Annotated in this window: 58 protein-coding genes (2 of these 58 running past the window's edge); 45 read left to right on the top strand and 13 right to left on the bottom strand. The window is 63.9% G+C overall.

The features are described 5' to 3' along the window. The 3 genes from ispG to AB4Y77_RS18335 all read left to right on the top strand — a co-directional run. Window positions 1-695, top strand: the 3' portion of a protein-coding gene (gene ispG / locus AB4Y77_RS18345; RefSeq protein WP_024820317.1) for a flavodoxin-dependent (E)-4-hydroxy-3-methylbut-2-enyl-diphosphate synthase. 472 nt of this gene lie to the left of the window's left edge; the window shows 695 of its 1,167 coding nt (coding positions 473-1,167); the start codon falls outside the window, past its left edge; the stop codon is at window positions 693-695. Then, window positions 658-1,536, top strand: coding sequence for a GNAT family N-acetyltransferase (locus AB4Y77_RS18340; protein ID WP_311214288.1), 879 nt, complete (start codon window positions 658-660; stop codon window positions 1,534-1,536). Before ispG ends, AB4Y77_RS18340 begins: the two co-directional genes overlap by 38 nt. Before the next feature lie 74 nt (window positions 1,537-1,610). Beyond that, window positions 1,611-2,342, top strand: a complete 732-nt coding sequence (locus AB4Y77_RS18335) for a hypothetical protein (RefSeq protein ID WP_442014908.1) — start codon at window positions 1,611-1,613, stop codon at window positions 2,340-2,342. Window positions 2,343-2,424: 82 nt separating this feature from the next. On the opposite strand, the gene AB4Y77_RS18330 is transcribed toward AB4Y77_RS18335, so the two are convergent. Continuing rightward, a complete protein-coding gene (locus AB4Y77_RS18330) occupies window positions 2,425-3,168 on the bottom strand; it encodes an ABC transporter permease (protein WP_311214204.1) in 744 nt (247 codons plus the stop codon). An 8-nt stretch (window positions 3,169-3,176) separates the two neighbouring features. Beyond that, window positions 3,177-3,926 carry an ABC transporter ATP-binding protein gene (locus tag AB4Y77_RS18325; RefSeq protein WP_442014907.1) on the bottom strand — a complete coding sequence of 250 codons (750 nt, stop codon included), beginning with the start codon at window positions 3,924-3,926 and terminating at the stop codon, window positions 3,177-3,179. 466 nt (window positions 3,927-4,392) lie between these two features. On the opposite strand from AB4Y77_RS18325, the gene AB4Y77_RS18320 reads away from it, so the two are divergent. Together AB4Y77_RS18320 and AB4Y77_RS18315 are read left to right on the top strand one after the other, a co-directional pair. Next, a complete protein-coding gene (locus tag AB4Y77_RS18320) occupies window positions 4,393-6,204 on the top strand; it encodes a proline--tRNA ligase (RefSeq protein ID WP_442014906.1) in 1,812 nt (603 codons plus the stop codon). Beyond that, window positions 6,201-6,998 (top strand): sulfite exporter TauE/SafE family protein, encoded by a 798-nt coding sequence (locus AB4Y77_RS18315; RefSeq protein ID WP_311214207.1) that lies wholly within the window; start codon window positions 6,201-6,203, stop codon window positions 6,996-6,998. Before AB4Y77_RS18320 ends, AB4Y77_RS18315 begins: the two co-directional genes overlap by 4 nt. Before the next feature lie 14 nt (window positions 6,999-7,012). Here the strand turns inward: AB4Y77_RS18315 and AB4Y77_RS18310 are convergent, their stop codons facing one another. Genes AB4Y77_RS18310 through AB4Y77_RS18295 form a run of 4 tightly spaced genes read right to left on the bottom strand, consistent with a single transcriptional unit; the run spans window position 7,013 to window position 10,763 of the window. After that, window positions 7,013-7,789: an aspartate dehydrogenase domain-containing protein gene (locus tag AB4Y77_RS18310; protein ID WP_442014905.1), complete on the bottom strand. Its 777-nt coding sequence runs from the start codon at window positions 7,787-7,789 to the stop codon at window positions 7,013-7,015. A 3-nt stretch (window positions 7,790-7,792) separates the two neighbouring features. Next, window positions 7,793-8,800: an aminoglycoside phosphotransferase family protein gene (locus AB4Y77_RS18305; protein WP_442014925.1), complete on the bottom strand. Its 1,008-nt coding sequence runs from the start codon at window positions 8,798-8,800 to the stop codon at window positions 7,793-7,795. 49 nt (window positions 8,801-8,849) lie between these two features. After that, window positions 8,850-9,578 (bottom strand): VIT1/CCC1 transporter family protein, encoded by a 729-nt coding sequence (locus AB4Y77_RS18300; RefSeq protein ID WP_311214210.1) that lies wholly within the window; start codon window positions 9,576-9,578, stop codon window positions 8,850-8,852. Between the two features lie 51 nt (window positions 9,579-9,629). Beyond that, complete coding sequence (locus AB4Y77_RS18295) at window positions 9,630-10,763, bottom strand: DUF4439 domain-containing protein (RefSeq protein WP_311214211.1); 1,134 nt, start codon at window positions 10,761-10,763, stop codon at window positions 9,630-9,632. A gap of 105 nt (window positions 10,764-10,868) precedes the next feature. Between AB4Y77_RS18295 and rimP the strand changes: the two genes are divergently transcribed. Continuing rightward, window positions 10,869-11,480 (top strand): ribosome maturation factor RimP, encoded by a 612-nt coding sequence (gene rimP, locus AB4Y77_RS18290; RefSeq protein ID WP_311214212.1) that lies wholly within the window; start codon window positions 10,869-10,871, stop codon window positions 11,478-11,480. Then, a complete protein-coding gene (nusA, locus tag AB4Y77_RS18285) occupies window positions 11,480-12,460 on the top strand; it encodes a transcription termination factor NusA (protein WP_089594374.1) in 981 nt (326 codons plus the stop codon). The genes rimP and nusA overlap by 1 nt, the downstream gene beginning before the upstream one ends. A gap of 100 nt (window positions 12,461-12,560) precedes the next feature. Here nusA and AB4Y77_RS18280 read toward each other — a convergent pair whose 3' ends face one another. Next, window positions 12,561-12,824, bottom strand: coding sequence for a hypothetical protein (locus tag AB4Y77_RS18280; protein WP_311214292.1), 264 nt, complete (start codon window positions 12,822-12,824; stop codon window positions 12,561-12,563). On the opposite strand from AB4Y77_RS18280, the gene AB4Y77_RS18275 reads away from it, so the two are divergent. From AB4Y77_RS18275 to AB4Y77_RS18260, 4 genes are all read left to right on the top strand, one after another. Beyond that, window positions 12,744-12,998, top strand: a complete 255-nt coding sequence (locus AB4Y77_RS18275; protein ID WP_311214289.1) for a YlxR family protein — start codon at window positions 12,744-12,746, stop codon at window positions 12,996-12,998. The genes AB4Y77_RS18280 and AB4Y77_RS18275 overlap by 81 nt on opposite strands. Window positions 12,999-13,150: 152 nt before the next feature. After that, window positions 13,151-16,021: a translation initiation factor IF-2 gene (infB, locus tag AB4Y77_RS18270; protein WP_311214213.1), complete on the top strand. Its 2,871-nt coding sequence runs from the start codon at window positions 13,151-13,153 to the stop codon at window positions 16,019-16,021. Window positions 16,022-16,098: 77 nt separating this feature from the next. Then, window positions 16,099-16,602, top strand: a complete 504-nt coding sequence (gene rbfA, locus AB4Y77_RS18265) for a 30S ribosome-binding factor RbfA (protein ID WP_089594377.1) — start codon at window positions 16,099-16,101, stop codon at window positions 16,600-16,602. Window positions 16,603-16,686: 84 nt separating this feature from the next. After that, window positions 16,687-17,169: a nucleoside deaminase gene (locus AB4Y77_RS18260; RefSeq protein ID WP_442014904.1), complete on the top strand. Its 483-nt coding sequence runs from the start codon at window positions 16,687-16,689 to the stop codon at window positions 17,167-17,169. A 63-nt stretch (window positions 17,170-17,232) separates the two neighbouring features. On the opposite strand, the gene AB4Y77_RS18255 is transcribed toward AB4Y77_RS18260, so the two are convergent. Beyond that, window positions 17,233-18,387, bottom strand: coding sequence for a pyridoxal phosphate-dependent aminotransferase (locus AB4Y77_RS18255; RefSeq protein WP_442014903.1), 1,155 nt, complete (start codon window positions 18,385-18,387; stop codon window positions 17,233-17,235). Between the two features lie 34 nt (window positions 18,388-18,421). Between AB4Y77_RS18255 and truB the strand changes: the two genes are divergently transcribed. The 8 genes from truB to AB4Y77_RS18215 all read left to right on the top strand — a co-directional run bounded on the left by truB (window position 18,422) and on the right by AB4Y77_RS18215 (window position 26,121). After that, complete coding sequence (gene truB / locus AB4Y77_RS18250) at window positions 18,422-19,351, top strand: tRNA pseudouridine(55) synthase TruB (RefSeq protein WP_442014902.1); 930 nt, start codon at window positions 18,422-18,424, stop codon at window positions 19,349-19,351. Between the two features lie 2 nt (window positions 19,352-19,353). Next, entirely contained in the window at window positions 19,354-19,707 is a 354-nt protein-coding gene (locus tag AB4Y77_RS18245) for a hypothetical protein (protein ID WP_311214217.1), read from the top strand. A gap of 2 nt (window positions 19,708-19,709) precedes the next feature. Further along, window positions 19,710-20,156 (top strand): hypothetical protein, encoded by a 447-nt coding sequence (locus AB4Y77_RS18240; RefSeq protein ID WP_311214218.1) that lies wholly within the window; start codon window positions 19,710-19,712, stop codon window positions 20,154-20,156. An 88-nt stretch (window positions 20,157-20,244) separates the two neighbouring features. Beyond that, window positions 20,245-21,228 (top strand): bifunctional riboflavin kinase/FAD synthetase, encoded by a 984-nt coding sequence (locus AB4Y77_RS18235; RefSeq protein WP_442014901.1) that lies wholly within the window; start codon window positions 20,245-20,247, stop codon window positions 21,226-21,228. 159 nt (window positions 21,229-21,387) lie between these two features. Further along, window positions 21,388-21,657: a 30S ribosomal protein S15 gene (gene rpsO, locus AB4Y77_RS18230; protein WP_089594382.1), complete on the top strand. Its 270-nt coding sequence runs from the start codon at window positions 21,388-21,390 to the stop codon at window positions 21,655-21,657. 238 nt (window positions 21,658-21,895) lie between these two features. Further along, window positions 21,896-24,148, top strand: coding sequence for a polyribonucleotide nucleotidyltransferase (locus AB4Y77_RS18225; protein ID WP_311214220.1), 2,253 nt, complete (start codon window positions 21,896-21,898; stop codon window positions 24,146-24,148). 89 nt (window positions 24,149-24,237) lie between these two features. Next, entirely contained in the window at window positions 24,238-25,581 is a 1,344-nt protein-coding gene (locus AB4Y77_RS18220) for a M16 family metallopeptidase (RefSeq protein WP_442014900.1), read from the top strand. A gap of 78 nt (window positions 25,582-25,659) precedes the next feature. Further along, a complete protein-coding gene (locus tag AB4Y77_RS18215; protein WP_442014899.1) occupies window positions 25,660-26,121 on the top strand; it encodes a DUF1579 family protein in 462 nt (153 codons plus the stop codon). A 3-nt stretch (window positions 26,122-26,124) separates the two neighbouring features. Here AB4Y77_RS18215 and AB4Y77_RS18210 read toward each other — a convergent pair whose 3' ends face one another. Beyond that, window positions 26,125-26,391, bottom strand: a complete 267-nt coding sequence (locus tag AB4Y77_RS18210; protein WP_311214223.1) for a MoaD/ThiS family protein — start codon at window positions 26,389-26,391, stop codon at window positions 26,125-26,127. A 4-nt stretch (window positions 26,392-26,395) separates the two neighbouring features. Then, the gene (gene moaA / locus AB4Y77_RS18205; protein ID WP_311214224.1) at window positions 26,396-27,535 is read right to left on the bottom strand and encodes a GTP 3',8-cyclase MoaA; all 1,140 of its coding nucleotides are present in this window, start codon (window positions 27,533-27,535) and stop codon (window positions 26,396-26,398) included. Window positions 27,536-27,669: 134 nt separating this feature from the next. Here moaA and AB4Y77_RS18200 point away from each other — a divergent pair, with 134 nt between their 5' ends. Genes AB4Y77_RS18200 through AB4Y77_RS18160 form a run of 9 tightly spaced genes read left to right on the top strand, consistent with a single transcriptional unit; the run spans window position 27,670 to window position 35,360 of the window. Beyond that, the gene (locus AB4Y77_RS18200) at window positions 27,670-28,437 is read left to right on the top strand and encodes a response regulator transcription factor (protein ID WP_442014898.1); all 768 of its coding nucleotides are present in this window, start codon (window positions 27,670-27,672) and stop codon (window positions 28,435-28,437) included. Further along, entirely contained in the window at window positions 28,424-29,704 is a 1,281-nt protein-coding gene (locus AB4Y77_RS18195; RefSeq protein ID WP_442014897.1) for a sensor histidine kinase, read from the top strand. The genes AB4Y77_RS18200 and AB4Y77_RS18195 overlap by 14 nt, the downstream gene beginning before the upstream one ends. Then, a complete protein-coding gene (locus tag AB4Y77_RS18190; protein WP_442014896.1) occupies window positions 29,701-31,308 on the top strand; it encodes a molybdopterin-dependent oxidoreductase in 1,608 nt (535 codons plus the stop codon). The genes AB4Y77_RS18195 and AB4Y77_RS18190 overlap by 4 nt, the downstream gene beginning before the upstream one ends. A gap of 59 nt (window positions 31,309-31,367) precedes the next feature. After that, window positions 31,368-32,594 (top strand): molybdopterin molybdotransferase MoeA, encoded by a 1,227-nt coding sequence (locus AB4Y77_RS18185; protein ID WP_442014895.1) that lies wholly within the window; start codon window positions 31,368-31,370, stop codon window positions 32,592-32,594. Beyond that, the gene (moaC, locus tag AB4Y77_RS18180; protein ID WP_311214229.1) at window positions 32,582-33,118 is read left to right on the top strand and encodes a cyclic pyranopterin monophosphate synthase MoaC; all 537 of its coding nucleotides are present in this window, start codon (window positions 32,582-32,584) and stop codon (window positions 33,116-33,118) included. The genes AB4Y77_RS18185 and moaC overlap by 13 nt, the downstream gene beginning before the upstream one ends. After that, window positions 33,115-33,612: a MogA/MoaB family molybdenum cofactor biosynthesis protein gene (locus AB4Y77_RS18175; RefSeq protein ID WP_311214230.1), complete on the top strand. Its 498-nt coding sequence runs from the start codon at window positions 33,115-33,117 to the stop codon at window positions 33,610-33,612. The genes moaC and AB4Y77_RS18175 overlap by 4 nt, the downstream gene beginning before the upstream one ends. Next, complete coding sequence (locus tag AB4Y77_RS18170) at window positions 33,602-34,057, top strand: molybdenum cofactor biosynthesis protein MoaE (RefSeq protein ID WP_311214231.1); 456 nt, start codon at window positions 33,602-33,604, stop codon at window positions 34,055-34,057. Before AB4Y77_RS18175 ends, AB4Y77_RS18170 begins: the two co-directional genes overlap by 11 nt. Window positions 34,058-34,108: 51 nt before the next feature. After that, the gene (gene dapB / locus AB4Y77_RS18165; RefSeq protein WP_311214232.1) at window positions 34,109-34,867 is read left to right on the top strand and encodes a 4-hydroxy-tetrahydrodipicolinate reductase; all 759 of its coding nucleotides are present in this window, start codon (window positions 34,109-34,111) and stop codon (window positions 34,865-34,867) included. 4 nt (window positions 34,868-34,871) lie between these two features. Beyond that, window positions 34,872-35,360: a hypothetical protein gene (locus AB4Y77_RS18160; RefSeq protein WP_311214233.1), complete on the top strand. Its 489-nt coding sequence runs from the start codon at window positions 34,872-34,874 to the stop codon at window positions 35,358-35,360. Here the strand turns inward: AB4Y77_RS18160 and AB4Y77_RS18155 are convergent. Further along, complete coding sequence (locus AB4Y77_RS18155) at window positions 35,336-36,571, bottom strand: heparan-alpha-glucosaminide N-acetyltransferase domain-containing protein (RefSeq protein WP_311214234.1); 1,236 nt, start codon at window positions 36,569-36,571, stop codon at window positions 35,336-35,338. The genes AB4Y77_RS18160 and AB4Y77_RS18155 overlap by 25 nt on opposite strands. 55 nt (window positions 36,572-36,626) lie before the next feature. Between AB4Y77_RS18155 and AB4Y77_RS18150 the strand changes: the two genes are divergently transcribed. From AB4Y77_RS18150 to AB4Y77_RS18110, 9 genes are all read left to right on the top strand, one after another. Further along, window positions 36,627-37,616, top strand: coding sequence for a GDSL-type esterase/lipase family protein (locus AB4Y77_RS18150; RefSeq protein ID WP_311214235.1), 990 nt, complete (start codon window positions 36,627-36,629; stop codon window positions 37,614-37,616). Between the two features lie 114 nt (window positions 37,617-37,730). Then, entirely contained in the window at window positions 37,731-38,066 is a 336-nt protein-coding gene (locus AB4Y77_RS18145; protein WP_442014894.1) for a hypothetical protein, read from the top strand. Between the two features lie 113 nt (window positions 38,067-38,179). Beyond that, the gene (locus tag AB4Y77_RS18140) at window positions 38,180-39,145 is read left to right on the top strand and encodes a carbon-nitrogen hydrolase family protein (protein ID WP_442014924.1); all 966 of its coding nucleotides are present in this window, start codon (window positions 38,180-38,182) and stop codon (window positions 39,143-39,145) included. Window positions 39,146-39,203: 58 nt separating this feature from the next. After that, on the top strand, window positions 39,204-40,115 hold the full coding sequence (dapA, locus tag AB4Y77_RS18135) for a 4-hydroxy-tetrahydrodipicolinate synthase (protein WP_311214237.1): 912 nt from the start codon (window positions 39,204-39,206) through the stop codon (window positions 40,113-40,115). 27 nt (window positions 40,116-40,142) lie between these two features. Further along, window positions 40,143-41,834 carry a ribonuclease J gene (locus AB4Y77_RS18130; RefSeq protein WP_311214238.1) on the top strand — a complete coding sequence of 564 codons (1,692 nt, stop codon included), beginning with the start codon at window positions 40,143-40,145 and terminating at the stop codon, window positions 41,832-41,834. 12 nt (window positions 41,835-41,846) lie between these two features. Further along, entirely contained in the window at window positions 41,847-44,771 is a 2,925-nt protein-coding gene (locus tag AB4Y77_RS18125; protein ID WP_442014893.1) for a DNA translocase FtsK, read from the top strand. Between the two features lie 38 nt (window positions 44,772-44,809). Then, entirely contained in the window at window positions 44,810-45,412 is a 603-nt protein-coding gene (gene pgsA / locus AB4Y77_RS18120; protein WP_442014892.1) for a CDP-diacylglycerol--glycerol-3-phosphate 3-phosphatidyltransferase, read from the top strand. After that, complete coding sequence (locus AB4Y77_RS18115; RefSeq protein ID WP_442014891.1) at window positions 45,409-45,921, top strand: CinA family protein; 513 nt, start codon at window positions 45,409-45,411, stop codon at window positions 45,919-45,921. The genes pgsA and AB4Y77_RS18115 overlap by 4 nt, the downstream gene beginning before the upstream one ends. Before the next feature lie 137 nt (window positions 45,922-46,058). Then, entirely contained in the window at window positions 46,059-46,493 is a 435-nt protein-coding gene (locus AB4Y77_RS18110) for a helix-turn-helix domain-containing protein (RefSeq protein WP_014921288.1), read from the top strand. Window positions 46,494-46,591: 98 nt separating this feature from the next. Here AB4Y77_RS18110 and AB4Y77_RS18105 read toward each other — a convergent pair whose 3' ends face one another. Continuing rightward, window positions 46,592-47,143 carry a MarR family winged helix-turn-helix transcriptional regulator gene (locus tag AB4Y77_RS18105; RefSeq protein ID WP_442014890.1) on the bottom strand — a complete coding sequence of 184 codons (552 nt, stop codon included), beginning with the start codon at window positions 47,141-47,143 and terminating at the stop codon, window positions 46,592-46,594. Between the two features lie 41 nt (window positions 47,144-47,184). Here AB4Y77_RS18105 and AB4Y77_RS18100 point away from each other — a divergent pair, with 41 nt between their 5' ends. The 6 genes from AB4Y77_RS18100 (at window position 47,185) to dapF (ending at window position 52,708) form a co-directional block, all read left to right on the top strand. Next, complete coding sequence (locus AB4Y77_RS18100) at window positions 47,185-47,409, top strand: DUF3046 domain-containing protein (protein WP_159707309.1); 225 nt, start codon at window positions 47,185-47,187, stop codon at window positions 47,407-47,409. A gap of 247 nt (window positions 47,410-47,656) precedes the next feature. Continuing rightward, a complete protein-coding gene (recA, locus tag AB4Y77_RS18095) occupies window positions 47,657-48,697 on the top strand; it encodes a recombinase RecA (protein WP_089594401.1) in 1,041 nt (346 codons plus the stop codon). Window positions 48,698-48,755: 58 nt separating this feature from the next. Next, window positions 48,756-49,229 carry a regulatory protein RecX gene (locus AB4Y77_RS18090; RefSeq protein WP_442014923.1) on the top strand — a complete coding sequence of 158 codons (474 nt, stop codon included), beginning with the start codon at window positions 48,756-48,758 and terminating at the stop codon, window positions 49,227-49,229. Beyond that, window positions 49,229-50,758 (top strand): tRNA (N6-isopentenyl adenosine(37)-C2)-methylthiotransferase MiaB, encoded by a 1,530-nt coding sequence (gene miaB, locus AB4Y77_RS18085; RefSeq protein WP_442014889.1) that lies wholly within the window; start codon window positions 49,229-49,231, stop codon window positions 50,756-50,758. The genes AB4Y77_RS18090 and miaB overlap by 1 nt, the downstream gene beginning before the upstream one ends. Before the next feature lie 17 nt (window positions 50,759-50,775). Further along, on the top strand, window positions 50,776-51,702 hold the full coding sequence (miaA, locus tag AB4Y77_RS18080; RefSeq protein ID WP_442014888.1) for a tRNA (adenosine(37)-N6)-dimethylallyltransferase MiaA: 927 nt from the start codon (window positions 50,776-50,778) through the stop codon (window positions 51,700-51,702). 37 nt (window positions 51,703-51,739) lie between these two features. Continuing rightward, window positions 51,740-52,708: a diaminopimelate epimerase gene (dapF, locus tag AB4Y77_RS18075; RefSeq protein ID WP_442014887.1), complete on the top strand. Its 969-nt coding sequence runs from the start codon at window positions 51,740-51,742 to the stop codon at window positions 52,706-52,708. Here the strand turns inward: dapF and AB4Y77_RS18070 are convergent. Next, window positions 52,689-53,303 carry a class I SAM-dependent methyltransferase gene (locus AB4Y77_RS18070; protein ID WP_442014886.1) on the bottom strand — a complete coding sequence of 205 codons (615 nt, stop codon included), beginning with the start codon at window positions 53,301-53,303 and terminating at the stop codon, window positions 52,689-52,691. The genes dapF and AB4Y77_RS18070 overlap by 20 nt on opposite strands. A 520-nt stretch (window positions 53,304-53,823) precedes the next feature. On the opposite strand from AB4Y77_RS18070, the gene hflX reads away from it, so the two are divergent. Then, window positions 53,824-55,386 (top strand): GTPase HflX, encoded by a 1,563-nt coding sequence (gene hflX, locus AB4Y77_RS18065; RefSeq protein WP_442014885.1) that lies wholly within the window; start codon window positions 53,824-53,826, stop codon window positions 55,384-55,386. After that, window positions 55,379-56,244, top strand: the 5' end (the start) of a protein-coding gene (locus AB4Y77_RS18060) for an ATP-dependent DNA helicase (protein ID WP_442014884.1). 1,195 nt of this gene lie beyond the right edge of the window; only the first 866 of its 2,061 coding nucleotides appear in the window; the start codon lies at window positions 55,379-55,381; the stop codon falls past the right edge of the window. The genes hflX and AB4Y77_RS18060 overlap by 8 nt, the downstream gene beginning before the upstream one ends.

The following is a 56,244-nucleotide window of genomic DNA, read 5'->3' as shown; positions in this document are numbered from 1 at the left end:
AAAAGTACGGCAAGGCAACACCGGAAGCCTTGGTGGAGTCCGCTGTGTGGGAAGCGTCCCTGTTCGAGGAACACGGCTTCCATGACTTCAAGATCTCCGTCAAGCACAACGACCCCGTCATCATGGTGGCCGCGTACGAAATGCTGGCCGAGCAGGGCGACTGGCCCTTGCACCTCGGTGTGACCGAGGCCGGGCCCGCGTTCCAAGGCACCATCAAGTCCGCTACCGCCTTCGGCGCCCTCTTGTCCCGCGGTATCGGAGATACCATCCGGGTTTCCCTCTCGGCGCCGCCGGTGGAGGAAATCAAGGTGGGCAACCAGATCCTGCAGTCGCTGAACCTGCGCCCCCGCAAGCTGGAAATCGTCTCCTGCCCGTCCTGTGGCCGTGCGCAGGTTGATGTGTACACGCTGGCGGAGCAGGTAACGGCCGGCCTGGAAGGCATGGAGATTCCCCTGCGCGTCGCCGTCATGGGTTGCGTCGTCAACGGACCCGGTGAGGCCCGCGAAGCAGACCTCGGCGTGGCCTCCGGAAACGGCAAGGGCCAGATTTTCGTGAAGGGCGAAGTCATCAAGACTGTGCCTGAGAGTGAAATTGTTGAGACACTGATCGAAGAGGCCATGCGCATCGCCGAAGAGATGGGGGAGGCCGATGGCGAAGATGCTGTCAAGGGTAGCCCCGTGGTTAGCGTCTCGTAACGAGAACGGCTTGGGAGTCAGGGTGCTCGGCAAAGCCGACACCCTGGCTCTGCGCGCGCTGGCAAGCGAAGACGCGGTGGCCAACGTTTTTATCCTGGCCCATTTGGACAGCACGGGAACGGCTGCGCCCACCAGCGGTGGTGCCAGTATTTTCGGTGTGTTCCACGATCAAACGCTCCTCGGTGCCTGCTGGGCCGGGGCCAACCTTGTCCCTGTGCAACTGGATCCCGCCTTGGCCGGGTATGCAGCCACGGCGGCCCATCAAACAGGACGCCGCTACGCTTCCATTTTTGGCCCCGCCGACACCGTCCTGGCCCTCTATTCGCGTTTTGAACAACTGGGCCATGCCGCCCACGAGATCCGGTCCCGCCAACCCCTCCTGACCATCTCCGGAGGACCGGCCATCGGCGCCAATCCAGCCCTGACTTTCGGTGCCATGGAGGACTTCGACCGCATCCTTCCGGCCTGCGCAGCCATGTTCGAGGAAGAAGTTGGTTATTCTCCCTTCCTCGGAGGCCAGGAGTTCTACAGCAGGCGGGTGGCCGGCCTGATCCGGCAGGGGCACTCCTTGGTCCACATTGACGCCGGAGGCACGGTGGTCTTCAAAGCTGAACTCGGTGCCGTCACGGCGGACGTGACCCAGGTCCAGGGTGTGTGGATGAATCCGGAACTCCGGGGACGCGGCCAGAGCGCCGGCTACATGGCCGCCGTCGTGAATCTCTCAAAGACCTTTGCCCCGGTGACGAGCCTGTATGTCAACGACTACAACGCCAAAGCCCGCGCCACCTACGAGCGTGTGGGCTTCGAGCAAGTGGGCACGTTCGCGACGGTCCTTTTTTAGGCTCCTGCCGGAAACTTGTAGTCTTGTCCCGGTTGGCGGACGCCAGCCATCACTCGAACTTCCTTGGGGAACAAATGAAGAAGAATGCGCTGCGCGGTTTTGCCGTGTCAGGACTGTTGGTCATGGGCCTCACCGCGTGTGGCGGTGCCGGTACCTCTACGGATGCTGCATCAGCTCCTGCCAGTGAGACGCCGGCACCTGCGCCCGCCCAGGCAAAGCAGTACACCACCCAGGAACTCACGGACCTGGTGAAGCAGATCAAGGCTGCCGACGGAACGGCGCTGATGGTTTCCTCCGTCGACGACCTCGCCGGCCAGCAGGACCCACTCAAGGAGCTGCTGGGCTCCATGAACATTGAGCCGGCCGAGTGCAAGGACCTGGCCATGGCCGGCGCTTCGCAGCCGATCGAGGGCGCCACCGGCGCCAGCGGTGCAAAAATCGACGCCGCTTCCGGCGTCATTTCCAGTGTGACCCTGGCATCCGGCGTCTCCAAGGACGTGCTGGAGAACAACGTCAAGAGCAACGAAGACCAGATCACCACGTGCGCGAACATGACGATGTCCATGGCCGGCACCACCATGACCATGAAGACGGAAAAGTTCGACGGCATCGGTTCCGTACCCGGGACACTGGGCATCAAGACCACCATGACCCTCCCGGACGGCCAGACTCAGTCCACCCTGATGGCCGCTGCCATTAAGGACGGCGTCCTCATTTCCGCCACAGCCTCGGGCAAGAACGCCGAGAACGGCGGCGCAGCAGCTGCCGGGGCCCTCATGGACCAGGCCGCAGCGCTGATTAAGTAGCACCGGTCAGCAGCACCCAACTGTTTAGCAGCACAGGCCGTTTTTGGGTTCACTACGGCCTGTGCTGCTGGCTGCGGCAGGCTCAACGCGTCTGCCGGCGTAAAGTCAACGAGGCCAAGACAAGGACACCCACCACGATCCCGCCCATCACGGCGGCGTCCTGCCACATCGCTGCCGTGGCTTCTGCATTCCCGGCAATTTCCTTCAGTGCCTCCACGGAAAATGTCAACGGCAAAGCACCGGCGATGCCACTCAGGGCGTCGTTCATGTCCTGCCGGGCCACGAACAAGCCGCACAGCAGGATCTGTGGGACGACAACCACGGGCATGAACTGCACGGCCTGGAACTCGGTGCGGGCAAAGGCCGAGCACAGCAGGCCGAGGGCAACGCCCAGCACTGCGTTGATCACAGCGATCAACACCACCAACCCGGGACTTCCCTTGATGTCGAGGTCAAAAATCCAATACGCCACAGCCGTAGCCACCAAGGACTGCAGGGCGGCCATGATGGAGAAGGCAACAGCGTAGCCGAACAGAAGGTCGGCTTTGTGGATGGGTGTGGTCAGAAGCCGTTCCAACGTTCCGGACGTCCGCTCGCGCAGCATCGTGATGGAGGTGACCAGGAACATCACCACGAACGGGAAGATGGCCAGCATCATCAGGCCCACACGGTCGAAGGTGCGCGGGAATCCCGGTGGCAAGGTCTCGTTTTCAAAGAGGAAATAAACCGCTGTCAGAAGAAGCGCGGGAACCACGAGGATCAGCGCGACGCTGCGGTGGTCGTGCCGCAGTTGTCCCAGGACGCGGGCGGTCGTGGCGAGGGTCATGCGGAGGTTCATGGGGCCACAGGGCTTTCTTCCTGGCCGCGGTCAGCGGCTTTGATGATGGTCAGGAAGGCCCGCTCCAAATCGGCGCTGCGGCCGCGCTCAGCGAGTTCGGCGGGGGTGAGTTGGGCCAGGAGCAAGCCGTCGCGCAGCAGGAGCAGCGATGAGCAATGCGACGCTTCTTCCATGACATGGCTGGACACCAGCAACGTTGTTCCAGCGGCCGCCATGGCCGCGAAGCGCTCCCAGAGTTCAGCGCGCAGGACAGGATCAAGACCCACAGTGGGCTCGTCCAGGATCAACAACTGTGGATTTGCCACCAGCGCGCAGGCAAGGGAAACACGGCTGAACTGCCCGCCGGAAAGGTCCGCCGCCTTCTGTCGCGCCAGTGATTGAAGTCCGACGGCGGCAATCGCCGCAGCGGCGTCAGCCGCCGTCGCGCTGTGCATGGCGCCGAAGTACCGGACGTTCGCTTCGACGCTCAAGTCCGGATAGACACTGGCGCCTTGGGTGACGTAACCGACGTCGTGCCTGAGCGGCGCGCTTCCGGCCGGCAGGCCAAGGACCGTCAAGGTGCCCCGCGTGATCCGCTGGACGCCAACTATTGCCCGCATGAGGGTTGTCTTGCCGCTGCCCGAGGGACCCAGCAACCCCGTAATCCGGCCGGAATCCACGGTGAAATCCAGGCCGCGAAGGATGGTGGTCCGCGCACGTGAGACATGAAGGGCGCTGGCCTCAATGGCTGCTGGACGTGGTGGCATGCGGGCCTCCGGGGCCTCCAGTAATTCACCAACTGATGATTTCAACGGTAAATCCGCTGGTCAGGACGGTCAATGCTGCTGATGCGCTGTATGGCACCAACCTTGAAAATGTGTCTGCGATCACATAGGTTCTTCCCAAGCCGTGTCGTTGGGGTGCGGGTGGTATCGGGGGGACACATGAACAAGACCTTGACGGGCGTCGTTGGCGCCCACGCCATCCGTGAGCTCGGCAGTGACCCATGCTTCCCAGCCGCAGGCGATCCCGTTCCGCTGGAGGGAACGGCGATCTAGTCCCAGGACAGAGTCTGCGGCCGGCCGGCCGCTGAGCCACGCCATCGCAGGATGACCAGCCCGTCGGGGCCAGGGGCTTCCACACGCGACGGCGTGGCTCTTCTGTGTGTGGGCACCCGGTAGATTAGTAGACAGTTGTTTTTGCCACACCTGCCATAGAAACGGATACGTACCCGTGGTCCTTCGCCTTTCCCAGTTATTCCTGCGCACCCTGCGTGAAGATCCCGTTGACGCTGAGGTCGCCAGCCACAAGCTCCTGGTCCGCGCCGGGTACATCCGCCGCGCAGCACCCGGCATTTATACGTGGCTGCCGCTGGGACTGAGCGTCCTGCGCAAGGTCGAAGAGATCATCCGCCAGGAAATGTCGGCCATCGGCGCCCAGGAAGTCCACTTCCCGGCGCTGCTGCCCCGCGAGCCCTATGAGGCCACCAACCGCTGGACCGAATATGGCGAAGGCCTGTTCCGCCTCCAGGACCGCAAGGGCGCGGACTACCTCCTTGCCCCCACGCATGAAGAAATGTTCACGCTCCTGGTGAAGGATCTGTATTCCTCGTACAAGGACCTGCCGCTGAGCCTCTACCAGATCCAGAACAAGTACCGCGATGAAGCACGTCCGCGGGCCGGTCTCCTCCGTGGCCGCGAGTTCATCATGAAGGATTCGTACTCTTTCGACATTGACGACGCCGGTTTGGATGCCAGCTACGCCGCCCACCGCGCCGCATACCTGAAGATCTTCGAGCGCCTCGGCCTGGAAGTCATCCCTGTTGCGGCTACCGCGGGTGCCATGGGTGGCTCCAAGAGTGAGGAATTCCTGTTCCCCACCGAGATCGGCGAGGACACGTTCGTGCGTTCGGCCGGTGGCTATTACGCCAACGTCGAGGCCGTGACCACTGTCGTCCCGGACGAGATCGATTTCAGCAGCGCACCGGCCGCCCAGGTACTGGACACCCCGAACACTCCCACCATTGATACTTTGGTGGCCGCAGCCAACCAGTTGGCTCCGCGCAGCGAGGCCGACGGCGGCGCCTGGACTGCCGCTGACACGCTCAAGAACGTTGTCCTTGCCGTGACGCTGCCCACGGGTGAGCGCCAGATCGTGGTGATCGGTGTCCCCGGCGACCGCGGAGTGGACCTTAAGCGCGTGGAAGCCAACATCGGCTCCCACCTGCCAATTGCCGGCGAGATCGGCCTTGAGGCCGCCAACGAAGAGGACCTCAAGAAGCTGTCGTGGCTGGTCAAGGGCTACATCGGCCCCGGCCTGTCCCTGGATCAGCCTGTGCTGGGCCTCGAGGCCTCGTCCAAGGTGCTGTTCCTGGTGGATCCCCGTGTCGTCTCCGGCACCAGTTGGGTTACGGGCGCCAACGCCGAGGGCAAGCATGTCTTCGGGTTGGTCGCGGGCCGCGACTTCACCTGGGATGGCGTCATTGAAAGCACCGAGGTGCGTGCAGGCGACCCCGCCCCGGACGGATCCGGTCCGCTGGAAACCGCCCGCGGCATCGAAATGGGCCACATCTTCCAGCTGGGCCGCAAGTATGCCGCGGCCTTGGACTTGAAGGTGCTGGACCAGAACGGCAAGCAGCAGGTTGTGACCATGGGCTCCTACGGCGTTGGTGTTACCCGCGCAGTGGCTGCCTTGGCTGAAGCAAACCATGACGACCGCGGTCTCGTGTGGCCGCGCTCCGTGGCACCGGCGGACGTCCACGTGGTGGCCGTCGGCCGTGGTGATGACATCTTCGAGGCTGCTGAAAAGCTCTCCGCTGAGCTTGAAGCCGCCGGCCTGGACGTCATTTTCGACGACCGCCCGAAGGTTTCTCCCGGCGTGAAGTTCGGCGACGCCGAGCTGGTTGGCGTGCCCACCATCCTGGCCGTTGGCCGGGGACTTGTAGACGGCGTCGTGGAAATCAAGGATCGTCGCAGCGGCGAAGCCGAGAACGTTGCGGTGGACAAGGCCGTGGATTACGTGGTCAACGCCGTACGAAACCGGTGATTTCCGGCTTCGAATCAATCCAGCTCACCACGCTCATCCTGATTGTGGTGGCTGGATTCGCCGCCGGCTGGGTGGACGCTGTAGTAGGGGGCGGGGGACTGATCCAGCTCCCCGCCCTGCTGCTGGTTCCCGGCATCACGCCGGTGCAGGCTTTGGCCACCAACAAGATGGGGTCCATTTTCGGCACCACCACCAGCGCCGTCACGTACTACCGGCGCGTGGGGCCCGACCTCAAGACGGCTGTGCCCATGGCGGTCATTGCGTTGGCGGGAAGCTTCGGCGGGGCCATCCTGGCCGCTTCATTGCCGGCCAGCGTGTTCAAGCCGATCATCGTGCTGGCGTTGATCGCCGTCGCCATTTTCACTGCCCTGCGCCCGCGCGCCGGCGAGCTGACCGCCCTCCGCCACGACGGCCACAAGCATTACGTCGTGGCCTGTCTCATTGGCGCCGTGATTGGCTTCTACGACGGCCTGATCGGCCCCGGTACCGGCTCGTTCCTGGTGATTGCGCTGGTTTCGGCCATGGGTTACGCCTTCCTTGAAGCCAGTGCCAAGGCCAAGATCGTCAACATGGCCACCAATGCTGGTGCCCTGATCTTCTTCCTTCCCCATGGCTCCCTGTTGTGGGGTGTAGGGCTGGTCCTGGGTCTGGCCAACATGGCCGGCGGCTACCTTGGCGCGCGCACCGCCGTGGCCAAGGGGAGCGGTTTTGTACGCGTTGTCTTCCTGATTGTTGTTGCGGCGTTGATCATCAAGCTCGGCATTGACGTCTGGAATGAGAACTTCGCTGCCTGATTTTCCCGCCGGCGTCAGATGAAGCTTCCGCTGGGATTGGCCAGCGACTTCAAACCGCGGACGACGGCGTGCGGCACCAAAGCGCTGGACGCCGGGTTTCCGGGGGATGCCTCGTTGGTGACGCAGATATCGAACGTACCCAGGCTGGTCTCCGCCACCACATGATGAGCCGTCTGGCGGGCGCCCGGATCTGCGATGAGCACGGCCTCCACCACGTCCCAGTTGCCCGCGGCCAGGGCAAGCGCGGACACCACGTTGGTGGACTTGGGGAAGGCCTTGATCAGCTCCGCAGGGCCACCCCGCAGAAGCTCCACGGGCCGGGTTGCTGCGAGGAGCCCCTCCTTGGTTTCCCCGTCCATCCAAGGCTGCACCAGGGCGGCGGGGAGTTTCCGCGATTCCAGGGTGATGCGATGAATGGTTCCGCCGGCGCCGGCGGCTGTGATCGTGTCCAGTCCACCCAGCGCACCGGTGGTGAGGAACGTCCGGCCTGGACCGTCGTCGAGCAGTTTTGTCCGCAGTGACTCCTCGCACAAGGCGCCTATCGAGGTGACCAGCAGGTCCGTGCCTGCCGCTACGATGCGGGGGCCGAACTCCGCGACGGCGGCGACACCGGCGCACTCCACCACCACATCGGCCACTTCCATGGCGTCGTCGAAGCTGTAGCCTGTGCCGGCGTTGCCGTGAGGCACAACTCCGGCGAGCCTCACGCCGGGGACAGTCCCGGCGTCGAGCAGTTCCACGATCCGCGAGCCGATGGCCCCCGACCCGATCAAGGCCACTGTAAGTGCCATGGCCTAGAGCGCCGTCGCGCCGGGATCGGGGAGCTCATGCGCCCGTGGAAGGCCCTCAAGCGTCCGGCCCGCGAGAGTGCTCGCAACCCACAAAGACCGCGCAAGGTCTCCGCCGTGGCGGGGAGTCCCCGCGTACCCCAAGGCATTGTCCACCTCGCGGGCAATGCTCCATTGCCGGCCAGCCTCGGGATCAAGCCCCGCGGCGACGCTGAAGTCATGGCAACGCTCCCGCAAGGCAGCCTCAGGGGCCGTCGGGGAGAGGTCCTGGATCCGGTTCCATAAGACAGGCGCCACAGCGAACTCGGCCTCACCAATCTGTGGTTGCGGGTCGATGGCCAGGTAGTCGCCACGGAGCTCCCGATCGCCGCTGGTGACAGCAAGGATGTTCATGAAATGAAGGTCCGTGTGGACCAGGACATCCGTCCCGGAGCGCCGTCCCACGGCGCCACGCGTCTGGCACACCTCAAGTGCCGCTTCCAGCAGCCACCTGGGAAAAGGCCGGTCCAAGCGTTCCCACTCCGCCGGCAGCTCATCGCTCCACCGCTCGGCAGTTGCGGCAACGTGGTCAAAAGCGCGCCACTCCAACCGCTCGTCCGGTTGGATGGAGAGCTGGCGCATGATGCTGCCCCAGGCGTCCATCGCATGATCCATAGGGGCGTCCTGGAGCCAATGGGAGGCATCCAGCCGTTCAAGGAGCATGGTGCAACTGGGAGCATCCGCTGCCATCAGGCGGACCGCACCGTGACCATCCCACAGTGCCAGGGCGTGGCGTTCCACCTGGGCTTCTTCGTGCGGGAAGGCGATCTTCAGGGCGGACGGGACGCCGTTCTGGAGGACGGGTACCACCAGGGCTCCATGGCCGTTCCATGGTTCGGCGCCTGGTGCGAGGTCAATTGAGAGCTGCCACCGATCGAGGGCGTCGGAGATAAGTCCCGGAAGGCTGGCCAGCCAGTCGCGTCCCGCGGAGTCGCGGTTGTACCGGGCGTGGAGGTCGCCCGGGATGGGAATCATCGCGTGAAGGGTCACGCGATCAGCCTAACGCCGAGGGAACCCGCGGTCCCTAGAAAACGCCGCTGGCACCCAAGAGCGTTCCAAGGGAGAACGTGGCGGCAAGGGCCAACGCGCCGCCCAGCACCACCCGGAAGGCCGCACGGAACCGGGAAGCGCCGCCGATCCAGGCACCAACAGCTCCGGTGATGGCCAGGGCAAGCAGGACCGCCACGAAGGTCAGCGGCACCCGGAGTTCCGGGGGAGGCAGGAGGATGGCCAGCATGGGCAGTATGGCCCCGAGGGTGAACGCCACCGCGGACGCCAACGCCGCGTTCCATGGGCTCACAATGTCAGCCTCGTGGATGTTCAATTCCGCAGAGAGATGGGCGGCGAGGGCATCGTGTTCCGTGAGCTCCTCAGCGACCGCCCGGGCAGTCTCCGCACTGAGCCCCTTGGATTCGTAGATGGCCGCCAACTCGTTGAGTTCGTCCTCCGGTTGCTCGGCCAGTTCGAGGCGTTCCTTCTCAATCAGCGCTTTCTGGGTGTCGCTCTGGCTGCTGACGGAGACATATTCACCCAAGGCCATGGAAATGGCGCCGCCCACCAGGCCGGCGGTGCCGGCGGCAAGAATGCTGCCGGTGCTGGTGGTGGCACCTGCCACGCCCACCACGATCGCAGCAACGGACACGATCCCGTCATTGGCGCCCAGGACCCCGGCCCGCAACCAGTTCAACCGGTGGGCCAAGTCATCCCGGTGGGGTTCGTTCTCATGCACGGTGGCGGTGTCTGTGGAAGCCATGCTCCAAGCCAAGCACCGGGTGGGGGTGTTGGCCAGCATGGCTAGGCTGGCCTATCCGGCGGGGGAAGGATTGGATCCGTTCGTGGTGGACCCGGTGGACGGTGTGGTGGAGGCGGAGCCCGACGCTGAGCCCGATGCTGAACCGGGCGTCGGCAGCGGCGGCAAGTCCCCGGCGTCGAGCGTCAGACCCGGCAGCGCAGGTATGTCTGCGCCCCACGCCAGGGCCCTGCGGGCAGCGGCCAGGAGGCTGTCCACCGCCCATGCCCGGGTCTCACCCGTGGACAGGGCAACCAGGTCCCCCAAGACCGGAAGAGCCGACGATTCCAGAGCGGCCAAGGCAGCGGCCGGGTCCTGCGCGAACTGTCCCGGAAGACGGTAGCCGGCTTCGCTGGCAGGTACGTCCCCGCAGTTGGCCCGTGTCAGGGCCTCCACTTGCTGGAGCAAAAGCTCGTGGGCCGCAAGGCCGCTGGCCGCGGTGCCGGCGGCCGCAGTATCCAGCCGTTTGAGCGCCACCTGGTACGCGTAGACCGCCTCCTGATGCGTCCGTACCGTGGCTGCCAGCGCGGAGTCGGTAGTGGCGGACGTTGGCTCGGGAGTGGGGCTGACGGACGGACAGGGTGCCGCCGACGGTGTGGCTGCGGGCACTTTGGACTTTGACGCCGAGGCATCCTTCGGGACCTGCAGCTGCCACGCACCAGCCAGCTTTTCTGCTGCCAATACATGGGAGGTTCCCACCGCGGCGAGGAGCCGGGCGATCCCGCCGTCGGCCTCGCCGGCGTCTGCCAGGCGCCGGGTTCCGCTCGCGGTCAAAGCGGCAACAAAAGCGGTACGTGTGGTGGTCTCTGCTGTGCCCGAAGGGGTCGCGGTGGCTGAGGGCGTTGCTTCCGACGGAACCAGTAGGGCGCGCGCCTGCGTTGTCAGCAAAGTCACAACGTCCTTGAGCGCGGCCTGTGCCGCGCCCTGGCCGGTGGACGAAGACAGGGCGGCGGCCGATTCGCGAAGCTTCAGGGTGTCCTCCAGTGCCCCCGCACGGGCCGCTTCGGAGAAGGGGACAGGCGGGGGAGTGCCGGAATCACGCGGAATAAGCACTATTCCGGTCCCTGCGACGAGCAATGCCACCACGGCAACCAGCAGGACCCGGCCCCAGGGTGGTGTTCGTCGTTTTTCGCTTGTCTGCCCGCTCACAACAGACCATGGTGTCACGTGGGCGGCAAAGTCCGTGCACCATGTTCCCGGGAAAATCGTTAGGCTAGTAGTCACAACAACATCTATCGGGAGGCGGCGGGCAACGTGAGTGACTCGGAAGCCACGACTTCAACACACCGTTCTGAATCAAACTCAACGGCCACCATCCACAACCCGGAAGAGAGCAGGCTTAAGGCGCTGCTTGAACCGGCTGTCCTTGCCAGCAGGCTCTACCTCGAGGATGTTTCCATCCACGTTGCCGGTTCACACCGCACCGTCCACGTCGTCGTGGACCTGCCGCAGGAGGAAACCGGCGGTGTCAGCCTTGACGCCATTGCGGAGGTCTCGCGCGGGCTGTCCGATATCCTGGACAACGATCCCCATGACGACGGACGCCCGTATGATCTTGAGGTTTCATCGCCTGGCGTCAGCCGCCCCTTGACAGAACCCCGTCACTGGCATCGGGCCCGCGGCCGCATGGTCCGGGTCAACGTGATCCAGGGTGACAACCTCCTGGGCCGCATCGCCTCGGTGCAGGAGGACAGCGTGACGCTGATTCCCGAGCACGAGGTCAAGAAGGGCATGAAGCCCAAGCAAGGCGACCCCATCACTATTCCTTTCGACAGGATCCGCCAAGGAAAAGTCGAGATTGAATTCAGCCACCTCCACGAGGCTGCGCTGGAAGACGAGCACAACGGACCTTCTGAGGAGGCCTAATGGATATTGACATGAGCGCACTGAGACTCCTGGAGCGTGAGCGTGAAATCCCGCTGGATCTCCTGATTCCCACCATCGAGCAAGCCCTGCTGGTGGCGTACCACAAGACGCCCGGCGCCTTCGAGAAGGCCCGTGCAGAGTTGGACCGCAAGAGCGGCCACGTGACCATCTGGGCCACTGAGATCGACGACGACGGCGAGCCCATCGGCGAGTTCGAGGACACCCCGGCCGGCTTCGGCCGCATCGCAGCCAGCACGGCTCGGCAGATCATCCTCCAGCGCCTTCGCGACGTCGAGGATGACAACGTGCTGGGCGAGTTCAAGGGCCGTGAAGGCGAACTCGTTGCCGGCATGATCCAGCAGGGCAACAACCCGCATATGATCCAGGTCAACCTGGGAGCCGTTGAGGCACTGCTGCCGCCGCCCGAGCAGGTTCCCGGTGAGAAGTACCTCCACGGAAGCCGGCTGCGCGCTTTCGTGGTGGACGTCCACCGTGGCGCAAAAGGTCCTTCCATCACGTTGTCCCGTTCGCACCCCGGACTGGTCCGCAAGCTGTTCGAAATGGAAGTTCCGGAAATCGCCGACCACTCCGTGGAGATCGTGGCGCTTGCCCGCGAAGCCGGCCACCGCACCAAAATTGCCGTCAAGGCCAACACCCCGGGCATCAACGCCAAGGGTGCCTGCATCGGTGAAATGGGTTCGCGCGTCCGGGCCGTCATGACTGAACTGAACGACGAAAAAATCGACATTGTCGACTTCAGTGACGACCCCGCAACCTTCATTGCCAACTCACTGTCGCCCTCGAGGGTGAATTCCGTCACAATCACGGACGAGTCAACGCGCTCGGCCCGCGTGGTGGTTCCCGATTACCAGCTTTCGCTGGCCATCGGCAAGGAAGGCCAGAATGCCCGGCTCGCCGCAAAGCTGACTGGCTGGCGGATCGATATCGTCTCCGACGCCGCTCCGGCGAAGGTCGACTAGGGGTTCAACCGGCGGCCATGCCGCCGGTTCCGCGCCGCGCTTGCGGCGCCCCTGGTTTCGGGAGTGCGGGGCCGGGGGGCTAGACTAGATGGAACCGGGCTTACGTCCGGTATCCGCGCGCTTTGGCGTGCCTCAGCTGCGTGTGCAGGACCGGGGCCCGTCGGGCGCCAGTAACGTAAGGCAGGTTGGACACGTCGTGGCTGAACTGCTTGAACACGGCCATGGGCCTGTTCGTACGTGCATCGGATGCCGGAAGCAAGGCTCCCGGTCCGAGCTTGTCCGGCTGGTCGCCCAAGGCAGCGGTTCTTCCGCCGTCCTGGTGGATGTCCGACGCCGGATGGCCGGCAGGGGTGCGTGGCTGCACCCCAGCGAAAAGTGCTTGGCATTGGCGATCAAGCGGCGCGCTTTCGGAAGGGCCCTTGCGGGCGCTGCCGAAACGGACGCCGTCGAACGTTACCTGATGCGGGGCACGCCACTTGTGGAGGCCCAGGCCTCCACGGGAAAACCGTCCAAACCTGAAAGCGGGTCAGAAAACTGATGGAAACCCGATGAGTTCCCAGCGATGAGTGCGTAACGATGACAACTTTGTTGCGCTCTGCAATGGGCCTTTCATTCGCGCAAGCGGCGAAGGCCCGCAGTAAGAAGTAGACGGTTCGTGCCTGGCTCGGTGCGGACCGAGACAGGAGAAATGTGGCCAAGGTCCGCGTACATGAGCTCGCCAAAGAGCTCGGTATTACTTCCAAAGATGCAGTAACCAAACTGCAGGAATTGGGCGAATTCGTTCGCTCCGCCTCGTCAACCATCGAGGCCCCCGTCGTGAAGAAGCTTCGCGACGCCTACCCGGGTGCCGGCGCTGCCAAGGCCGCCGCGCCCGCTGCAGCCCCCAAAGCTCCCGCAGCATCCCGTCCGGCAGCTCCGGCTCCGGGCCCCGCAGCACCGAAGGCTCCGGCCCCGGCACCTGCAGCCCCCGCTCCGGCAGCTTCGGCTCCGGCAGCACCTGCGGCCCCCGCAGCGTCCACTCCGGCAGCACCCGCGGCTCCTGCCGCATCCACTCCGGTTTCGGCCAAGCCCGGCGCCCGTCCTGCTCCCAAGGCAGAGACTCCGGCTCCGGCACGTCAAGGTGGCCAGGCTCCCCGTCCCGGTGGTCCCCGTCCGGGCAACAACCCGTTTGCTACCTCCCAGGGCATGCCCCGGGGCCGTGGTGGCGACGGAGATCGTCCGCCGCGTCCGGGCAACAACCCGTTTGCACCGTCCCAGGGCATGCCCCGAGGCGAACGCCGTAACGACGGCGAACGCCCCGGTGGTCCCCGTCCCGCTGCCGGCGCAGGCGGTCCCCGTCCTGCAGCAGGCACCGGTGGTCCCCGTCCGGGCGCTCCGCGTCCGGGTGCTCCCCGTCCGGGCGCTCCGCGTCCCGCCGGCGGTCCCGGTGCAGGAAACCGTCCTACTCCGGGCATGATGCCCAACCGCACTGAGCGTCCGGCTCCTGGTGGCGCAGGCCGTCCGGGTGGCGCAGGCCGTCCCGGTGGCGGCCCCGGTCGTCCCGGTGGCGCACCCGGTGCAGGTACCGGTGGCGGAGCTCCCGCCGGCGGTGGCTTCGGTAAGGGTGGCCGCGGTCGCGGTGGTACCCAGGGCGCCTTCGGCAAGGGCGGCGCCGGTCGTGGCAAGCAGCGCAAGTCGAAGCGTGCCAAGCGCCAGGAACTGGAGCAGATGAGTGCTCCGTCGCTGGGCGGCGTATCGGTACCCCGCGGTGATGGCGAGACCATCATCCGCCTGCGTCGCGGTTCGTCCATCACGGACTTTGCCGAGAAGATTGACGCGAACCCCGCATCACTGGTGACCGTGCTGTTCCACCTCGGTGAAATGGCGACGGCTACGCAGTCCCTCGACGAAGACACCTTTGGCCTGCTTGGCGCCGAACTTGGCTACAAGCTCCAGGTTGTTTCCCCTGAGGATGAAGAGCGCGAGCTGTTGGATCAGTTCGACATCAACATCCAGGATGAACTCGACGCCGAAGGCGACGACGTTCTCGAGGCCCGCGCACCGGTTGTCACCGTCATGGGTCACGTTGACCACGGTAAGACCCGCCTGTTGGATGCCATCCGCAACTCGAACGTTGTGGCCGGCGAGCACGGTGGCATCACCCAGCACATCGGTGCCTACCAGATCAGCCACGTCCACGAGGGCACTGCCCGCGACATCACCTTCATTGACACCCCCGGTCACGAGGCCTTCACGGCCATGCGTGCACGTGGTGCCAAGGTCACCGATATCGCGATCTTGGTTGTCGCAGCCGACGACGGCGTTATGCCGCAGACGGTGGAAGCGCTCAACCACGCCCAGGCAGCCAATGTGCCGATCGTCGTCGCGGTGAACAAGATCGACAAGGAAGGCGCCAACCCTGACAAGGTCAAGGGCCAGCTGACCGAGTACGGCTTGGTTCCGGAAGAATACGGTGGCGACACCATGTTCGTTGAGGTCTCTGCCCGCCAGAACCTCAACATCGACGAACTGATTGACGCCGTCCTGCTGACGGCCGATGCCGCACTGGATCTGCGCGCCAACCCGGACAAGGACGCTCGAGGCATTGCCATCGAAGCGAACCTGGACAAGGGCCGCGGTGCTGTTGCCACCGTGCTGGTCCAGTCCGGAACCTTGGCCGTGGGTGACACGATCGTGGCCGGTACGGCTCACGGCCGCGTCCGCGCCATGTTCGACGAGAACGGCGAGGCACTCGATGTCGCACTCCCGTCCCGTCCGGTACAGGTCCTGGGCCTGTCCAACGTGCCGCGTGCAGGTGACACCTTCCTGGTGACCCCGGACGAGCGTACGGCCCGCCAGATCGCTGAGAAGCGTGAAGCTGCCGACCGCAACGCCGCACTGGCCAAGCGTCGCAAGCGCATCAGCCTGGAAGACTTCGACCAGGCCGTTGCAGAAGGCAAGATCGACACCCTCAACCTCATCCTCAAGGGTGACGTGTCCGGTGCTGTGGAAGCCCTCGAAGACGCCTTGCTCAAGATCGACGTCGGAGACGACGACGTTCAGCTCCGTGTCATCCACCGCGGTGTGGGTGCCATCACGCAGAACGACGTCAACCTCGCCACGGTGGACAACGCCATCATCATCGGCTTCAACGTCAAGCCGGCCGAGCGCGTTGCTGAACTTGCTGACCGTGAAGGCGTGGACATGCGCTTCTACTCGGTCATCTACGCAGCAATCGATGACATTGAGATGGCTCTCAAGGGCATGCTCAAGCCGGAGTACGAAGAAGTCCAGCTCGGTACTGCCGAGGTCCGCGAAGTCTTCCGTTCCTCCAAGTTCGGCAACATCGCAGGCTCGATCGTCCGCACGGGCATCATCCGCCGTAACACCAAGGCACGTGTCAGCCGCGACGGCAAGGTCATCGGTGACAACCTCACCGTTGAGACGCTCAAGCGCTTCAAGGATGACGCCACCGAAGTCCGTACCGACTTCGAGTGTGGTATCGGTCTTGGCTCCTTCAACGACATCACCGAAGGCGACATCATCGAGACCTTCGAAATGCGCGAAAAGCCGCGCGTCTAGGTTCCGTTTGGAACGGGTCCGTCGGGTAGCCCCGGCGGACCCGTTCCGTCCCCGTTTCTACTTTCCAGGAGGAAGTCATGGCTGATCCCGCACGCGCTGCCAAGCTGGCACAGCGGATTAAGGTCGTCGTCGCTGAGGCCCTCGGTCGTCGGGTCAAAGATCCGCGCGTCGAGTCCATCACGGTCACCGACGCCCGCGTCACCAACGACCTTCAGCACGCCACCATCTACTACACCGTCTTCGGTGACGAGGTAGCCCACGCTGATGCTGCCCGCGCCTTGGAGAAGGCCAAGGGTGTGCTTCGGCAGGAAGTTGGCCGCAACATCACCGTTCGGCTGACCCCGACGCTCGAGTTTGTTGCGGACCAAATCCCGGTCAACGCCTCCAACCTTGAGGAGTTGCTGCGCGAAGCCAAGCGTCGCGATGCCGAGGTAGCCGCTTTGGCTGCCAGTGCCAAGCACGCTGGCGAGGCCGACCCCTACAAGGGCGACGCCCCTGAGGACATCGACGAGGACGACTTCGACGAAGAGGACACTGACCTCTCCGGAGATAAAGAACTCGACGAAGACGCCAACCGCTAAAACCCCAGCGTTTTTGTTCAGCTAATGCCCCTAAGACTGCGTTTTAGGGGCATTAGCTGTACTCAAACTCGTTAGGATCAGTGCATGTCGGCGCACACTGCTCAGCAACGTGATGAATATCTGAACCGTGCCATCCACCTGGCGGTGCAGAACGTTTCCGACGGCGGCGGTCCCTTCGGCGCCGTCGTGGTCACCCCGGACGGAACTGTCCATGAGGGGGTCAACCGGGTTACCCGTGACCATGACCCCACGGCCCATGCGGAAGTCGTGGCCATCCGCCGGGCCGCTTCCGCAACACAACGGTTCGACCTCACAGGGTCGGTTCTCTACGCCAGCTGTGAGCCGTGCCCCTTGTGTTTATCGGCCGCGCTCTGGGCCAGGATCGGCCATGTCTACTTTGCAGCCGACAGGCATGGTGCCGCCCGGGCCGGCTTTGATGACGCCGTGTTCTACGAATATTTCGCCGGAGCCAGGCCCGGGCTGCTGCCGGTAGAGCACGCTGCGTTGCCCGCGTCAGGTGAACCCTTCGAGGCCTGGCTGAACCACTCCCGCCGGACGGCCTACTAAGGCCGGACTGCAGCCTGCCCGGGCGCCCAATTCCTGAAGTCCCCGGCGGCTAGTCCCCGACAACTAGACCTTGGCCGGGAGCCGGCCGACGCCGTCGAGCAGGTCCTGTTGCCCGCCACAGAGGGCAATCCTGATCCACCCTTCACCGATTGAGCCGAACGCCGTTCCCGGCGCGAAGGACACCCCGGCATCAGCAAGGAACTTTCGCACCCAGGTGCGGACATCGCCGTTGGTGACATGGGAGACGTCGGCCCACAAATAGAACGCACCCTGCGCTCCCAAGTACGGAATTCCTTTCCCCGACAGCACCGCTGAGGCCGCGTCCCGGTTGCTCCGGTAGTGGTCGCGGGCGTGGGAAACATAGTCCTGGGGGCCTGTGAGTGCGGCCAGCGCGGCGTACTGGGAGGGCGACGCGACGCAGGAAACGATCGACTCCATGACGTTGTTCATCTTCTGTTCCAGTCCTGGAGGGCAGACCAAGGCGCCGATGCGCAGGCCGGTGAGTCCATAGGTCTTGGACAGCGTCAGGGAGGTGAACACCCGGGCTTCACCGGGAACGTCGCTGTCGTAGCGGGCTGGACTGACATGGGGGACATCGAACGTGAAAGCCTCATAGCACTCGTCCGAAATGATCCAGAGGTCGTGCCGCACTGCCAGCTCCACGAGGTGGCGTGTTGCTTCTTCACTGATGACCGCGCCCAAAGGGTTGGAGGGGGAGTTCAACATCAGCACCTTGGTCCGTGGCGTGATGAGTGCTTCGATGTCCTCGATGTGGGGCTGGAAGTCGTTCTTTGGGTACAGCGGGTACTCCACCGGCACTGCGTGCAGGAGGCGGCTGGTCATGGCGAAGGTGGGGTAGCCGGGATTGGGGATGAGGATCTCGTCACCTGGAGCCAGCAGGAGGCTCATGGCGAAGTGCAGGCCCTGCTGAGCGCCGTCCACCACATAGACCCGCTCTGCGCCGATCTGCACGTGCTGCTGTTCACGGAAGCGCGCTGCGAAGGCTTCACGGAGCGCGGGAATCCCGGCGTTCGGTGTGTAATTGGTCTCATCCCGGTCCAGGCAGGCAATGCCTGCGTCCAGGACGTGCCGAGGCAGTGCAAAGCCCGGCTCGCCGATGCTGAGGACGATCGCTCCGGGGGTGGCCCAGGCGGCTTCGGTGATCTCGCGGATCTGGTTCACGGGGACGTCGCGGACATGTGCGGCAAGCTCAGGCATGGGAGCCATCCTAGCCACCCATATACTGGTAAGCGTGCTTTCTGGACTGGTAATCGTTGACAAACCGCAGGGATGGACCAGCCATGATGTGGTTGGCCGGATGCGGCGGCTGGCTGGTACCCGGAAAGTGGGGCATGCGGGAACGCTGGATCCCATGGCTACCGGGGTGCTGGTGCTCGGCATCAACAAGGCTACGCGCCTGTTGACCTACATTGTGGGCACGTCCAAGACCTACACCGCCACCATCAGGTTGGGCGAAACCACCATCACCGACGACGCCGAGGGAGAGGTCACCGAAGCCCGAACCGCTGCGGAGGTTACCGATGACGCCATCGCTGCGGGGGTGGCCGCGCTGACAGGACCCATCCAGCAGGTTCCCAGCAGCGTCAGTGCCATCAAAGTCAACGGCGAACGATCCTATGCCCGCGTCCGCTCCGGCGAGGAAGTCAAGCTCGCCGCCCGCCCGGTCACCATCCATCGTTTCGATGTCCACTCCATCACAAGGGTCGACGGCGGCAGGGTAGTTGACGTCGACGTCACCGTGGAATGTTCTTCCGGCACGTACATCAGGGCGTTGGCCCGCGACCTCGGCAATGGCTTGGGCGTCGGTGGCCACCTTACTGCCCTGCGCAGGACCCAGGTTGGTCCGTACACCCTTGACCAGGCCCGCACCTTGGAAGAACTGGCAGAAGAACTCAACGTGCTGGAGATGTCCCTGGCGGCCAGGGCCCTCATGCCCAACCGGGAGCTCAGCGAGGAAGAAACCACGGAGATCTCCTTTGGCCGCCGTATCGCGGCCGGCCCCGGAGCAGGTACGTCCACGGCTGCTACCGCTGAGAACCCCGCAGCCGCGTTCGCGCCGTCGGGGGAGTTGGTAGCACTGCTGGCGGACGCCGGCAGCTTCGCGAAACCGGTGTTGGTCTTCGCTCCGGGAACAGGGCCCGGAACCGGGCAGGCGCAATAAGCATGGACGGATACTTCTATGCCATCCTGATCGTCGGATTGGTGTCCACCATCATGTGCCTCGTGGCAGGCCTGATGAAGAAAGCCCCGAACGATCCCACCATCTTCTCCGTGCTCGCCGTTGAGCTGGTCCTCCTGGTGTATTTGGTGGGTTCGATTGTCCGGGTGATCATGGGCGAGCAGATTGCCGGTGAGGCCTGGGAATTCTGGGGCTACCTGGTGACGGCCCTGATGATCCCGTTGGGTGCTGTCTACTGGGCCATCCTTGAACGCACCCGCTGGAGCAACTTCGTCCTGGCCGCAGTGGGCGTCACCGTGCTCGTCATGGGCGCCCGCATGAACCAGATCTGGTACTGACCTTGAAGGAAGAACACGACGTGACTGGAACCGAGACCAACCCGGCAAGCCCGCAGCAGAAAGACACCCGCAATACCGGTCCGGGCCGCCTGCTGATCGCGGTCTACGCGGTGTTCGCTTTGTCGGCAACGGCGCGTGCGGGCTACCAGATTGCCACTAAGTTTGCCGAAGCTCCGTTGGCGCACATCCTTTCGGCCTTCGCCGCCCTCGTGTACATCGTGGCCACCATATCGTTGGCCAAGCCTGGCCGCACCTGGTTCAAGGTTTCCCTCGCGGCCGTGCTGACGGAACTTGTGGGCGTGCTGGTGGTGGGGGCCATCAGCCTCTTCGATCCCGTCGCGTTCCCGCACGACACCGTGTGGTCGCTGTTCGGACGCGGGTACGGGTTCGTCCCCCTGGTCCTGCCGATCCTCGGGCTCCTGTGGCTCAACAAACGCAGGCCGTCCTGAGCCAGCTGCCCTGGCGGGTAACCTTAGAATGTTCCGGCGCCGGAAGGTTGCCGGGCGGAACGAATATCTGCAGTAAAAGGCGAGGTTGATGGTCCACATCTGGAACGATCCCACTGAAGTCCCCAAGGACTTCGGAGCTACTGTCGTCACCATCGGAAACTTTGACGGTGTCCATCGCGGACACCAGCATGTCCTGGCGCAACTGACTGATACCGCCAGGCGGCACAACATCCCGTCGGTGGCAGTGACCTTTGATCCGCATCCCGCCCTTGTCCACAGGCCGGATTCTGCCCCGGAACTGATCATGGGGCTCCAGGACAAGTTGGACGCCTTGGCGGACACCGGCGTCGATGCCGTGCTGGTGATGAAGTACACCCTGGATCTGGCGGCCATGACGCCGCTGGAGTTTGTGCGCGAAGTCCTCCTGGACGGGCTGCACGCCGCACACCTGGTGGTGGGGCACGACCTCCGGTTCGGCGCCGGCAATGCCGGCGATGTCGTCACCATGCAGGAGTTGGGCGACCAGCTCGGTTTCAGTGTTCAGGTGGTGAATGAGTACGGCGCGGGAGGTTTCCCGGTCCACGACGACGGCGATGCCGACCGCCGCTGTTCCTCCACCTGGGTGCGGGAAGCCTTGTCCGAGGGAGACGTAATCACTGCCGCGGCAGTGTTGGGCCGGCCCCACCGCATGCGGGGGGAAGTGGTCCATGGCGCTGCCCGTGGCCGTGACCTCGGATTCCCCACTGCCAACCTAGCCCACGATTCCACCGGCTATGTTCCTGCGGACGGAATCTATGCCGGCTGGTTGATCGACCAGTCCGGAACCCGGTGGCCGGCTGCCATTTCCGTGGGTTCCAACCCCACGTTTGATGGTGTCAGCCGTCAGGTGGAAGCCCACGTGATCGATCGTCCCGAGGAAAATGTGGAGGACTTCGACCTCTACGGCCAAACCGTCGCCGTTGAATTCACCCAGCGCCTCCGGGGCATGGTGGCGTACCGGGGACCCGAGGCACTGGTCGAGCAAATGTGCCTGGATGTCGCCCAAGCGCATGAGCTCTTAAGCCGGAGCTAGGCGCATTTCGACAACACTGCTGGCCTGCCGGTAAACTGATGAGTGGATCCGGCTGCAGTCCGTGGCGGCTGGACCTGTTTTTGTGTGCGGCGACGCACCAAAAGCAACCCGTCAGCGAGGCGCTGCACCGGGAGGCACGGCACAACTCTAGGAGTTCACGTGGCACTTGAAGCCGCTGTAAAGCAGTCCATCATCAAGGAATACGCAACCTCTGAAGGCGACACCGGTTCGCCCGAGGTACAGGTTGCAGTCCTGACCCAGCGGATCAAGGATCTGACTGAGCACATGAAGGAGCACAAGCACGACTTCCACACCCAGCGCGGTCTGCTGGCCATGGTTGGTCGTCGCAAGCGCATGCTTTCCTACCTGAAGAACACCGACATCGCCCGCTACCGTGCGCTCATCGAGCGCCTCGGCCTGCGTCGCTAGTCTGACTTCAGGGGCGGCCCGGTCCCTCGTGGAACGGGCCGTCTTCTTCACCAACAACTAAAAACAGGAATCAACCGCATCGCGCATTCGCGGTCCTCGGTAGTGATTCCCGGGAACAATCGGTGACGATTGGCCCGTGGATCTCGATCGATGACCGGGTGTCGTACAGGCCAGGAAAAAAGAAGAGGCCTGGGTTGATGCGGCGGACTTCCGCTAACAGAAACGGAGGTGACTCTCTATGGAGGGTCCCGAAATCCAGTTCTCCGAAGCCATTATCGACAACGGTCGTTTCGGCAAGCGCGTCATTCGCTTCGAAACCGGCCGCCTTGCCAAGCAGGCAGCCGGCGCTTCGATGGTCTACATCGACGAAGACACTGCCTTGCTTTCCGCAACCACCGCAGGCAAGCAGCCGCGCGAAGGTTTCGACTTCTTCCCGCTGACGGTTGACGTTGAAGAGCGCATGTACGCTGCCGGCCGCATTCCGGGCTCGTTCTTCCGCCGCGAAGGCCGCCCGTCCACCGAAGCCATCCTGGCTTGCCGCCTCATGGACCGTCCGCTGCGCCCCGCGTTCGTCAAGGGCCTGCGCAACGAGGTCCAGATCGTGGTCACCGTCCTGGCGATCAACCCCGATGAGCTCTACGACGTCGTCGCCATCAACGCGTCCTCGATGTCCACGCAGCTTTCCGGCCTCCCGTTCTCCGGCCCGATCGGTGGCGTCCGCGTCGCCCTCATCGCCGACGAACAGGGTTCGCAGTGGGTTGCTTTCCCCAAGCACTCCCAGCTTGAGAACGCCGTCTTCAACATGGTTGTAGCCGGCCGCATCACCGGTGACGACGTCGCCATCATGATGGTTGAAGCCGAAGCCACGGACAACTCCTGGAACCTCATCAAGGAACAGGGCGCCACGGCTCCCACCGAAGAGGTTGTCTCCGAGGGCCTTGAGGCTGCAAAGCCGTTCATCAAGGCACTCTGTGAAGCACAGGCGGACCTGGCTGCACGCGCTGCCAAGCCCACCGTCGAGTTCCCCGTGTTCCTGGATTACCAGGACGATGTCTACGCCGCTGTTGAAGCCGCTGCTGCCGACAAGCTGGCTGCTGTCTTCCAGATCGCTGACAAGCAGGACCGCGACACCGCCTCTGACGAGCTCAAGGACGAAGTCCTGGGCGCGCTTGCCGGTAACTTTGAAGGCCGCGAGAAGGAACTGTCCGCAGCTTTCCGCTCGGTCACCAAGCAGGTTGTGCGCCAGCGCATCCTCAAGGACCAGATCCGCATCGACGGCCGTGGCCTGACGGACATCCGCCAGCTCACCGCCGAGGTAGAGGTTCTGCCCCGCGTCCACGGTTCGGCCATCTTCGAGCGCGGCGAGACCCAGATCATGGGTGTCACCACGCTGAACATGCTCAAGATGGAGCAGCAGATCGACTCGTTGTCGCCGGTAACGCGCAAGCGCTACATGCACAACTACAACTTCCCGCCGTACTCCACCGGTGAGACCGGCCGCGTGGGTTCCCCGAAGCGCCGCGAAATCGGCCATGGTGCTCTCGCAGAGCGCGCCCTGGTTCCGGTTCTGCCGACGCGTGAAGAGTTCCCGTACGCCATCCGCCAGGTATCCGAGGCCCTCAGCTCCAACGGCTCGACGTCCATGGGCTCGGTCTGTGCTTCGACGCTTTCCATGCTCAACGCCGGTGTGCCGTTGAAGGCAGCAGTTGCCGGTATCGCCATGGGCCTGGTTTCCGACCAGGTTGACGGCCAGACCCGCTACGCAGCGCTGACCGACATCCTCGGCGCCGAAGACGCTTTCGGCGACATGGACTTCAAGGTTGCCGGTACGTCCGAGTTCGTCACGGCCATCCAACTGGACACCAAGCTCGACGGCATCCCCGCTTCCGTGCTGGCAGCAGCACTGAAGCAGGCCCGCGAAGCCCGCCTCCACATCCTCGAGGTCATCAACGCAGCGATCGACACCCCGGATGAGCTCTCCGAGTTCGCTCCGCGCGTCATCGCCGTGAAGATCCCCGTGGACAAGATCGGCGAGGTCATTGGCCCCAAGGGCAAGATGATCAACCAGATCCAGGAAGACACTGGCGCTGACATCTCCATCGAAGATGACGGCACGGTCTACATCGGCGCTACCAACGGTCCGTCTGCCGATGCAGCACGTTCGGCCATCAACGCCATCGCCAACCCGCAGGTACCGGAAATCGGTGAGCGCTACCTGGGTACGGTCGTCAAGACCACCACCTTCGGCGCCTTCGTCTCCTTGACCCCGGGTAAGGACGGCCTGCTGCACATCTCCGAGCTCCGCAAGCTGGCCAACGGCAAGCGCGTGGACAACGTTGATGACGTTGTCTCCGTGGGCCAGAAGGTCCAGGTCGAGATCACCAAGATCGATGACCGCGGCAAGCTTTCCCTCTCTCCGGTTGTTGCCGAGGAAGAAGGCGCAGCTGCCGAGGACGCTCCGGCCGAGGCCGCGGAAGAGTCCGCAGAGTAGTCTGTAAGCAGTACACCCGGCAGGGCCGGTGGGCTTGAAAAAGCTCCACCGGCCCTTCCGGCCTTAACCCGAAAACCTGAAAGGCCTTGATGACTGTCGTACCCTTGCCGCTGGAGCAAACTCTTCCCGGCGGCGAATTGATCCATGGTGCCGAGGGCGGTTCCGTCGTACGGCGCTCGGTCCTTCCCGGCGGCGTGCGCGTCCTGACCGAGGCAATGCCCGGCCAGCGTTCGGCCACCATAGGGTTCTGGGTGGCAGTGGGTTCGCGCGATGAAGCGGACGGCCAGCACGGTTCCACGCACTTCCTTGAGCACTTGCTGTTCAAAGGCACCAAGCGGCGCACCGCCTTGGAGATCGCGTCGGCTTTTGACGAGGTGGGCGGCGAATCGAACGCCGCCACAGCGAAGGAAAGCACCTGTTACTTCGCCCGGGTCCTGGACACGGACCTTCCCATGGCCATTGACGTCATTGCCGACATGATTACCGGCGCCGTCCTGGATCCTGCTGAATTGGAGCAGGAGCGAGACGTCATCCTTGAGGAAATCGCCATGGACAGCGATGACCCCACAGATGTTGCCCACGAGAAATTTGTGGCAGCCGTCCTCGGCAACCACCCGCTGGCCCGTCCTATCGGTGGAACGCCCGACGCCATCAAGGCTGTGGCAAGGGACGCGGTCTGGGCGCACTATCAGCGCTACTACCGCCCGGAGGAACTGGTCATCACCGCTGCCGGCGGCTTGGACCACGACGTCGTCTGTGACCTTGTCCTCGATGCCCTGACGGCCGCGGGCTGGAAGCTCGACCCCCAGGCGGCCCCGGTCAACCGCCGTGGAACGGACCGCGCCGTCATCAGCGGAACGTCCGGCCTCCATGTGGTCAAGCGCCCCGTCGAGCAAGCCAACATCATCATGGGTTGCCCCACGATTGTGGCAACCGATGACCGACGATTCGTCATGAGCGTGCTCAACGCTGTCCTGGGTGGGGGCATGTCCTCCAGGTTGTTCCAGGAAATCCGCGAGAAGCGGGGCCTGGTGTACTCCACGTACTCCTTCACCGCTGCCTACGCAGACGCCGGCTATTTCGGAATGTACGCAGGATGCACGCCGTCCAAGGTCCGTCAGGTGCTGGACCTCCTGGGCGTTGAGCTGGAGAAGCTTGCCAAGGAGGGCATCACGGAGGAAGAACTTCGTAAGGCCGTAGGACAGCTCAGCGGTGGAATTGTCCTTGCCTTGGAGGACACGGGGTCACGCATGTCACGGTTGGGCCGGGCAGAGTTGGTCTCCGGAGAATTCCAGGACATTGACGAAACCCTCGCCCGGATCCAGGCTGTCACAGTGGAAGAAGTGCAGGACCTGGCCCGCGAACTCGCGGCAGCACCCCGAACCATCACTGTGGTGGGTCCTTTCGAGGAATCCGAGACTTTCGGTCTCTAAGCCTCTGGACTCACGCACTGTCAACAGGGCAGCATGATCACACGGTGATGATGCTGCCCTGACGATTTTGGAGACGTGATGGATCTGCCCTCGAGCGGCCAGGCCGCGGAGCTGTTGCAGGACTTCATCGGTCACTGGCGGGGCATTACGGAGATTGCCGCGTCGCCTTGGGGGAGCGCCCGGACGGCCGAAGCGGAAGTGGTCTTCACCAAGGCTGCCGGCGGGTATGCCGTCGTCCAGAGCTACCGGCACCGCGAGGCGGACGGCACGCACTTCGAAGGGCACGGCATGTTCACTGTGGACCGGGACCACGGGGATACTCTGTGGTATTACGTTGACAGCTTGGGGAGGTCTCCGGCCAGCCCGGTCCGGGGAGCCTGGAGTGCAGGGACCCTGACCTTGGACAGGAGGACTGCCGATGGAGTCGCCAGGCACACCTTCCGCGTCGAGGACGGGGTCCTGGTGCACACAGCCGACCTACGGCTGGAAGGGACACCGGACTTCAGCCCGTTGCTGAAGAGCGTCTTCCGTAAGGCCTGAGCCTCAGCCTCCGGCGAAGGGCGGCAGGACGTCGATGACATCCTGGGCTCCAAGCGGCGCTGAACGGTCCCGCACAGCGACCTCATTGCGCAGGAAACTGCTCCGGGCCACAATGCGGTCCAGCGTCGGAGTGCCTTCGGGAGGCAGCGGACGTTCGACGGCGAGGGCAGCTTCCAGCAGTGCCTCCAGGCTGGTGCCTTCGGGGAGGAGGTGACGTTCTTCTTCGACACCGGCCGCCGCGCGTGCGGCAGCGAAGTAGCGGACAAGCAAGGTTTCAGCCTCCGATTGCGCTCATGCTGCGGTCCGGCTGGACGAAGTCCGCTGCGCCGAGACCTGTGTGGTCCATGCCGTGGGCTTTGGGTTTGACCCACATGGCGTCCTGCCACCGCGATGCCAGTTCCTGATCCGTGGCCCCGTCACGAAGCAGGCCCAAGAGGTCGAATTCTTCGCGGGAGAAGAGGCAGCTCATGATCTTGCCCTCAGCGGTGATGCGCGTTCGGCGGCAGTCGGCGCAGAACGGTTCGGTGACCGAGGCGATGATGCCGACTGTACCGAGGACCGGACCCGTAGCCTCACCGGAAGCCGTGTCCCGGCGTCGTACTTCAAAGCGTTCGGCCGGGGCGCCGTCCCGTTCGCGGGGGTCGTGCCCCAGCACAAAGTCGCGGGAGAGCAGGTCCCGGATTTCTGCGGCCGTGATCATGTTGCGACGGGTCCACCCGTGATCGGCGTCCAGTGGCATTTGTTCGATGAAGCGAAGCTCGTAACCGCGGCCCAATGCCCAAGCGAGCAAGTCCGGCGATTCGGCGTCGTTGATTCCGCGCATCAGCACGGCGTTCAATTTGACGGGCCCCAGGCCCGCCGCCCAAGCGGCATCAACGCCGGCCAGGACGCGATCCAGGAACGGCCGGCGCGTGAGTTTGGTAAAGGTTTCCTCGTGCAGTGAGTCGAGCGAGACGTTGATACGGGTGAGGCCTGCAGCCTTCAGCGCCGCCGCCTTCTTGTCCAAGCCAACACCGTTGGTGGTCATGGAGATCGGGAGGTCCGGGTGGTCGCTGCGGATGCCGGAAATGATGTCCACCAGGTCAGCGCGGACCAAGGGCTCGCCGCCGGTGAGGCGCAGTTCCCGCACGCCCAGGGCGTTGACGCCGATGCGGACGATCCGGACAATTTCGTCCTTGGTCATCACGGCTTGTTTCGAGAGCCATTCCAACCCCTCGGCCGGCATGCAGTAAGTGCAGCGCAGGTTGCATTTGTCCGTCAGGGACAGCCGCATGTCCGTAGCCCGCCGCCCATAGCGGTCCCACAGGCCCGCAGGCGTTCCGGCGGGGCGCGGCGGTGGTACCGCGCTGCCACTTTCCTTGCTGCCTGCGGCGCCACCCGGAGGGGGCACCGGCATTCCCAGCTGAACACTCATAAATTCAGGCTACGCCACCGTGGCAGGATCAGTGACACCGATTACAGCCATACAGTTATTACGGATTCCCTACGCTTGCACCGTGGATGCTTGAATCGGGTGCCGGGGACCGCCGGCAAACCTATGCTGAAAGCGTGACCACACCTACGGCATCATCAGCGGAACCAGGGAATCGCCGCATCCTCCTGGTGGAAGACGAACAGACCATTGCCGATGTTGTCCGGGACTACCTGCTGCAAGCGGGCTTCCAAGTGGATATGGCCGGTGATGGCTTCACCGCCCTGCAGCTGGCAGCGGCACGCCAACCCGACCTGGTGATCCTGGACCGCATGCTGCCCGGTTTGGATGGCGTGGAGGTGTGCCGCCGGCTCCGTCAGACCATGAGCGTACCGGTGATCATGGTCACGGCTTTGGGAACCGAAGATGACCGGATCCTGGGCCTGGAGATGGGAGCTGACGATTACGTCACCAAGCCCTTCTCACCGCGGGAGCTGGTTCTCCGGGTGAAATCGGTGCTCCGTCGCAGCATCAAGGAGTTCGCGCCGGAACCACCGGTGGAAGCTGCAGGCCTCGAACTCGATCCTGCGTCCCGGACGGTCACCCATCACGGAGTTCGGTTGGCCCTGACGGTGCGCGAATTCGACCTCCTGGCTTTCCTGATGCGGCGGCCCAACCAGGTTTTCAGCCGGGAGGAACTCATCAAGGCCGTGTGGGGATGGGACTTCGGCGATCTCTCAACTGTCACAGTGCATGTGCGTCGCCTGCGGGAAAAGATCGAGGCCAACCCCACCAAGCCGGAGTTGATCAAAACGGTCTGGGGCGTGGGGTACCTTTTCGATTCCGGCGCCGGCAACGTACCGGAGCAGGCCGACCGCGGGGAGCATGGCCATGGAGGGCAGTGAGCTGTGGACCATTCTGGCCTGGGTCCTGTTCTGGGCCGTCCTCATCGGCGCGGCAACCTTGGCCGGCCTGAAACTGCTGCGGCGGGCCTCGGTCCTGGCGCAGATCTGCCTGGTGGTGGTAGCTACGGTTGCGGTCCTGGTGGCAGGAATGGTCAGTGCGTTCAATGCCATGTTCATCTCTGCCAGGGACCTGGAAGTCATGTGGTACATCCTGGCCGTGGCATCAGCGGTGGCTGTTGCCTTGTCACTGATGCTGGGCGCGGGCGTGTCCCGTAACGCTGCCCGTTTGGTGGATGCCGCGCGGCGCCTGGGCCGCGGGGAAACCCTGGAGCACGCAGGGGAGGGGCGGGGCGCTGCTCCCGCCATGACGTCCGAGCTTGCCGCGCTGGCCAAGGAACTTGAGGCCAGCAGCCGCAGCCTCGCCGAGTCACGGGAACGTGAAGCAGCCATTGAGACTGCCCGGCGGGAATTGGTGTCGTGGATATCGCATGATCTTCGGACCCCGTTGGCCAGCATGCGCGCCATGACCGAGGCTCTTGAAGATGGCATGGCGTCCGATGTGCCGGGCTATTACCGGAAGATCATCGGTCAGACCGAGCAGATGACCGCCATGGTCAATGACCTCTTGGAATTGTCCAAGATCCAGGCAGGCACTCTCCGTCTCCGTGCTGAACCCCTGGACCTTTACGACCTTGTCAGCGATGCGCTGTCCGACCTCGCACCTTTGGCCGCTCAACGCGGCATCACGCTCGACGGCGGCGGGGACCGTGAGTGCATGGCCGTCGCCGATGGTCCCAGCCTCGCCCGGGCCGTGCGGAACATCCTGCTCAACGCCATTATCTACAGCCGGCCGGACACCGAGGTCCATGTCAGCGTCGGACGCGATGGCGTGGGGCGGAACGGCGGAAACGCCGTGATTGCAGTGCAGGACCAATGCGGGGGCATCCGCAGTGAGGACCTGCCGCATCTGTTCGAGACGGGCTGGCAGAAAGACCCCGCACGGGGAACTGCTGACGGACTGCGGGGCAGTTACAGTGGCGCGGGCATCGGGCTGAGCATGGTGGCCGGCATCGTCAAGGCCCACGGGGGATCTGTCACCGTGGACAACGTCGACGGCGGCTGCCGGTTTGCGCTGTCCCTTCCGGCAGGATCTGTCCCGGCTGCGTCCGGTCCGGTCGCGTCCGGTCCGGCGGAGATTGTCCAGCCATCTTCTTTCCCGGCCACAACCGGGATTTCAGTCGACGAACGCGCAGGAGGCGCATCATGAGCACGCACAGCAGTGTGGACAAGCCGGAAACCGACGCCCCCGCCCCAGCACGCGGCCGGCTCAGCCCACGTCTGTGGCCTGCCGCGGCCGGTCTGGCATCGGGCGGTGCCGGGATCGCGGCCGGTGAACTGACCGCCGGGCTGCTGAGCCCGTTGGTTTCCCCTGTCACGGCCTTGGGCGGAGCTGTGATTGATGCCGTGCCTCCCGGGGTGAAGGACCTGGCCGTGCAGTTGTTCGGCACAGCGGACAAGATCGTCTTGATTGCATCCATCGGTCTGGTCGCGGGGTTGTTGGCGGCGCTGGCCGGCGTTCTGGAGCGTCGCCGCACCGGCTGGGGGCTGGCGCTGGCCGGGGTGGCCGGAGCGGCCGGGCTGACCGCCGTCGTAACGCGTGCCCAGGCAAGCCCGCAGGCGGCCCTGGCCCCGATCGTCGCTGCGATCGTCACGATGCTGCTGTTGCGCATGCTCATTCGGCGGTTCATCACGTGGGCTCCCGAGACCACAAGAGGGGGTCTGCAGGGGCATGATCCAGCACCCCTGGCACGGCGAAGTTTCCTGAACGCTCTCGCCGGCACCTCCCTCGCCGCCGTCGTGGCCGGAACAGTCACCGCGGTCCTCACCCGGGCCACCGCCGTGGCGTCGGGTTTCCGCGGATCCATGACGCTTCCGGAGCCCGTTACCCCACCGCAGGAAATACCCGCCGGGGCCTCACTGTCCGTGGACGGCATCAGCCCCCTGGTAACCCCGAACCCCGATTTCTACAGAATCGACACGGCGCTGACGGTGCCGGCCATCGACCCGCCGGCGTGGAAGCTGAAGGTCACCGGAATGGTGGAGCGGGAGATCGAGATCGACTTCGCCACGCTCCTCGCCAAACCCATGATCGAACGGCACGTCACCATCGCCTGCGTGTCCAACAACGTCGGCGGCGACCTCATTGGCAACGCTCTCTGGCTGGGTTGGCCCATCCGCGAACTTCTTGCCATGGCCGGTCCCAAGGCCGGCGCAGACATGGTGCTCTCCACCAGTAACGACGGTTGGACGGCAAGCACACCTTTGGAGGCCTTGACTGACGATCGTGACGCCCTCTTAGCCGTCGGCATGAACGGCGAACCGCTCCCGCTGGAGCATGGATTCCCGGTCCGCATGATCGTTCCCGGACTCTATGGATTCGTCTCGGCCACCAAATGGTTGACCGAACTGAAAGTCACGCGCTTCGCAGACGACACCGCCTATTGGACTCCCCGTGGCTGGAGCGATCACGGCCCCATCAAAACGCAGTCACGGATCGACGTACCCCGCAGCGGCAGGACGGTCCAGCCGGGCACGGTGCAATTCGGTGGTGTGGCATGGGCCCAACACCGGGGCATCAGCAGGGTGGAGATTCGTCTCAACCGAGGGTCCTGGCAGCCGGCCACCCTGGCGGGCGGGATCTCCACCGACACGTGGTATCAGTGGCAGCTGGGCGTAGACCTCACCCCCGGCGACTACGAAGTCCAAGTGCGGGCCACCGATTCCACCGGCCAGCCGCAGACCGAGGACAAAGCCCCTGTGGCTCCGGACGGCGCCACGGGCTATCACACCATCAGCGTCAAGGTGGGCTAAGGCCCTAGTCTGGGAACGTCCGGAGAAATTCCCGGAAGCCAGCGTGTCACAACAGGAGGTTGTCCGTGCCCAGATCAGTTGCAAACCATCGCCAGGCAGTGGTGGAACTGCTGGCAGGCGCTGCCACCGCCAAGGGAAGCCACCGTGTGCCGTTGCTCGACGCACTGGGAAAGCCGCTGGCCGTCGATGTCCATGCGCCCCTCTCCCTGCCACCGTTCGCCAACTCCCAGATGGACGGCTTTGCCGTCCGGTCACAAGACATTCCCGACGACGGCGGGCAGCTCTGGGTGGCGGCGCCCGTCCCGGCAGGTGCGACACCAACAGCGCTGAAGGCCGGCTGCGCAGCCCCGATCATGACCGGGGCCATGATTCCGGAGGGGGCCGACGCCGTCGTACCCATCGAGAAGGCGAACCCCAGTACCTTCCCTGACCCCACCGCCAGGGATGCCGTCGTCGACCTTCCCGCGGTGGCTCCAGGTACATACGTACGGAACACCGGCAGCGACATCGACAAGGGTGACCTGGCGCTGGCAGCAGGCACCCTTCTGGGACCGGCCCAGCTTGGCCTGCTGGCAGCGCTGGGCCTGGCAACAGTTGAGGTCCCTGAACCGCTGCGTGTCCTCCTGGTCACCACAGGAGACGAGGTAGTGGAACCGGGCGAAGACATCACGCCCGGCAAAATTTTCGACTCCAACGGAACGCTGCTTGAAGCGTCCATGATCCAGGCCGGCCTGGATGTTGTTCGTACGGGCATCTCGGACGACGACCCTGCACGCCTCCTGGCCGTCCTTGACTCTCACACCCGGGAGGCGGTCCATCCCGTGGATGTCATTGTCACCACCGGGGGAGTGAGCAAGGGCGCCTACGAGGTGGTCCGCCAGGCGATGGCCGGCCAGCCCGTTGATTTCCTCCCCGTGGCAATGCAGCCCGGAGGGCCGCAAGGGCTGGGGACCTACAACGGTGTTCCGTTCCTCGGATTTCCCGGAAATCCTGTCAGCTGCCTCGTCTCCTTCGAGATGTTCCTCCGGCCCGCCCTGTCGGAGGTTATGGGAACTCCTGCGCCACGGCCCGTTCAGAAGGTACGGCTGGCTGAACCACTGACCTCGCCTGACGGCAAGCACCAGGTCCGGCGCGGCTCGGTGGGGCCGGACGGCATCCTTCGTATGGAAGGCGGCGCCGGCTCACATCTGGTCCATGCCCTTGCCCGTGCCAACGCGCTGGTCCAGATCCCGGCCGACGTCACGGAACTCACCGCAGGAGCCGAAGTGGAAGTATGGATGCTGTGAATGAAACTCCCGGGACAACAGAGGCCGCCGGCGGCCTGACACACCTCAGGCATGACGGCACTGCACAGATGGTGGACGTCTCCGCAAAGGCGGTGACCACACGCGAAGCCACCGCCACGGCAACCGTCCGCACGACCCCGGACGTGATGGCGCTCCTGGGCGCCGGTGAGTTACCCAAAGGCGACGCGCTCGCCGTGGCCCGGGTGGCCGGCATCATGGCGGCAAAGAAGACGCCCGAGCTCATCCCCTTGTGCCATCCGTTGCCGATTTCCAAAGTAACCGTGGATTTCCACTTGGGCGCCGACTCGGTGGACATCCTGGCAACGGTCAAGACCAAGGGCGTGACCGGCGTCGAAATGGAAGCCCTGACGGCGGCATCAGTAGCGGCGCTGAGTGTCTACGACATGATCAAGGCCGTGGACAAGCACGCCGTGCTGACCGACATCCGCGTGCTGGCCAAGAGTGGCGGCAAGAGCGGCGACTGGGACGTCTCCGGGGAACCGATCCAGGCGGCCGGCGAATGAGTGCTTGCGAGCCGAACAGTCTCCGGCGGGCCGGCGTTGTGATCGCCTCCACCCGGGCTGCTGCCGGAATCTACGCTGATGAGACGGGCCCCATCATCCTCGATTGGCTCAATGAGCACGGCTTCGAGACGTTTCCCACCATGGTGGTGCCGGACGGTGAGCCGGTGGGAGCTGCCCTCAGGGCGCTCCTGACCCAGGACCCCGCCGTCGTCATCACCAGCGGCGGAACGGGCCTGAGCCCGGATGACAAGACACCGGAGATGACGCTTCCGCTCCTGGACCGTGAAATACCGGGCATCATGGAAGGTATCCGGCGCGCGGGCGCTGCGAAAACCCCCATGGCCATGTTGAGCCGCGGCCACGCGGGAGCTGCGGGAAAGACGTTCATCATCAACCTGCCGGGATCCCCAAAGGGCGTTATGGATGGATTGGCTGTCCTGGACCCCGTGATCGGGCACCTCTGCGAACAAATGGAAGGTAGCCATGGGCACTGAAACAGATTTCGAAGTAGTCAGCGCCGTCCTCAGCCCAGAACCCATCTCGGTGGACCAAGCCATCGCGGCGGTCGAATCGGACACCGCCGGGGCTGTGGTCAGCTTCAGTGGCGTGGTCCGGAACCACGATTCCGGCAAGGCTGTGGACCGGCTCAGTTACAGCGCCCATCCCACGGCACACCAGGTCATGTCCGACGTCGTGGCCCAATTGGTCGCGGAGCACTCAGGCGAAGCCGATCAGCCCGTCCGCATCTGGGCAGCGCACCGCATCGGGATGCTGGAGATCGGTGACCCGGCGCTGGTCTGTGCCGTCGCGGCGGCCCACCGGGGACAGGCGTTTGCTGTCTGTTCCGAGCTGGTGGACAGGGTCAAGGCGCAGGTTCCCATTTGGAAGGAACAGTTCTTCACCGACGGCACCGTCGAGTGGGTGGGGGCGGGGGAGTAGGCCTGAGTCACGGTTCCTGCCGGGCCCCGGCCCGGCGGTAGGGTTAATGGCATGACCGAACAACTTGCTGTTGCAGTGCTGGGCGCCCACGGGCGCATGGGAATCGAAGCCGTGAAAGCTGTGGAAGCAGCTGATGACATGAAGCTTGTAGCCGCCCTGGGTCGCGGCGATTCCCTGGAAACCCTGCTCGACGCCGGCGCACAGTATGTTGTTGACCTCACCGTCCCGGACACCACCGAAACCAACGTCCGGTTTGCCGTGGAGCATGGCATCCACGCTGTTGTGGGTACCACAGGCTGGAATGCCGACAGGCTGGAGTCCCTCCGTGCGCTGCTGGTGCAGAAGCCGGACACCGGCGTCCTGATCGCCCCGAACTTTGCCCTGGGGTCTGTACTGGCCTCCGCTTTCGCGGCCAAAGCCTCACAGTATTTTGAGTCCGTTGAGATCATCGAGTTGCACCACCCGAACAAGGTGGACGCCCCCTCCGGCACGGCGGTGCGTACGGCGCAGCTGATCGCTGATGCACGGCAGGCAGCCGGAGTTCCAGCAAGCCCGGACGCCACGGAAACGTCGTTGGACGGAGCCCGGGGCTGTGACGTGGAAGGTGTCCGCGTCCACAGTGTCCGGCTCCGCGGTTTGGTAGCCCACCAGGAGGTCCTTTTCGGCGGTCCGGGCGAGCAGTTGACGTTGCGCCATGACTCCTTTGACCGGGCTTCCTTTATGCCTGGCGTCCTGCTGGGCTTGCGCAAGGTGGCAGCGCACCCCGGCCTCACAGTCGGCTTGGACGGCTACCTGGATCTGGGGCTCTAGGTTCATGGGAAATTTCTGGACTTCCTTGAAGAAGAACCGCACCAAAATCTGGGTCGGCGCCATCACCCTGCTATTGGTGCTGTACCTGGTGGTGTCGGTACAACGCTCCTTCCTCCTCCTCGGTGACCCCAACCTGGTAGCGAAGGGCATCGGTGCGGCCTATCTGGTCCTGCCCATCGTCGGTGCGTGGGCGCTCATCCGCGAGCTCCTGTTCGGTGCCCGCACCGAGCAGATGGCCAAGGTCCTGGAAGCCGAAGGCGGTTTGCCCGAGGACACCCTGCCCCGAACGCCCGGCGGGCGGATTGTCCGGGCTGCCGCGGATGCGGAGTTCGAGAAGTACCGCGCCGAGGCCGAGGCAGCGCCGGAGGATTGGCGTTCCTGGTTCCGGCTGAGTTGCGCCTATGACGCCTCGGGGGACCGCAAGCGCGCCCGGGCATCAATGCGCGACGCCGGGAAGCTGTTCCGCTCTCAGCCCACCGCTGCGGGACGGTAGCTGCCCAGCTTCGACGCCGTATGGGCCACCCACTCCAGCGGTCCGCGGCGCCGGAGCAAAGCGAAGCACACACCGATTGCCACGGCGCAGAGTGCCTGGGTCCAATACATGCCCTCTTCTGTCCACCCTGCAGGAAGCGGCTGGTTGGTGAACCCCGAAACCACCCACACATGGGCGGAGTAAAGGCTGAGCGTCATGGCTCCCGGCCCGCTGAGCACTATCAGGATATTGACCTTGATGCGTTCGGTCACCGTACCCAGCAGCAGGAAGAAACCCACCACTGCAGCAGCTGTTCCGCCGGTGTGCAGCAGGTCCAGCGTGGTCCCTGCATGGGGGGAAGCCGTGGCCAACCACCACCACGAACCGGTTTGCTCCAGCCCGGTCAGATTAACCTGGAGCATGCTTTCCAGCGGGTACCCGCGCGTTCCGGGGAGCGCCTCCAGCGCCGCCCGGCCGCCCCACGCTTCCATCGCAAGGAAACCACCCAGCTTCGCCGCCGCAGCCACAGCGATTCCGCCGCCTAAAAGCAGCAACTGCACCTTCGCCGTCGTGAGTGCCAACCGGCCAATCACCAGTCCGATCAGCAGATAAGAGATCCACTGGAACACCGGGTAGTAGCCAGTGAAGAAGAGGTCTGCGAGGAGGCGTGCAGGTGTCCCCAGGTCCTCGCCGTTGGGGTTGTGACCCAGTTGCAGGGGAGGAGCGGCGTCCAACAGCAAGGGCCGGACCAGGTAGGCCAGCACCGGAGATAACAGAACCCAGCCCACCGCCCAGAAACACAGTGCCTGGAGCCGGAGGCCAAGGAACGGCAGGACGCACAGGAAAAGTACGGCGTAATGCACCAGGATGACGGCGACGTTGACGTCCAGCCCTCCCAGAGTGAGACCGACGACCGCAATCACCAACGCGCGCATGGCCACGCCGCCCCTGGCGGACCAAAGATCGCTGCCTGCGCGGGGTTCCTGCTTACCCGTACTCAGCGCCAGTCCAATGCCGGCAAGGACAGCGAAGAGTGCAGCAGACCTGCCCGAGAATACCAGTCCCACATATGTCGGCTCCCACGACGGGGAGGGCCCAAACGTCGGCAGGAGGTGCGTGGACATCATGCCAAGCAACGCTGCGCCCCTGGCGGCGTCGATCCCTGTGAGCCGTGAGGAGATCTGGCCGCCGTCGCCCGCTTTCCGCGGAGGCGCAGTCTCTTGCGAAGTCATGCTGCGATGGTCTCACAGCCAACTGTGAGCTGGACCGGCGGTAGAGTCCTATGCCATGGAATCCGTCAACGCCCAGTGGGCCGGAGCATTCACCATCATCCACGACGCCGATGGCTGGCAGCAGTTCCGACGCCTTGACGGCGGACTCTTCATGCCACCGGCCACAGATGGCCTGGAGGAGCGCGCCCGGATGTGCGCCGGGATCCATGCAAGCTGGTTAGCAACGTCCGGGCACTTGATCATCGAAGCCGAAGGCCCCGAGGACGGGTCGCCCTTCGATGTCCTGGTCAACGGCGTCCTCAGGCATCGTGTCTCGGGCGCCGGCCGCGTCAGTCATGACCTCGATCTTGGCTCCATGCCGGCACAATCAACTGTTCAACTGTGGTTGCCGCAGTACGGTCTCCTCAGAGTGCTGGAGGTGTCGTTGAAGGGCGAAGACGTCAAAGCCGCCGGGGGATCCGGCAAACGATGGATCACCTACGGCAGTTCCATCACGCAATGCAGGCAGGCCGATGGTCCATCCGAGGCGTGGCCGGCTGTGGTGGCCAGGCAATACGGCTGGCAATTGCAATCCCTGGGCTTCGGCGGTGAATGCCAATTGGACCCGGCGGTGGAGAGCACCATCTGCCAGCTGCCGGCAGACTTCATTTCCTTATGCCTGGGAATCAACACCTACAACGTGGCCGCCTTTTCGGGCCGGACCTTCGCGAGCCAGGTATTGGGCTTCCTCAGCGCTATCCGGCGGGCACACCCGGAAGTGCCCATCGCGGTCATCTCTCCAGTTCTTTCCCTTCCCCGCGAGGAGGCGCCCAATGCGGCCGGGTGGACGCTCGCCGACTACAGGAAGGCCGTGGCAGATGTGGTGCGGATAGTCCGCGAGCGGGGGGATAGACGCACTCACCTGGTGGATGGCGAAGCGGTGTTTACCCAGGCCGAGGCAGCCGCCCTGATGCCCGATACCTTGCATCCCAACAATGCCGGCTACCGGCTCATGGCCGACAGGCTGGGTCCACAGTTGGCGGCCGTCGCCAACGCGCACAGCTGACCGGGCTACAGCGAGCTCCGGCTGTGGGCTGTGGGGCTGCCCGTCTGACGGGTTCGGCCCGGCCGTCGCCTTCATAGCCTTGTCTTCGAATATATGTTCGAATAGCATGGCAGGATGAACGATGATCCTACGCCACCCGAAGGTCTCGCTGGACCCATGAAAGCGATGAGTCCCGGCGTGGTCGACTTCCTGTTCAGGCAACTCGTGGCGGGCGAACCTCCTGAAGACACCCAGTGGCGCCGCGAAGGAACTGTGCTGGCCGAGCAGCCGCCAGGGGCCGAACTCGCCCGGCGGCTGTCCGAGGCGGACCTGGATTCCCTGACACCCCTGGAACTGTTCGAGTACGTACGCGCTTCCCAGCGGTTGGTGACATGGGCCGAACACCTCAAGGAGCGGGCCGTGGCGCAATATTGCTCGGAGCAACCTGCACGGACGTCCGGTCCGGCCTAGCCCGCCCGGACTGAGAGGGCCTGCTGGGGCTGGGAGCTCCCGCCGGGCCTGCAACGTTCCGCCGTGCCCACCCGAAGCTGCGCCCGCCGGAATAGGATGGCGTGGTGACTCTGATGCCCCCGCATGTCCCAACCCAAAAGCCGGCCCAGGACCTTGATGCCACGTCCGTTGAGAGCCCGCTCTCTGGCAGCGCGCCCGCTGGGCCCGGTTTCGTTGAAGTCCGGCGCCGCCCGGGAGACGAGTCCGGCGACCTGACACAGCTTCGCGCCGCCGTCGTTCAGTATGAAGCGCTGCTGCCAGGTGCAGGTGCAGGTGCAGGTGCAGGGGGAGCGGCCGTGGAAGCAAACGTCGCGGCCCATGTTGTGCTGGTGGAGCAGGCCTGCAAACGCGGCGCACGCCTGGTGCTTTTTCCCGAGCTTTCCTTGACCGGGTACGAACTCACTGCATTTGAAGTCCCCGGCGAAGCAGGAAGTCCTTCGCAGGCCGGCCAGCAATCGGCGTGGTTGACCGACGGTGACCCGCGGCTCCGACCCCTGCAGGACGTCTGTGCCCGCACGGGGGCGGTGGTCGTCGTTGGGGCAGGGTGGCGGGAGGCGGATCAGACGCCCCGGCTGGCCTCGCTCATCGTTGGCCCGGACGGTGCTGTAAAGCCGGTCTTCAAAACTCATTTACACGGGCCGGAGCGGGAGCTTTTTGTCCCTGGGAGCGGCCCGGTAGTGGTTGATGTTCACGGATGGCGGGTTGCCTTTGCCGTGTGTGCTGACGCCGCGCATCCTGCCCACGCCGTTGCTGCTGCCGAAGCGAAGGCCGACGTGTACGCCGTGTCTGCGCTGTACACGCGGGGCGATGAACTCAGGCTTGGACTGCACCTGGGCGCCCGTTCCATGGACCACCGGATGTTCGGATTATTGGCGAACCTTGGAGGGAAAACGTCGTTGGGTCCCTCTTGCGGCCTCAGCGGGGGGTGGAGCCCCGACGGCGCTGCCCTGGTCCGCGCAGCCGGTACCGGAACGGAAGTCGCGATGGTGTCGTTGGATCGGTCCCGCCTTGATGCCTACAGATCCGCAGCAGGGGAATGAGGACCATCACGCGGAACCCATTCTTGTAACGAGCCTGTGACAGGGTAACGTTTTTCTTATGTCTGACTTGCGCGCCCATGCTCCCGCCCTTGGTACCCTTCTGACCGCTATGGTCACCCCGTTCACCGAGGACGGCAAGGTGGACTACGACCAAGCCGCTGCATTGGCAGAGAAGCTTGTCCAGGATGGTTGCGATGGGCTCGTAGTGACCGGCACCACCGGGGAGACCTCAACCCTCACAGACGACGAGAATCTTGGTATGTTCCGGGCGGTCAAAGAAGCCGTCGGCGGCAAGGCTGCCATTATTGCCGGAACCGGCACCAACGACACCGCGCACTCTGTGCACCTTTCCCAGCGCGCGGCTGAGGTTGGCGTGGACGGCCTGCTGATCGTCACGCCTTACTACAACAAGCCCAGCCAGGCCGGAGTCCGCGCGCACTTCGAGACGATTGCCTCGTCAACGGATCTGCCCGTCATGCTTTACGACATCCCCGGCCGCTCCTCCATTGCGATTGCTCCTGAGACCATGATCGGCCTGGCCAAGCACCAGAACATCGTGGCCGTCAAGGACGCCAAGGCAGATTTCGCCGCCGCTACGCGGGTCATGGCTGAGACTGACCTGGTCTTCTATTCCGGTGATGACGGATTGACCCTCCAGTGGATGGCGCTCGGCGCCGTCGGCCTGGTGGGCGTCACCACCCACGTGGCCACGCGTCGCTTCCGCGAACTGATCGACGCCGTGAACGCCAGCGACCTCGCCACTGCGAGGGCCATCAACTTTGAACTGGAACCCGTCATTCGCGCAACCATGACGCGGGTCCAAGGCGCAGTAGCCGCCAAGCAGATTCTCAAGTGGCAGGGAGTCCTGCCCAACTCGGTTGTCCGTTTGCCCCTCGTGGAGCCGGACGCGGCCGAGATCGACATCATCCGCGGGGATTTGGCGGAAGCCGGAATGGACTTCAACGTCTAGGACGGTTCCGCCGGAAAGTAGCACAATATGACCCAAACCGCCCTTCCCGGACTGGTTACGCCGCCGAAACTGCCGAAAGGCACGCTGCGGATTGTTCCTCTTGGTGGCCTGGGGGAAATCGGCCGCAACATGGCCGTGTTCGAAATCGACGGCAAGCTGCTGGTCGTTGACTGTGGCGTGCTCTTCCCCGAAGAGACCCAGCCCGGCGTAGACCTTATCCTGCCCGATTTCTCCTACATCGAAGACAGGCTGCAGGACGTGGTTGGCGTCGTGCTGACCCACGGTCACGAGGACCACATCGGCGCGGTGCCCTACCTGTTGCGCCTTAAGGCCGATATTCCGCTGATCGGGTCCCAGCTCACCCTGGCCCTGGTGGAAGCAAAGCTCCAGGAACACCGGATCAAGCCGTACACCCTCACCGTCACCGAGGGCCAGGTGGAGCAATTCGGCCCGTTCGAGTGCGAGTTCATCGCGGTGAACCACTCCATCCCTGATGCCCTGGCCGTTTTCATCCGGACCGAGGGTGGCACGGTCCTGCACACCGGCGACTTCAAGATGGACCAGTTGCCGCTGGATGGCCGTATCACCGACCTCCGCCACTTCGCCCGGTTGGGCGAAGAGGGCGTGGACCTCTTCATGGCCGACTCCACCAACGCGGACGTCCCCGGCTTCACCACGGCCGAAAAGGAAATTGGTCCCACTCTGGACCGCCTGTTCGGCCAGGCCAAGAAGCGCCTCATCGTCGCGTCGTTCTCGTCACACGTACACCGCGTCCAACAGGTCCTTGATGCCGCAGAAAAGCATGGCCGCAAGGTAGCTTTCGTTGGACGCTCCATGGTGCGCAACATGGCCATCGCCGCCAAGCTGGGGTATCTCGATGTGCCGGCCGGCATCCTGGTGGACATCAAGAACATCGACAACATGCCCGATGACCGTGTGGTCCTCATGTCCACCGGTTCCCAGGGCGAGCCGATGGCTGCCCTGTCACGGATGGCCAACGGCGACCACCGCGTCGTGGTTGGCCCGGGCGACACCGTCATTCTGGCCTCCAGCCTGATTCCCGGCAACGAGAATGCGGTGTTCCGCATCATCAACGGTCTCCTCAAGCTCGGTGCGGATGTGATCCACAAGGGCACTGCGAAGGTTCACGTCTCCGGGCACGCAGCGGCAGGGGAGCTCTTGTACTGCTACAACATCCTTGAGCCGCTGAACGCAATGCCTGTGCACGGCGAAACCCGTCACCTTATTGCCAACGGCAACATCGCGCAGGAATCCGGTGTTCCGTCCGAGGGCATCATTTTGAGTGACAACGGCACTGTGATCGACCTCAAGGACCACAAAGCCAACATCGTTGGCCAAGTAGAGGTCGGATTCGTCTACGTGGACGGTTCCAGCGTGGGTGAGATCACCGACGCTGACCTGAAGGACCGTCGCATCCTCGGGGACGAGGGCTTCATTTCCATCATCACGGTCATCAACCGCACTACCGGCAAGATCGTGTCCGGACCGGAAATCCATGCCCGCGGTGTTGCTGAGGATGATTCCGTCTTCGACGAGATCATCCCCAAGATCAACGCCGCACTGGAAGACGCTGTGCTTAATCATGCAGACCACACCAACCACCAGTTGCAGCAGGTGGTGCGCAGGATCATCGGCACGTGGGTCAACCGCAAGCTCCGCCGCCGTCCCATGATCATTCCGGTGGTCCTGGAGGCGTAGCCCGAGGGCAACATGCACACCCAAGGGGGCCTGAAATCCGCGGATTTCAGGCCCCCTTGCGGTACCGTGGCACTTATGGCGACCCGTACTACCTCCACGCCACGTGGCAGCTCCAGCAGTAAATCCGGCGGCACAGGCCGAAGCGCAGCCACATCCAAAACCAGTGCCGCCGCGAGCAAAAGCGGGCGGGGCAGTACTGCCCGCACCAAGCAGGCAGCCGCCGTCGTTCCCCAGGCTCCGCTGCCACTGCGCATGCTTTCAGGTTTTTGGCAGGGGATCGGCCATGTGGTCGGCGCCGGCGTCCGCCGCATTGGGTATGACGTCAGCGATCTCGATCCCGCGGATCGCCGTGACGGCGCAGCCCTGTTCAATCTGGTGCTGGGCATCGCGATTGCCACCTTCGCTTGGTGGGGCCTGACAGGTTGGCTCCCGGACGTTGTCTACAGCGTGGTCAACGGGACCTTTGGGTGGATGGCCCTGATCCTGCCTTTCATGCTGTTTGTTTGTGCTTTCAGGTTGTTCCGGAAACCCCAGGACGGCCGCGGCAACAACCGTGTGGGCATTGGCTTTATGATCATGACCCTGGCCGGGTCGGCTTTGGCCCACGTCATCGGCGGCCTGCCCACCGTGGCCGACGGGTTCGATGGCCTCCGTAAGGCAGGCGGCATGCTGGGATTCCTCGCCGCAGCGCCGCTGGCCGCAATCCACGTCGCAGTGCCGGTGGTCCTCTACAGCCTGTTGGCGTTCGTCTCTTTCCTGATCGTCACTGCGACCCCGTTCGGGGCCATTCCCTCCCGAATCCGGGGTGCCTATGAGCACCTCATGGGCGTGGACCTCGTGGACGGTTCCGGCAAGGACGCCCACGACCGCAGCTACCTTTACGAGAACGATGCACCGACCAAGCTCAAAAAGAAGCGCAGGCGCCTTTTCGGCAAGGACGAGGAACCCGAGGCAGGCCTGGAGGGCTACGTCGGGGACGAAGCTTTCGAACATGCAATAGTCGACGACGACGAAACTCCCGAGGAGTCGGAACCGCGTGTTCCGCCGGGGGTTCGTCGCCCAACCCAGGCGGAGATCGCCGTCGGGAAGATCAAGGCAGCCCAGGGCCTGGGCGCTGCACCCGGCATCGACAACCCCACCGAAGCCATTCCGGTCATCATCCCTGACATGACCGTGCCCGCGCCCGCTGTGGCCCAGGTCCCTGCGAAGCCTGCCGGTGCGCCGCTCCCGCAAACGCCGATTCCACAGCGCACGGAGCAGTTGTCCCTCGCCGGGGATGTCACCTACACACTGCCGGCCTCGGACTACCTGACGCCGGGCTCCATTCCGAAGGAGCGCACGGAGGCGAATGACGCCGTCGTCGCCGCCCTGACGGACACCCTGACACAGTTCAACGTTGACGCTGCCGTGACTGGCTTCAGCCGTGGACCCACCGTGACGCGCTATGAGATTGAGTTGTCGCCCGGTACCAAGGTGGAGCGCGTTACCGCACTGTCCAAGAACATTTCCTACGCGGTCGCGTCGAGCGATGTCCGTATCCTGAGCCCCATCCCCGGCAAATCGGCCATTGGTATCGAGATTCCCAACACGGACCGCGAAACGGTTTCCCTGGGCGACGTGCTGCGAAGCCAGAACGCCCGCCGGACCGACCACCCCATGGTCATGGGTGTCGGCAAGGACGTCGAGGGCGGCTACGTGGTGGCCAACCTCGCAAAGATGCCCCACCTCCTGGTGGCTGGGGCCACTGGTGCTGGTAAGTCGAGCTTCGTGAACTCCATGATCACCTCCATCCTCATGCGCGCCACCCCGGATGAAGTCCGCATGGTCATGGTGGACCCCAAGCGCGTGGAGCTCACCGCGTACGAAGGCGTCCCGCACCTGATCACGCCCATCATCACCAATCCCAAAAAGGCCGCGGAGGCCTTGCAGTGGGTGGTCCGTGAGATGGACGCCCGCTACGACGACCTCGCCAACTACGGCTACAAGCACATAGACGACTTCAACAAGGCTGTCCGTGCTGGCAAAGTGGTGCCGCCTGTGGACTCCAAACGCATCATCAAGCCCTACCCTTACCTTCTGGTGATCGTGGATGAGCTCGCCGACCTCATGATGGTGGCCCCGCGCGACGTCGAAGACTCGATCGTCCGCATCACCCAGCTTGCCCGTGCTGCCGGTATCCACCTGGTCCTGGCCACCCAGCGCCCGTCCGTGGATGTGGTCACTGGCCTGATCAAGGCGAACGTGCCTTCCCGCATGGCCTTTGCAACCTCGTCCGTGACGGACTCTCGTGTTGTGCTGGACCAGCCGGGCGCGGAGAAGCTCATTGGCCAGGGTGACGCGCTTTTCCTGCCGATGGGTGCGTCCAAGGCAATGCGTGTCCAGGGTGCCTGGGTGACGGAATCCGAGATCCACAAGGTGGTGGAGCACGTCAAGGGACAGCTCCAGGCCGTCTACCGCGATGACGTTGCTGCCGAAGCCCCCAAGAAGCAGATCGACGACGACATCGGAGACGACCTCGAGGTCCTGTTGCAGGCCACCGAATTGGTGGTCACCACCCAGTTCGGTTCCACGTCGATGCTGCAGCGCAAGCTCCGGGTGGGCTTCGCCAAGGCCGGGCGACTCATGGACCTCCTCGAATCCCGCGGCGTGGTGGGGCCCTCGGAAGGCTCGAAAGCCCGCGACGTCCTGGTAAAGCCTGACGACCTCGCGGCCGTCCTGGCAGCGATGAAGGGCCAGGAATCACCCGCTGCGCCCGACGCCCACACGGCGGCCCTGAGCGACAACGCGAACTCGAACATCGCAGTCGGCGGTTATGCGGAGGACCTGGTGCAGGCAGACCTGGACAACCGGACCCAGGCCGTTGAATATTACGATGGCGCTGACGGCCCCGATGACGACGACGGTGGCGACGACGCCTGGTCGCTGACGGGACGCTAGCTTCAAAGACGTCAGCCCAAAGACGGTAGCCTAGAGGGGTGACTACAGCCGAGGGTGATAACGCGACGTCCAGCAGCTCCGATGTCTGGAACCTGCCCAACATCCTCACGATGCTCCGCATCGTCCTCGTTCCGTTTTTCGTCTGGTTCCTGCTCGCCGACAACGGCGAGAACGGCCTGTGGCGCTGGGCGGCTGTGGTGGCCTTCGCGATAGCCATCTACACGGACAAGCTCGACGGCGACATCGCCAGGGCGCGCGGCCTCATCACCAACTTCGGAAAGATCGCAGATCCCATTGCCGACAAATTGCTGATCGGCTCCGCGCTGGTGCTCCTGTCCATCCTGGGGGAACTGCCGTGGTGGGTCACCATCCTCATCCTCGCCCGCGAGTGGGGGATTACCGCCCTTCGGTTCGTCGTGATCCGGTACGGCGTTATGCCGGCTTCCAGGGGCGGAAAGCTGAAGACGGTGGTCCAGACCGTGGCCATCTTCCTGTACATCCTCCCGTTGAAGGCGATCGCCCCCTGGCTTGGTGACGTCGCCTTCTGGGTCATGATGCTGGCGCTTGCCATCACGCTGTGGACCGGCGTTGAGTACGTCATCCAAGCGCTCAAGCTGCGAGCAGCGGGGCGTCGCGCATGACGCCAGGTGACGCCTCCGTCGTTGCAGCAGCGACCTCGACGGCGGTGGTCGCCGCGGCGATCGCGAAGAACCACACGGTAGCCACGGCTGAGTCGCTCACCGCCGGAATGGTAGCCGCCACCTTGGCCAACACTCCGGGCGCTTCAGGGATGCTTCAGGGCGGAGTTGTTGCCTATCAAAACTCCGTCAAGGCCGAGGTCCTCGGAGTTTCGGAGGAGTTGCTTGCCGACGTCGGTTCCGTTGACGGTGCTGTTGCCGGAGCCATGGCTGACGGTGCCCGGCGTGCCTGCGGTGCCAGCATTGGCGTATCCACCACCGGAGTGGCCGGACCTGATCCCCACGATGGCAAAGCCGTAGGAACAGTGTTCATTGGAATCGCTGCCGATGCCGGAACGGAAGCCTTCGAATACAGCTTTACGGGGGACCGCCAGTCCATCCGCGAGCAAGCCTGCGAGGCCGCCTTGGCGCGTCTGCTTGCCGTGCTGGAGGGGGTTGGTTACCGTTCGTAAAGCAGCCGGGAACAAAAACTGATTGCCAATAGTTGTGTCATTGTGTCGCTTCGGAAGAGCCGGGGCGCCTAGGATGTAGAAACCAACCCGGTCCGCCCACCCGCGAACCGGATGAATGAGGGAGCAAGGCGATACAGATGGTAAAGCAGCCCGTATCCGTGAACGGCGTTGTCCGCTGGAAGGATGTGGGCTTGGCTGATCAGGCACAGAGCGAACAGAAGGAGCGCAAAATGGTTGTACTACGCCACGAGATCGGTGATGTACTGCGCGATGTCCGCCAGCGTCAGGGCCGTACCCTCCGCGAGGTTTCGCACAGCGCCCGCGTCTCACTTGGTTACTTGAGTGAAGTTGAACGCGGCCAGAAGGAGGCTTCTTCCGAGCTCCTGTCCTCTATCTGCACAGCCCTGGATGTTCCGTTGTCCCACATGCTCCGCGAAGTCAGCGACCGTGTGGCTGTTGCTGAGGGAGTCGCCGTGCCGGACACCGTGCCGCAGGAATTCTCCCAGCGTTATGGGCGCGATCTGGACCTCACGGACGACTTCCCGCAGGGAATGCTCTCCGGAGCCCGGTAACCGTTCCACCAGAATTCGGAGAAGGTCCCCAGCCAATGGCTGGGGACCTTCTCTTTTGTGTTCGCTGCTGTGGCCTTCGCAGCCGGAGCCCGGGCCGATCAGGCCTCGGCAGGCTTGGTGGGATCTGCGGCGATGTCCGCTTCCCGCAGAGTGACGTCCTTGAGTACGCCGTCGCCGTAGATCGCATTGAGCCGGCCCATGTAGTCGGCAAGGGTCTGGACATCTTCAAGCGGCCATTCGCCCAGGCGTTCGCGGAACACTTGCCGCCGGGCATCCTGGACCTGGTGCATCTTGTCCTCACCCTTGTCCGTCAGGCGGATGGATTGTGCCCTGCCGTCCTGCGGGTCCGCTTCCTTGTAGACCAGGCCAATGCTCTCCAGGAAAGCGATCTGCCGGCTCACCGACGGCTTGCCAACGCCAATGCACGTGGCCAGGTCGGTCAGCCTGATGGGTCCTTCCCTCCGGATGACGGTCAGCAGCCCGTAGGCGGCCGGTTCCATGTCCGGATGCACCTGGCGCGACAACTGATGGGAGATTGACCGGGCACGGCGCCAGAGCAGGCTCAGCTGGTGTTCCACCTGCTGGAGGGCGTCGTCTACGGCGTCGCCGGGCACGGCCTGACTGGGCGTGCTCTGGAGAGGATTGCTCATGGCAACCATTCTAGAGTCCGGCTCCGTGAGAGACTCTATCCGTGAGGGCAAGTGACTTTTGGCGATTGATGGACGATGAATTCGGGGCGGGCTATTCCCGGGTCCTCGCCGGCTCCTTGGTACTCGCAGGCGTGGGCGGGCGGACAGCCGTTGAGGCCCTGGCCTCCGGATACCACCCCCGCGAGGTGTGGTTGGCCGTGTGCGAAGTCCAGGATGTCCCGGCCGAACGCAGGCTGGGGCGGGACGTTAAACCGGCCTCCAGCTGAGGGCTGCACCGCCGCCCAGGCAGGGACACGCCGGGCCATTGTTCGAATATCTGTTCGGATGGGGATATGCTCCTGTGAGAGGAAAATTGATCCCGAAGGCCGCATTCCCGAGCATCCGGATTGCCCGGTTGTCCACATAGCCGGATTCGGCTCATAAAAATGTCAGCACGTCGTAATAGCGTCTGACATGACAGGAAAGCGGCCCTTCGGGCCACTCCACAGCGAGAAAGCATCAGAGGTGTGAACCATGGCGGCAACCCCGGATCGTGAAAAGGCGCTCGAAGCAGCGCTTGCCCAGATCGACAAGCAGTTCGGTAAAGGCTCCATCATGCGCCTGGGTGATGACACCCGGGCTCCCATCGAGGTCATCCCTACCGGCTCCATTGCGCTGGATATCGCCCTCGGCATAGGCGGCCTGCCCCGTGGCCGCGTGGTGGAAATCTACGGCCCGGAATCCTCGGGTAAAACGACCGTTGCGCTGCACGCCGTTGCCAGCGCCCAGCGCGCCGGCGGCATCGCGGCCTTCATTGACGCTGAGCATGCCCTGGACCCGGACTACGCTGCAAAGCTCGGAGTGGATACCGACGCACTTTTGGTCTCGCAGCCGGACACCGGCGAGCAAGCCTTGGAAATCATGGACATGTTGGTCGGGTCGGGCTCGCTGGACATCGTCGTCATCGACTCCGTGGCCGCGCTGGTACCCCGTGCTGAAATCGAAGGCGAAATGGGTGACTCCCACGTGGGCCTGCAGGCCCGCCTCATGAGCCAGGCCCTGCGTAAGATCACCGGCAGGCTCAGCCAGACCAAAACCACAGCGATCTTCATCAACCAGCTGCGTGAGAAGATCGGTGTCTTCTTCGGCTCCCCGGAAACCACCACCGGTGGTAAGGCCCTGAAGTTCTACGCTTCGGTGCGCATCGATGTCCGTCGTATCCAGACCTTGAAGGAAGGTGCGGACTCTGTTGGTAACCGCACCAAGGCCAAGATCGTCAAGAACAAGATGGCGCCGCCCTTCAAGATTGCTGAATTCGACATCATTTACGGCCAGGGCATCTCCCGCGAAGGCGGCATTATTGATATGGGTGTCGAGCACGGCATCATCAAGAAATCAGGCTCTTGGTTCACTTATGATGGCGATCAGCTGGGCCAGGGCATGGAGAACTCGCGGCGGTTCCTCCGGGATAACCCTGAGCTCGCCCAGGAGCTGGAGCGCCTGATCAAGGAAAAGCTTGGCGTTGGCGTGAAGCCGGAGGAAGACTCCCCAAAGCTGAAGGCCGTTGACGGTTAGGAGACGGCCGGATCCGGAGTCGTCCGTATCCGCCGATCCCGAGCCTGATCCCGAGTCCGTGGCGCGTGCCATCGTCCTGAGGCAGTTGACGATGGCGCCGCGGAGCCGGCTCCAGCTTGCCCGCAAGCTCGCAGAACGCAATGTGCCCGAGGACGTGGCCGAGGCAGTCCTGGACCGGTTCGAAGAGGTTCAGCTGATTGATGATGCTGAGTTTGCGAGGATGTGGGTCCGCAGCCGTTCGCAGAGCAAGAAGCTTGCCAAGGGCGCACTTCGTCGCGAACTGACGGACAAGGGAATCGAGCTGGAGGCGGCCGAAGAAGCCCTGTCGCAGCTCAGCGATCAGGATGAGGAATCTGCTGCTCGTGAGCTTGTTGAACGTAAGCTGCGTCCCGGTGTCGACCTGGCTGATCGGGCGGAACGGGACAAGTACACCCGTCGTCTGGCGTCGATGCTGGCACGGAAGGGCTACGCCCCATCCATGGCCTTTAGGATCGTCGGTGAGGTGCTGGCAGAAGCCGGTACCCTTGAGTAGTGAGTTTGACCATTCCTTCCCCAACAGTTTCCGCCACTCCTTCGGCTGAGCCCCGGACCTATCAGGTCCGCACGTTCGGCTGCCAGATGAACGTCCATGATTCAGAGCGCATGGCGGGTCTCTTGGAGGACGCGGGCTACGTGCCTGCGGACGGTGAGGTTGCCGACGTCGTGGTCTTCAACACCTGCGCTGTTCGGGAGAATGCGGACAACAAGCTCTACGGAAACCTCGGCCAACTCCGGCAGGTCAAGGCGGAGAACCCCGGCATGCAGATTGCTGTTGGCGGTTGCCTGGCCCAGAAGGACCGCGAAACCATCGTCAAGAAGGCGCCGTGGGTGGACGCCGTGTTCGGCACCCACAACGTTGGGGCCCTGCCAGCACTGCTGAACCGCGCCCGGCACAACAATGAAGCGCAACTTGAGATCCTCGAGTCTCTGGATGTCTTCCCGTCAACCCTTCCCACTAAGCGGGACTCTGTTTATTCGGGGTGGGTTTCCATCTCCGTGGGTTGCAACAACACCTGCACGTTCTGCATCGTGCCTTCGCTCCGCGGCAAGGAAAAGGACCGACGCCCCGGAGAAATCCTCGCGGAGATCCAGGCGCTTGTGGATGACGGTGCTGTTGAAGTGACTCTCCTCGGCCAGAACGTGAACTCCTACGGCGTGGAGTTCGGGGATCGGCAGGCTTTCTCCAAACTCTTGCGCGCATGCGGAGAAATCGAGGGCTTGGAGCGCGTCCGCTTCACCAGCCCGCACCCCGCAGCCTTCACCGATGACGTCATCGCCGCCATGGCTGAGACGCCCAACGTCATGCCGCAGTTGCACATGCCCCTGCAGTCCGGTTCGGACAAAGTCCTCAAGGACATGCGGCGTTCCTACCGATCCAGCCGGTTCCTGGGAATTCTGGACAAGGTTCGCGATCGGATTCCCAACGCAGCCATCACCACGGACATCATTGTCGGGTTCCCGGGCGAAACGGAAGAGGATTTCCAGGCGACCCTGGATGTCGTGGAAAAGTCCCGCTTCGCCTCAGCCTTCACCTTCCAGTACTCCAAGCGGCCCGGCACGCCGGCCGCAGACTTGCCTGACCAGCTTCCCAAAGCCGTAGTGCAGGAGCGTTTCGAAAGGCTGACGGCCCTCCAGGACCGCATTGCCGCTGAGGAGAATGCGCGGCAGCTTGGCCGGACAGTTGAAGTCCTGGTGACGGCCCAGTCCGGGCGTAAAGCCGAGGAAACCCACCGCTTATCCGGTAGGTCCAAGGACCAGCGCCTGGTGCACTTCTCCGTGCCGTCCGGCGCTGCTACTCCCCGTCCCGGTGACTTTGTCACAGTCACCATCACGGAGGCTGCTTCTTTCCACCTTGTGGCGGATCCGGCCACCGCCGGGGACTATGTCCTGCGCCGCTCCCGCGCCGGAGACGCCTGGGATCGTTCCCAGGCTGAGTCCTGCGGTGTTCCTTCACCGGGTTCGGCCCCGGGCAAGGCCGGGGTGTCCCTGGGCATGCCGTCGTTGCCGGCTCGTCGCGCCTGACGTCGGACCAGGATCACGTGCCTACCTCCACCAAGGACGATTCCCTGCCTGTCGTTGCAGTGGTTGGACCTACCGGTTCCGGCAAGTCGGACCTGGGTGTCAACCTCGCCCTCGCCCTCAACGGTGAGGTCATCAACGCGGATGCCTTGCAGTTCTATCGCGGGATGGACATCGGGACAGCGAAGATCAGCATGGAAGAGCGCAAGGGCGTGCCCCATCACTTGCTGGACACCATGGATGTCACCCAGGAGGCAAGTGTTGCGGACTTCCAGGCGGCCTGCCGAGGAGCCATTGCCGAAATCCGTTCGCGCGGAAAACGCCCCATCCTGGTGGGAGGTTCCGGACTGTACGTCCGCGCCGCATTGGACGTCCTGGAGTTCCCCGGCACTGACCCCGTCATCCGTAAGGCCCTGGAAGACGAGTGTGACGCGCACGGCCTCGCGCCTTTGCGAACCCGTCTTGAGGAGGTCGACCCCGTGTCGGCAGCCCGTCTGGGTGACGCGCGGCGGGTGATCAGGGCCCTCGAAGTGCACCAGCTCACCGGACGCCCCTTCAGTTCGTTCATGCCGCAACGCGAGTATTTTCAGCCGGCAGTGCAGCTCGGCCTTTCGGTGGACCGTGAGGTGCTGAGGGAACGGCTGGCTCTCCGGGTCCATCGGATGGTGGAGGCTGGTCTGCTTGAGGAGGTTGAACGGCTTGATGCTGCCGGGCTCAGGGAGGGTAAGACCGCGTCCCGCGCCTTGGGGTACGCGCAGTTCCTGAGGGTCCTGGACCGTCAAACCAACGTTGCAGCAGCGTCGGAGGAAACCATCGTGGCCACCAGGCAGTTCGCCAGGCGCCAGCTCACCTGGTTCAGGGCTGACCCCCGGATCACCTGGCTTGATTGGCAGGATCCTGAGCTCGTGGCCAAGGCTGTCGCAGCGGCTTCGAGCCGCCAGGATTGATTTCGGGCCGAACCAGCGTGGAAGGTAGCCTAGTGGCATGGATGAAACCGCCGCAGTTCCCGCCCAGCAGTCCGCAGCTGCCGGTGCTACCGTGACCGACTCAAGCCTTGCAGGGCTGACGTTTTCCAAGGGCCATGGAACGGGCAACGACTTCGTCCTGATTGCCGACCCCGGCGATGCCCACGAGATCACGCCGGAGCAGGTTGCCCAATTGTGCGACCGTCATACAGGCATTGGTGGAGACGGCCTTATCCGCGCTGTCCCGTCGCGTTTCCTCCCGGAGGGCCGCGATCTTCTGGAACAGGATCCGGACGCCGAATGGTTCATGGACTACCGCAACGGTGATGGTTCCCTCTCGGAGATGTGCGGCAACGGCGTCCGCGTCTTCGTGCACTTCTTGATTGCCGAGAAACTGGTGGATCTTGGCCCGGGCGAAACCCTGACCATAGGTACCCGTGCAGGCGTCAAGAAAGTGGTCCGTACGGCCAATGGTTACGCCGTGGACATGGGCCCGTGGGAGTTCATCTTCCCCCAGGAAGCCACCAGCAAGGCCATGGACGCGCTTGTCAGCGCGGACGGCCTGGAGGTAGCCCGCCCCGGCCTCTCAGTCAGCATGGGCAATCCCCATACGGTGGTTGCTTTGGCCGAACTCAAGGAGCTGTCGGCCACGCAGTTGTTCAAGGCTCCGGTGGTCGATCCCAGGCCTGCCAACGGGACCAACGTTGAATTCGTTGTTCCGGCCGAACCGTTGGTTGAAGACGGCGTCGGCACCATCACCATGCGCGTCCATGAGCGCGGCGTGGGGGAGACCCAATCATGCGGCACAGGAGCCTGCGCCGCCGCCGTCGCCATCCGTCATTGGGCCGGCAACACAGCGCCGAACGACTGGCACGTGAACGTGCCGGGCGGCGTCGTGGATGTTAAGTTCTTCCCCGGAGCAGGCGGTCGCGAACATGTAGAGCTCAGCGGCCCGGCCGTCATCGTAGCTACTGGGACGCTTTCCTGACCCGAATGATCCTGAAGGACTTGGACGTGCTCTCGCGGCTCACCGTGTAGGACTTGTCCAGCTCGCCGGCGAGCCACCGCTGGAGGGAGTCCGAACCGAGGTTCTTTTGGACCACCAGCCAGGCGTTTCCTCCGGTCGCCAGGCGCGGCAACCACGTCAGCAGCAGGGTGTGAAGCTCGTCCTTGCCGATCCGGATGGGCGGGTTGGACCAGATGGTGTCGAACTCGACGGCGGGGTCTACCTCGTGTGGAAGGCTGGCCGTCACGTTGTCCAGGCCCAGGGCAACCGCGTTCTCATTGGTCAGCGTGATACACCGCTCGTTGACGTCCACGGCGTGCACCTTGGCATGGGGTGCCATCAGCCCCAGCGTCAAAGCGATTGGACCCCAGCCGCAACCGATGTCCAACAGGTTTCCCTGGGGTGACGGCGGCGGAACTTCGGAGAAGAGTATGGCAGTGCCCTTGTCCACTCCGTCAGGGCTGAAGATGCCGGAGGAGGTCTGCAACTGGCGTGTGGCTCCAGCGAGTTCTACCGTGAGTGGCTTTCGGGTGAACGGTCCGGCCGGTTGGGCGGTGAAATAGTGTGCAGACTCCATAATTTGCCAGATTAGTTGGCTATCGGCGCCATGGGAAACTGCCTGCTCCAAGGGGCGGCTTGACAGTGAATGATAGTGTGAAGCGCATGTTCTTGATCTTCGAGTAATAATGCCGCAATTCGCCTGAGCACTCAGGCGTCACACGGCACCGCCCGCGATGCAGCCCGGTCTTTGGCAGTTCAGCCAAGCCGCGGTCTTTCCGCCAGGCAGGTCCCACCGGCACATCCGTTGACCCAATTTTCCCGTCACGGATGTTTTGAAGATCACACCATCCAACCCGGCCCACTGAACCGCCAGTAACTTGCGCGGGTCCAAGCAGGCCGGCAGTGCGATCTCCAGTGGCCAGGAGCCTCCGCGCGGATCCCACCACGCCAGATCACAGCAACCGCCGTCCATTCAACGGGCGGCCGTTGAGCACAGGAGGCCCTCTTTGGCCCATGCCCGTCAGCCCAGCGCGAATAGCGCCCCATCGAACAGCAAACAGCACTATTCTGGAATAGCCGAACAGTCTAAGGAGACCATGACCACCCAGAAGCACTCCGGATCCGATTCCGACGCCCAGGACATGAGTCCTGAACAAATCCAGGCCGTCATCGACCGGATTCTTTCCAAGGATGTACCTGCGCAGGCATCCGATGACGACGACGCCGGTGGTGTATTCGGCAAGGCGCAGGCCATTTCCACCCTTGACCAGGAACACAGCATCTACGACGGCGACCAGGAAGACCTGGCCGAACGTCGCGCGCTGCGCCGTACCGCTGGATTGTCCACGGAACTCGAAGACGTCACCGAGGTCGAATACCGGCAGCTGCGCCTTGAACGAGTTGTCCTCGCCGGTCTCTGGACTGAAGGGACACTGGCCGACGCCGAAAATTCGCTCCGCGAGCTCGCTGCCCTGGCAGAGACTGCCGGTTCGGAAGTCCTTGACGGTTTGGTGCAGCGGCGCATGAAGCCGGACCCCGGTACCTTTTTGGGTTCGGGCAAGGCCCAGGAGCTTAAGGACATCGTTGCCGCCACCGGCGCGGACACCGTCGTGGTGGACACCGAGCTGGCTCCTTCCCAACGCCGAGGCCTTGAGGACATTGTCAAGGTCAAGGTAGTAGACCGCACTACGCTGATCCTGGACATCTTCGCCCAGCACGCCAAGAGCCGGGAAGGCAAGGCCCAGGTTGAGCTTGCACAGCTCGAGTACCTGCTCCCGCGCCTTCGTGGTTGGGGTGACTCCATGTCACGCCAGGCCGGTGGCCAGGTGGGTGGAGCAGGTGCAGGCATGGGCTCGCGTGGTCCTGGTGAGACAAAGATCGAACTGGATCGCCGGCGCATTCGCACACGGATGGCCAAGCTTCGTCGTGAAATCGCCGCGATGAAGCCGGCCCGCGAGACCAAACGCGCCAACCGCCGTCGTAATGCCGTTCCTTCCGTCGCGATCGCCGGATACACGAACGCCGGCAAGTCCTCGCTCCTGAACCGCCTCACCGATGCCGGTGTGCTGGTGGAGAACGCCCTGTTCGCCACCTTGGATCCCACCGTTCGTAAAGCCCAGACGCCGGACGGCATCGGCTACACGTTGGCGGACACTGTGGGGTTTGTCCGTTCGCTGCCGACCCAGCTGATTGAGGCGTTCCGCTCCACGCTGGAGGAGGTGGCGGATGCGGACCTGATCCTGCACGTAGTGGACGCCTCGCATCCTGATCCTGAAGGTCAGATCGCTGCTGTCCGGGCTGTCTTTACGGAAGTGGATGCCCGCAAGGTTCCCGAGATCATTGTCCTGAACAAGGTTGATGTGGCGGACCCCTTTGTGGTGGAGCGCCTCAAGCAGAAGGAACCCCGCCACGCAGTCGTCTCCACCCGTACGGGCCAGGGCATTGCTGGGTTGTTGGAAGACATCAGCCAGTCCATTCCCCGGCCGGGCGTGCGCTTGGAGCTGCTCATTCCCTACGACCGTGGCGAAATGATCAGCAAACTGCACAGTTCCGACTCGGAAATCCTCAGCCTTGAGCACGAGGAAAGCGGAACCCGCGTTGTTGTCATGGTCCGCGAAGGACTGGCAGCCGAACTGGAGCCGTTCGTCACCAATGGTTGAGAAGGTGGCGGCGGACGCCGTCGAGTCGTTGGGGGAGAAGACCACCCTCGAGTTGTTGGACCGGGCTGTTGCCGGCATGGGCGGTCAGAGCCGTGCCGGCCAGCACGAGATGGCCAGGCATGTCACCAGGGCCATCGAAACCGGGGAGCACCTGCTGGTCCAAGCGGGAACGGGAACGGGTAAGTCCTTGGCGTACCTTATTCCGTTGATCGCGCATTCGATGGACAGCGACAAACCGACTTTGGTGTCCACCGCCACCTTGGCACTCCAAACGCAGATTGTTGGCAGGGACCTTCCCCGGCTGTTGGACACCATCAACCCTGCCCTTGAACGCCCCGTCAACGTGGCGCTCGTCAAGGGCAGGGCAAACTACGTCTGCCGGCAAAAGCTCGAAGGCGGGTTCCCCAGCGAGGAACCGTCCGAGGGACAGCTGTTCTCCTTGGGCGAGGACACCAGTGTCCCGCACTTTGCTGCGTCCATGGGGGGACCGCAGTCGCAGTTGGGCAAGGAAGTGGTCAGGCTTCGCGAGTGGGCGGAAAAGACCGCCACCGGCGACCGTGACGAACTTATGCCCGGCGTCACGGATCGGGCTTGGCGACAGGTCTCCGTGACGTCCATGGAGTGTCTGGGCGCGCAGAAGTGTCCCCTCGCCGAGGAGTGCTTCAGCGAGTTGGCCCGGTCCCGCGCAGGCGAAGCCGACGTCGTGGTCACCAACCACGCCATGCTGGCCGTCAGCGCCTTTGAGGGGCTGGCTGTGCTGCCCGAATACGACGTCGTGGTAGTCGATGAGGCCCACGAGTTGCAGGACCGCGTGACGGGCGCTGTGTCAGGCCAGTTGTCCGTAGCGATGGTCCACGC

It is taken from the genome of Paenarthrobacter sp. YAF11_1 (genome assembly GCF_052113445.1).
GTDB lineage: Bacteria > Actinomycetota > Actinomycetes > Actinomycetales > Micrococcaceae > Arthrobacter.
Note: the sequence above shows the minus strand (reverse complement) of the source record. Positions and strands in the feature narration are given on the sequence as shown.

Coding starts and splice junctions, on each gene's coding strand:
- AB4Y77_RS18170 (WP_311214231.1), top strand. CDS start 33,602: ATGGGCACTGAAACAGATTTCGAAGTAGTCAGCGCCGTCCTCAGCCCA.
- AB4Y77_RS18160 (WP_311214233.1), top strand. CDS start 34,872: ATGGGAAATTTCTGGACTTCCTTGAAGAAGAACCGCACCAAAATCTGG.
- AB4Y77_RS18225 (WP_311214220.1), top strand. CDS start 21,896: ATGGAGGGTCCCGAAATCCAGTTCTCCGAAGCCATTATCGACAACGGT.
- AB4Y77_RS18070 (WP_442014886.1), bottom strand. CDS start 53,303: ATGGAGTCTGCACACTATTTCACCGCCCAACCGGCCGGACCGTTCACC.
- AB4Y77_RS18235 (WP_442014901.1), top strand. CDS start 20,245: ATGGTCCACATCTGGAACGATCCCACTGAAGTCCCCAAGGACTTCGGA.
- AB4Y77_RS18195 (WP_442014897.1), top strand. CDS start 28,424: ATGGAGGGCAGTGAGCTGTGGACCATTCTGGCCTGGGTCCTGTTCTGG.
- dapF (WP_442014887.1), top strand. CDS start 51,740: ATGGATGAAACCGCCGCAGTTCCCGCCCAGCAGTCCGCAGCTGCCGGT.
- AB4Y77_RS18150 (WP_311214235.1), top strand. CDS start 36,627: ATGGAATCCGTCAACGCCCAGTGGGCCGGAGCATTCACCATCATCCAC.
- moaC (WP_311214229.1), top strand. CDS start 32,582: ATGGATGCTGTGAATGAAACTCCCGGGACAACAGAGGCCGCCGGCGGC.
- AB4Y77_RS18105 (WP_442014890.1), bottom strand. CDS start 47,143: ATGAGCAATCCTCTCCAGAGCACGCCCAGTCAGGCCGTGCCCGGCGAC.
- AB4Y77_RS18140 (WP_442014924.1), top strand. CDS start 38,180: ATGCCCCCGCATGTCCCAACCCAAAAGCCGGCCCAGGACCTTGATGCC.
- nusA (WP_089594374.1), top strand. CDS start 11,480: ATGGATATTGACATGAGCGCACTGAGACTCCTGGAGCGTGAGCGTGAA.
- AB4Y77_RS18130 (WP_311214238.1), top strand. CDS start 40,143: ATGACCCAAACCGCCCTTCCCGGACTGGTTACGCCGCCGAAACTGCCG.
- recA (WP_089594401.1), top strand. CDS start 47,657: ATGGCGGCAACCCCGGATCGTGAAAAGGCGCTCGAAGCAGCGCTTGCC.
- AB4Y77_RS18155 (WP_311214234.1), bottom strand. CDS start 36,571: ATGACTTCGCAAGAGACTGCGCCTCCGCGGAAAGCGGGCGACGGCGGC.
- AB4Y77_RS18260 (WP_442014904.1), top strand. CDS start 16,687: ATGTCGGCGCACACTGCTCAGCAACGTGATGAATATCTGAACCGTGCC.
- AB4Y77_RS18145 (WP_442014894.1), top strand. CDS start 37,731: ATGAACGATGATCCTACGCCACCCGAAGGTCTCGCTGGACCCATGAAA.
- rbfA (WP_089594377.1), top strand. CDS start 16,099: ATGGCTGATCCCGCACGCGCTGCCAAGCTGGCACAGCGGATTAAGGTC.
- AB4Y77_RS18115 (WP_442014891.1), top strand. CDS start 45,409: ATGACGCCAGGTGACGCCTCCGTCGTTGCAGCAGCGACCTCGACGGCG.
- AB4Y77_RS18245 (WP_311214217.1), top strand. CDS start 19,354: ATGGACGGATACTTCTATGCCATCCTGATCGTCGGATTGGTGTCCACC.
- AB4Y77_RS18255 (WP_442014903.1), bottom strand. CDS start 18,387: ATGCCTGAGCTTGCCGCACATGTCCGCGACGTCCCCGTGAACCAGATC.
- AB4Y77_RS18110 (WP_014921288.1), top strand. CDS start 46,059: ATGGTAAAGCAGCCCGTATCCGTGAACGGCGTTGTCCGCTGGAAGGAT.
- AB4Y77_RS18310 (WP_442014905.1), bottom strand. CDS start 7,789: ATGGCACTTACAGTGGCCTTGATCGGGTCGGGGGCCATCGGCTCGCGG.
- moaA (WP_311214224.1), bottom strand. CDS start 27,535: ATGAGTGTTCAGCTGGGAATGCCGGTGCCCCCTCCGGGTGGCGCCGCA.
- AB4Y77_RS18220 (WP_442014900.1), top strand. CDS start 24,238: ATGACTGTCGTACCCTTGCCGCTGGAGCAAACTCTTCCCGGCGGCGAA.
- AB4Y77_RS18305 (WP_442014925.1), bottom strand. CDS start 8,800: ATGATTCCCATCCCGGGCGACCTCCACGCCCGGTACAACCGCGACTCC.
- AB4Y77_RS18125 (WP_442014893.1), top strand. CDS start 41,847: ATGCACACCCAAGGGGGCCTGAAATCCGCGGATTTCAGGCCCCCTTGC.
- AB4Y77_RS18175 (WP_311214230.1), top strand. CDS start 33,115: ATGAGTGCTTGCGAGCCGAACAGTCTCCGGCGGGCCGGCGTTGTGATC.
- AB4Y77_RS18325 (WP_442014907.1), bottom strand. CDS start 3,926: ATGCCACCACGTCCAGCAGCCATTGAGGCCAGCGCCCTTCATGTCTCA.
- AB4Y77_RS18190 (WP_442014896.1), top strand. CDS start 29,701: ATGAGCACGCACAGCAGTGTGGACAAGCCGGAAACCGACGCCCCCGCC.
- hflX (WP_442014885.1), top strand. CDS start 53,824: ATGACCACCCAGAAGCACTCCGGATCCGATTCCGACGCCCAGGACATG.
- AB4Y77_RS18300 (WP_311214210.1), bottom strand. CDS start 9,578: ATGGCTTCCACAGACACCGCCACCGTGCATGAGAACGAACCCCACCGG.
- dapB (WP_311214232.1), top strand. CDS start 34,109: ATGACCGAACAACTTGCTGTTGCAGTGCTGGGCGCCCACGGGCGCATG.
- AB4Y77_RS18335 (WP_442014908.1), top strand. CDS start 1,611: ATGAAGAAGAATGCGCTGCGCGGTTTTGCCGTGTCAGGACTGTTGGTC.
- AB4Y77_RS18215 (WP_442014899.1), top strand. CDS start 25,660: ATGGATCTGCCCTCGAGCGGCCAGGCCGCGGAGCTGTTGCAGGACTTC.
- AB4Y77_RS18330 (WP_311214204.1), bottom strand. CDS start 3,168: ATGACCCTCGCCACGACCGCCCGCGTCCTGGGACAACTGCGGCACGAC.
- AB4Y77_RS18340 (WP_311214288.1), top strand. CDS start 658: ATGCTGTCAAGGGTAGCCCCGTGGTTAGCGTCTCGTAACGAGAACGGC.
- dapA (WP_311214237.1), top strand. CDS start 39,204: ATGTCTGACTTGCGCGCCCATGCTCCCGCCCTTGGTACCCTTCTGACC.